Source organism: Proteiniborus sp. DW1 (genome assembly GCF_900095305.1).
Taxonomy (GTDB): Bacteria; Bacillota; Clostridia; order Tissierellales; family Proteiniboraceae; genus Proteiniborus.
Map to the genome: position 1 here is coordinate 1 of NZ_FMDO01000028.1, position 57,671 is coordinate 57,671.

The following is a 57,671-nucleotide window of genomic DNA, read 5'->3' on the forward strand; positions in this document are numbered from 1 at the left end:
GAAGACACGGCAATTTCGGGGCAGTTCTCTGGGGATCTTTTAATGAAAAGAAGAAACTGCATAACAGCAATTTTAAGCAAAATAAATATGATATGATTTTTTAGGTAAAATCAAAATTTTGGGATACAGAATTTGGAGGTGGATTTGGTGCGAACTATAGCAACTCCGTGGTATAAATTGTATAAGCCTATTTTATTTGGATTTGGTATTCCTTTTACCTTAATAGGATTGATATTCTTATATATAGATGGGAATTTAGCATTTTTAATTAATGGCGTTTTTTGGGTGATAGTCGGGTGTGGCCTTAAGATTAAAGGAGATTATAATCAACGTAAGCTTCAAATTTTGAAGAGAAAAGGTCTATATTATGATGGTTCTGTGGCACATATAGTTCCTGCGCATTGGGTTAAGATTGGAAGCTATATAACAGCGCGTGTTGAATGTATTTACAAAGCTGAAAAAGGTGACTGTTTAATTAAGAGCGGATATTATCTTCTATCACCTTTAGATAGAATAGAAAACTTGTATGCAAAAATTTATTTTGATTGTAACAATTCAGATAAGTATGCTGTTGAGCTTTTTCGGGGAGATAATGGGGTTGTATTTAAATCCTAGAACTAACTAATGAGAAAATTGACAAGGTGTTCAATTGTCATAATATAAATTATCAAAATAGTAATTAAGACAAACTTCGAGAGAAAATTGAATTAAATTAAATGAACATTTTTTATATTATGTGAGGGATTGTTGGGGAAAAAACATTGCCGCATCTTCTAACAAAATATTTGCGCAAGGGTGCACTCGGGCACAATCTTATGGTGTTGTGCACCACATCTCTTCGCTGGGAGCAAAGCTCCACTATAGGGTCTATCTTACGGGTCCGGTTCAGGGACGTCGCAAATACGAGACGTTAGAAGACACGGCAATTTCGGGGCAGCTCTTTGAGGGTCTTCTAATGGAAAGAAGATATTACTTAACAGTAGTAAAATATGTAACTAATCTAAGATAGGGAGGATTATATTTTGAAGAAAACTGCTATGTATTTGGTCTTATTGATACTGGTACTTTCATTAATCGCCTGTAAAAAAGACACAAATGATGTAGAGGTGTTGAAGGATTCAGGTGAATACTATTTTGAGCCTAATGTATCAATAATTGAAGGCAAATTAATTACAAGAATGTACTATGGTCCACCAAATTATGGAGAGAACCCTGATACTGATGCTCAACAATATCCGTTTATATTGCAACTGGATAACCCAATTGATGTTATTGCAACGGAGAATGATACTCAAAATTCAGATGTACTTGGAGTTACTGAGATACAAGTAGTCCCTATGGGTGAAGAAGAAACTCAACTATTGGATAGTTATATAGATAGTCGAGTTAGAATACAAGGAACTTTATTTAAAGCGATATTTGGTGGACATCATACAGATGTATTAATACAAGTAGAAGAGATTCTGGATTAATAACCATAGTAAATATTATTGTTGGTTTCTAACAATAAGGCTGACCCTTATGACACATAATTTATAGAATACGTCATAAAAATAGGTTTTTGAAAAAACTTATTTAAATCTTTACTGGAGGGGAAGAAAATGAAAAAGTACGTCTCAAAAATTATGCTGGTATTATCATATGCGTCACTAATTGGAGCAATATTGCAAATGGTATATTTGAGGTTCGGTGGTATATTATTTGAATTTCATCGTTATCCTGCTGATAACTGTTTATGGGTAGCCCTAATTGTTTCTTTCGGTTTGTTTTTAGGACTATATAAGATTATAGATTTACTCGAAAGCAATTAATTTGGCTTTTTTTATATAAGATACAGTCTTTATATTATGCGAAGGATTATTTTTGTGGAAAGAGTCATCACTTCCTATAACAGTGTACTTGCGTAAAGGTGCACTCGGGCGCAATCTTAGGGCGATGTGTACCACATCCCTTTACTTGGGGCGAGCATATCCAAGGGTTCTATCTCTCGGGATAGGTTCATAGATGCCGAAATACTGGGGGGTATGCGATACATCCTAATTGTTGGAGGGAATAAAATGAAAAGGTACAAACTTCTATTTTCGTTATTTATAGTAATCATTATAACGATAGGTTGTAGTAATGCTAATAAGTTAAATAGGAGTGGTAAAGAAACTGAATATTATATTATTGAAAACGGAAAGAAAATCTACTTTGAGAGTTTTAAATTTATAGATGATATTCATAAATTCGGATCAATACTAAATAGCACTGTTAAATCATTAAATGAGGTAAAGGATGGGAAAAGGGACTTGCGTTTTATTAATGAGATTGAATCACAAGAATTAAAGGAAGACGAATATCATAAAATTTTCTCTAGTCTTGTTCCAAGAGAAAGCGAACTAAGAACTATAAATGTACAGGTTGAAAGCTATAAAATAACTGGCTTACAGTATGATAAAGATCAAAATATGATAAAGGTATATTTAAGAGTAAAAACAAATGAAGAGCAAAAAGATGGTTTAATTAAAGTGGAAAATAACCAAACATACATCTATAAACTTGAGAATGGTAAATTATTGTTAAAAAAATATGATCTATCTCAATATTTACGATAAGCGTCGCATAACAAAATATTTGCGCAAGGGTGCACCTAGGCAAGATTTTGGGGTAGTGTGTACCACATCCCTTCGCTGGGAGCAAAGCTCCACCAAGGGATCTATCTCTGAGGTCCAACTCAGGGACGTCGTAAATAAGAGAACGTTAGGCAATAGAACACGTTTATAGGTTGTCTTTGAGGTCTGCCTATGTAGTAAAGATGTACAACTTCGATAGGAATTTATTATTCAAGTTTGATATAATAAAGTTATGGTATGTAATAAATAAAAGGGGAGATTTTTGTGACTTGGGATGAAGTAAGAAAGCTATACCCTAATCAATTTGTTAAGTTCAAAATAGTGAAGTCTCATATTAAAGGAAATAAGGAGTATGTTGATGAGGTAGCCGTCATAAAAGCTATTGAAGACGGAAAAGAAGCTATGAAAGAATTTATACAACGTAAAGAAGGAGAATATATCTACAGCACTAAAAATGAAAAATTAATAATTGACCTAGTAAAACATATAGGCATAAGGAGGAGCGTATAAAGTATGTATAATTTACATTATAAAGATGGACTTTTATATGCTTCTATTATTTTACAAGAAGGCGACAAGTCAGTTATTATTGATGATGTTATAGTTGACACAGGCGCATATCATACGATTATTCTAACCGATTATTTAGAAGATTTAGATGTTGCATTTACAGAAGATGATGAGCTTGTTAAATCCTCAGGATATGGTGGATTGCAGATGAGTTCAGTACGGAAAAAGATAGAAAAAGTAACGATCGGAGACATTTCATTAACAAATATGAAGATTGATTTTGGAGAGATAGATCCTTATGAAAGAGTTAATGGACTTGTAGGTTTAGATTTCTTAAGGTCGGCAGGTGTGATTATTGATTTAGTTGATTTGACAATGTATAAAAAGAACGGTTAGGATGGTCTTTGAGGGTTATGTGTTCCATCACCTAACAATTTATTTGCACAAGGGTGTACTGGGGTACAAGCCTGGGGCAATGTGCACCACATCCCTTCATCGGGAGCGAGCTCCGACAAGGGGTCTATCTTTGGGGTCCGGTTCAGGGACGTCGCAAATACGGAACGTTAGGTGAAAGGATAGGTTTATTGAAATCGCTTCAGCAATAAAAATATCAGAAAATTATAAGGAAAAAATATAATCCTAAAGAATCAATTATGGAGGGAATGCTATTGTTAAGCTATTCTGAAGATCAAATAAAAGAAATTTTAACAACTATTTTACATAACAATAAATTTGATATTGTGCCTGTTGGAAACCATCATTTAAAAAGACATTTAGTCTATAGAATTAATATAGAAAATGAAAAATCAATTATATTTAAGCTCTATTATAAGACCAGAAGAAGAAGTAGAGAAATAGCTAGTTTAAAGTCATTAGAAAGTAGCAATGTGAAATGCCCCAAGATACTTGAATACGGTAATTTAGAAAATGGACAAGAATGGTTGATTATGGATTACATCGAAGGAGTATTATTTGATAATATCATTACTGATATTCCAATGAACATAAAGCTAAACTTATTTGAACAATTAGGCGAAGAATTAGGAAAGATACACTCATTTAAAACATTCAACTTTTTCGGAGAATGGGATGAAGGTGGTAATAGTATAAAAAATATAACGAATTATTTTGATTTTTTTGTTACAAATGTAGAACAGGATATAGAACTTGTACTTAGCCAAGACATACCTGATAAAGAGGCATTGATTAAGGCTATAGATCAAATTCGAAATAACTATAGTTTATTAAAAATAAATCCAACATCAAGATTATTACATAATGATTTTGACGGAAGAAATGTTTTAGTTAATAAAGTAGGTGAAGAGTATTTTATAAACGGAGTTATAGATTTTGAAGGAAGTTATCCAGGAAATCCAGAAACAAATTTTATTGGACTTTATTTTAGATACTTCTTAGAAAATGGAGATTATGAGAAAGCTTTTTTCAGGGGATATGAAAAGCATTTACAGTTAAACGAAGGATTTAATGAAAGAATGTTTACTTATCTATTGTGTTTTATAGTTGGTAATTGTAGCTGGGCTTATTGGCAAGCACCAGAATATTATAAGCAAAATATTGAATTTTTATATAAAATACTTGGCTAATGGTCTTTTTCAGACAATTGGTCTTAGGGCAAAGATGAATAAAAACATCCCATCGGCTAACAGTGCATTTGCTCAAGGTTACACTAGGGTATAACCTTAGGGAGATGTGCACCACATCCCTTCGCTGGGAGCAAAGTTCCACTTTTGTGGTCTATCTCTGAGGTCCAGCTCAAGGACGTCGCAAATACGGGAACGGTAAGTGACACCTCAATATCATGGCCGATCCTTGAAGACAATTTACTTAAAGATCTATTAGTGAAGTTATTAATATAATTATGCGAAATAAAAAGTAATAGAATTTTGTGAGAAGGTGAAGGTTTGAATCAAAATACGATCAGCATTAGTACTACAATTATTTGGATAGTTACATATCTTATAGTGTGCGGTATAATTCCCGCAACATTAGATAAGATGATTTTTAGAACTATAAAAAATGGAATATCTGCTTGGCTTAATCTTTTAACTTTGATTGCTCTTAATAGCATTTTTATTCTTGTTTTAATAACGAGATATCAGTTAAAAGTCAGTATTCTTAACAATATTTCATTAAGAGGAGTATTATTGGCTTTTGGCTGTTCATTATTATTTTATCTTTTATTGGACAAGCTCCTAGATCCTTTTTTTGATAGTGTATTTATTGCTAGTGCAGATGAATATAAGAGAACAATTGCGCAATTACGGCAATCTCCAATTGTGAATTTAATTCGTATATGCTTACTAGCTCCAGTAGTAGAAGAGATATTAATAAGAGGATGCATATTAAATTCCTTACAAAGCAAATATGGTATAATACTTGCTCTTTTGATATCATCTCTCTTATTTGCTGTACTTCATTTTAATTTTGTACAAACGCTATCAGCTGTGATATGTGGTCTGATATTAGGATTGTTATACATAAATACGGGATCATTGTTTAGTTGTATTTTGGCACATTCCTTGTATAATATTATTTCATATTTTACAAGCATCTTAACTGAAGATTTTACTCATAAAAAATATTCGGAATTATAGCAGTCATTATATAAATAATAAGCTATAAAAAGCGCCTTAATGTTGGGCATCACTTAACATTATATTTGTATAAGGGTACACTAAGGCATAATCTTAAGGCAATGTGCACCACAATCCTTCGCTGGGAGCAAAGCTTCACCAGGAGGTCTATCTTTGAGGGCCAGCTAAGGGTCGTCGCAAATATGGGACGTTATAAGTCATGGCGATATCAGGGAAGTTCTTTATGGGTCTTTTATGAAAACAAGATATCGCGTAACAATAAGATATTGTTCAGCAAATATTACTCACATAAAGATAGGAGATTAATATGGTGAAAAACATGAAAATTTTGTATTCAGATAGTATAGATATGATAAATATGACTAATGAACGATTTATGAACTTGTTTTTAATTAATATCTTGGCAAATGGGAAAACAATACCATTTGTATTTGATACAGGTGCATCAATTACTGCAATTAGTGAATCTATAGCTGATAGTGTAGGGGCAATTTCTTCATCTGATTTGGTAACAGTAGGAGGAAATACCGGAATGACAGAAACAGTTTCTAAGAGTATAATTCCTACATTTAAAATTGGAAAGAACACTGTTGAGAATTTAAGTGTAATTGTTGTACCAGATAATAAACTGGACTTTGGTTTTGATGAAGATGGTAATAGCCTAAGAGTAAATGGTTTTCTTGGTTGGGATGTCATCAGTAATTTTAAATGGACAATTGATCCCCATGCAAGAAAATATATCGTAGAGAAACCAGAACTGACTGATAATAAAGATCAATTATATTGGGACAATATGCCGATTATTAATGTCCAATATGATAACCACAATATGTATTTCGGATTTGATACAGGGAACACTGAGAGTATGTTTAGTAAGGAGTTCACTCCCTTTTTAAAAACCAAACAAGAAAAGAAGGACGAGATTGCTGGTATTGGTGGAGTAATAGAGGAAGACGTTTACCTGATTGACAATATTAAACTCAATATTAGCAACAAAAGCATAGAAATAAAGAATATATCTGTTCTAAAGCGAGACGTTTTTCCAACTAAAAACTTCAAAGTAATGGGACTATTAGCTGCGGATATTGTACAGAACCACAAATGTATAATTGATTTTATGAATCATGATTTTCAACTTATTTAACTTCATACTTATATACTCAAGATAAGAGTAATTCAAAATAATATTTAGGTCATAGTACTCATATATTAATAGAACTATAATAGATAAAGAAACTAGAGTGATAGGAAATATAGTAACAAAGGATATCGACATACTTGGAATAATGGAAGGAAATGCAGTATCATCAGGATTAGTGTATGCCGACCAGGAAGCAGTAGTCATTTGTAGAATTGGTAAAGGGCTTATATAATTTTACAAAATTAGAAACTTATATAATGAAATGATATAACATGATAATTATCAAGGGGGTTAACGAAAAACATTCAATTATGGATTATAAGAGGTATACTTGCCTTATTGCTTTATACAAGTAATACTTAGGTTTTTATCCAAAAAAGCAAGAATATAATAAATTTAGAATCCATCTAAGTAAGGTCATTTTGGACAACTTCATCTAACAAGGTATTTGAGCAAGAGTGTGCAGGGATACAATCTTAGGGCAATGTGTACCATATCCCTTCACCGGAAGCAAAGCTCCATTAGGGAGCCAGCTCTTAGGCTATGTTCAGGGATGAGCAAACACATGATATTATATGCCAGCCCTAAGATATTGTGTACCCATCCCTTCGCTGGGAGCGAAGTTCCACTATTGGTTCTATGTTTTGGGTCTAGCTTGGGGACGCGTAAATACGGGATAATAGTTTGTATCGGGACATGTCTTTGGGAGTTAAGAAAAAGTTTAATAAGCAAGGAGGAGAGCTATGATTGATTTTACTGAACTAGATTTTACAAATAAAACAGTTTTAGAAGTTGGTACGGGTAGAGGTGGAACCACTATAAAGTTAGCTAAAGCATTAAAAGATTTCAGAGGTGCTAAACTTATAACTACTGACATATATGATGGTAATTTTGAGGAGTTAGACAGAAAAATAAAGGATTATAATGTAGATATTAGATTCATTAAAACAGACGGATGTGAATTAAAGAATATTGAAGAAAATTCTATAGATTTTTTAGTTTGTAACTATACTTTATGTGCTATTAATTCTAAAAGCGGAAGTGAAGTTTTAGCTTTGAGTAGATTTAGGGAAGTTTTAAACTTTGGTGGAATTTTATACATAGAAGAAGAATATCCATTAAATTTTGTAGACAATTCTATGCAACAGGTATGGTCAAGGAAGTGGCAATTGCTAAGAGGAGCAAATATGCTTTTAGGCGAGTTGTCTTATAATGAGATTAATCCAAGTATTTTAGAAAAGATTTTACATATTTTAGGATTTAAAGATATACAATGGCAAAGTAGTTCGCACCTAATAACAGGTGATGATAGTTTAGAGTTTTTTAAGTATAGATTTACTAATTTGTTAAAAAGATTAAATAATAGTCAAATAGTTGAGGGGTTAAAGCAAGAGATGAAAGACCTTGAGGAATATTCAAAAAAAGCAGGGGGAATGGAAGTACCCATATATAAAATTATAGCTAAAAAAGAAATATAGGGCACTGACTAGAAGAAATTAGAAAAGCATTAGAGGTATTTGATGTTGAGTATAGGCCTATTTATGGACATATTACATTTGCAAGCTTTATCGATGTTGATGTAGATGAAATCGTCAGGTATACAAAGAAGTTTGCAGAGGGGAAACAGTCATTCGATATTAACTGTTCAGCGTTAGGATTTTTAACAGCTAATTGCATAGCCTGCATACCTTCTACTTCAGGAAAACTGTTAGAATATTATGAGGAGTATCATCAAGAATTTGATTCTTACTGCAATATGTGGACAAGAGCTGATACTGGATTGTGGTTGCCTCATATATCGCTTTTTTATAGTGAAAAAGAAGATTTAGGCGCTATTATTGGAGAAATGTCAAAAGGATTACCACTTTTTAAGAATTCTTAATGGCTTACTTGAAGTAGCAATAATAGCCACTTTAGAATGATTTCCTTCAGCGATTTTTCATAATGAGCTTTTATTTGTATAATTACTAGACCTTCTATAAAATCCAGTACATGTAGCTTGAAACAAAGCTTTTCTAAGATATGCTGCTCCACGTTTTTAGTTTGGGGACTATTTTTAAAAGACTAAGACATACAATAATATTAGACAAACCCAAGGGAAAAGTTATATAAGTTAGCGTGAGAGGGTGGATATTTAGATGCGTAAAACGAGTATAGTATCATTTAGTGCACGAAAAACAGGAAATTGTTTTTCAATAGCAAACTATATTATGAGAAAACTTTTAAATGAGGAAATAAAATACGTTTCTATAAGTGATTTAGATATTTGTGGATGTAGAAGTTGTAATTATGAGTGCATGAACGGGGTATGTAGATATTCTGATGATGTCTATTCATACTTTGAATCAACCAAAAGGGTTGATAGAATTATTTGGCTTGTTCCAATGTATTGTGGGAACCCATCTTCATTATATTTCAAGCTGAATGAACGAAGCCAGGATTTTTGGATGCGAAATGAACCATATTATGATGAATTTCTAAGCAAGTTATTTATCATTGGCATTGGGAATATGGATGAGAAAAATCTATTTAGACAAATCTTTGAATCATTATACAGTTGTTCTACAGTTCCAAGTAATATTCTTATATTAGAAACACATAAATATGGACTAAATTCAATAAAAGATTGTATTATTGAAAATCAAGAAGTAAAGAAGCAAGTCAATAAATTTTTAGGCTTGTGAAGCTTATGTCGTTTAGTAATTATAAAGGAAAAAGTTACTTACATTAATGTTATAGGATAAATACCTCACATGATACTATATTCACGACATTACACGAAAAATGTATGTAATGGTACAAGATACAGAGGATTTTATGTGAAGTAGCAATAATAGGGTTGGATTGGGGATGTAATATAAAGATTAGATTTATCAGTATAATTCACTTATATGTCTCTAGCAAAGAAAGCAAAATGCTTTATAATTTTTGAATGGAGGAAAGTTATGAAATTGACATTCAAAAGTGCTTCAATTGATGATATTGATAGAATATTTGGTTTAGAAAAGAAGCTTATAAATGATTATGAAACCAACTTGAATTTAGATTTTGAGAAAATTTTCGCCTGGGTAAGGAAAAAGATAGAAAATAATATTGAGAATTATAAATGTATTTATTTTAATGGGGTTAAGGTAGGATATTTTTTCTTACATAATGAAGGGGAAAAGCTTGAACTTGATGATCTTTTCATTTTTGAAGAATTTCAAGGAAAAGGTATAGGCACAAAAGTTTTAGAATATGTTGACTCAATTGCAAAAGAACAGAATAAGGATGTATTTTTATATGTTTTTACAAAGAATCATAGAGCCATTAAATTATATCTTAAGAATGGATTTGAAATTATAGAGAATATTCGTGACAGTAGGTACATAATGAATAAGCATGTGAACTCTTGAACCTTTTAAATATATAGAATTAAAGAGTATGGTATTTGTGTATTTCTGACTTGAAATATTCTTATACTAAACACTAAATTTCTGGATAGTTATGCTGCATATTAGCTACCATGCATAGATTGGTTAATGTTTGTCAGGTTTTTTGAAGGAAGGTAAATTATAGGAAAAGTAACCATGGCAAAAAACTATGTAAACTATATTGATATTTACTTAGAAAAGGAATTAGAAATAAATGAGTATTGAATATGGAAGTTATAAAACCTAAGTTTTAAGGGAGGGATAACTACTGTGGGTCAAGTTAAGCTACCAAGAATTAGTTGTTATGTGTTAGACTTTCATATTGAACCTAAAAGTCAATATTTTAGCTCAAAAGGAGTGTTAACTATAAAAAATGACTTTAGTTTTGAAGAAAGGAATATCCCTTTGCTGCTTCACTATGGTTTAAGTGTCAAAGAAATAAGGCATGAAAATAATGTAGGCATTAAGTTTACTCAAGAAATGATTTCTTTTCCTGAGTATGAAGAGCTAAGAGTCAATTATATTAACATTTGCTTAGATCTAACCCTTAAGAAAAATGAAGAACTAAAGTTGTACATTGAGTATGAGGGCAGACTTTATGGATATTCGAGTGTAATGCGATATGTCCAAGATAGCATTAGCGAGGAATTTTCAATACTTAGAAATGATTGTATAGCTTATCCGATAATAGCGTATCCAAATTACACATCACTGATGGAAAGCTGTCTTAAACCTATTGAATATAAAATAAGTGTAAGTGTACCTGAGGAATATACCGTTGGTTGTGGTGGCATTCTTAGAAATATAGAAAGTAAAGCCAATAGAAAAATCTTTATTTATGAGAGAAGTGAACCGACTATATTATCACACAGATTTGATATTTGTATTGCAGAGTATTGTTTAATAAGAGATGAAGATATGAATCTAAATATTTTTGCTTCCAACAAGCATAAAGATGCAGCCGAAACATTGGTTAAATATGAAGTTAAAAGAGTTTATGATTATTATACTAGAATGTTTGGTAAATACAGAGAAAATGATTATTTTACAATAATTGAGGTTAAAGAAGGTTATGGTTCTCAGGCAGGAGATAATTATATTCTTATGGAAGAGCATGCATTCAATAATAATACTGATTACACTCATCTATATCACGAGATAGGGCATATTTGGAACCCCAGTGTTAAGTTATATCATGAGCAAAGAAGCAGATTTTTTGATGAGGCTTTTGCTAGTTATTTTGAAGTATTAGCAATCAAGGAGTTTTTGGGTGAGGAAAAAGCTAAAGAAAAGATGGAAGAGTATAGGAGACAATTTATAAAAAACGTAAATCAAAATAAAAAGAATTTTAGCATACCTATTTGTGAGTATGGAAGATATGAAATGGGATATAACAGTTATACTAAAGGTCCTTGGCTTTTATATGTTTTACATGAAATAGTGGGAGATAAGAAGTTTTTTGAAATAATTAGGACTTTTTTAAATGAGAATAAGAAAAAAGAAGTGACGTTTAAAGATTTTGAAAAAAGCTGTGAAATAATTTCTAGGCTAAACCTAAAAAAGTTTTTTAGTCAGTGGCTATATGGAATAGAATCATCTAGCTACTTGTATGAAGATTTTAGTGTATCTGTCATGGTAGACATGAGTTTATAGGTGTTCTATGAGAGTTTTTTAAAAAATATTGTAAAAAGAAAATATGTATTAAGGAACTGTTTATGGTGTTATGTAGTCAAATATTTATATAGATATATTTGGTTATTCACCTGCTTCTAGAAAGGGGATATAGAGTATGATTGTATTGATATTATCGATAATACTAATAGGATTAGCGGGATTAGAGAGAATTATATATGAAAAAAAGAATAAAGGCTTAGGTAAAGTGAGACTGTTCATTGATGTGCTGATTATTGGCTTATTATTTTTAGTATCCTATGTTATAACAGATACCGCTATAGGAGTTTTTTGTGTATTTATGAGTATTATTACTTTTATTTTAATAGGTATAGTTAATTGTAGAATCAATCTAAAATGGCTTAAATATGTATCATATGTAATAGGACTACCTTTTATGATATATTTATTAATCAAAGCCACTCAAAATATGCTTATTTATCCAAAATATTTTTTTCTACTTTTGCTTGTAATAAACATGATTTTAAGCTATTCCTTAAAGTGGAAAGGGACTGTAAAAGAAAATATTGCACTTGCAATAGGAATTGTAATTGCAGCAATATTTATGTTTTCTTATTATAAACTATCTGGTTCTGAAAGTAGAATTAGGATTAAACAAGAGTTAGTAGCACAAAAATATTTAGAAGAAGAATTGGGAATGCAAGGGTTCGAAGTTTATTCTGCTAACTTTAGTGGAGGTATAAGAGGAGAAGAGATAAAGGTAAGGGCATATGATTCATCGGGAACTCTTATACTAATGACATATAAAAATAATAAGATTATAAGCTATGATATAAAAGATAGACAGCCATAATTAGGAGATATTTTTTTGGATCAGAAAAGAAGATTTAAAACAATACGAGCTTGCTAATGATTTTTTGGACATGTTTACTATTTTTGAGTCTGATGAAATTAGTGAATTTTATTACTACAAATTAGCCGATTAATATTATACTGAAAATTTAAATTCTTATTTGTATTTACTTTAATTTTATAATTATTAGGTGAAAGTATCATTTATACTACCTGGAGGATGAAAATGAAGCAGTTTAAAATAAATGAAGAAACTGTTGTTATAATAAGAAAAGCCAAAATATCTGACGCTAAGGCAATATTAGAATATATTAATACAATTAGCAAAGAATCTGATTTTTTGACTTTTGGAGAAGGAGAATTTAATAAAACTATAGAAGAGGAAGAACTGTTTATTGACAGTATCTCAAAGAAAAATAATGCACTGTTTATTGTTGCAGAAATAGAAGGAAAAATAGTTGGTACCTTAAATTTCTCAGGAGGGGCAAGACCAAGAGTAATGCACACTGGAGAGTTTGGGGTTAGTGTGCTAAAAGAATATTGGGGGCAAGGTATAGGAACAGAGCTTATAAAATATTTAATTGAATGGTGTAAAAACTCAAATGTAATAAGAAAGATCAACTTAAGGGTTAGAAGCGATAATTATTCAGCAATTCATATTTATAAAAAACTTGGATTTATTGAAGAAGGCGTTATATCAAGAGATTTTCAAGTCAACAATATTTTCTATGACTCCATAATCATGGGATTGTATATTGATTAATATTTAAAAAAGAAGGTGTATAGTTATGAGAAAGCAAACTATTAAACCAAGTAAGTCAGTATCTAAATTCACATTTTTTATGGGACTATTGTTCTGTCTTATTGGCTTTGTGATTATTATTGGTGGACTTTTAACACCAATGCCATTTATGACAGTATCATTTGGAATTATATGGACTATAGGAGCCATATATAACACATATAGAGCTTATAAAAATGGGTTTACAGAAGAAGGAGAAGGAATTTATGAAATTCATTATACCGAAGACAATGGTGAGCAAGGATATGATTTTGAGGAAAAGTTAAGAAAGCTAGAGAGATTAAGAAAAGAAGGCTTAATTTCAGAACATGAATACAATCAAAAAAGGTCAGAAATAATGAAAGAAAAATGGTAGTTAATTAGTGAAAAAAGCAAATATGTATAGAGTTTTTTTAATATAGGGTATTATTCCTCAGAGTTCTGGAGCAATAAACAATGGGGAGAGTCATTGTAGATGATAGGAAATAGCATTCATAGATTATTTACCATTCTGATATTTATTGTTACTACAGCTTTTATAGATTATGAAAGTTACAGTACTTATTATGATTAAATAAAAGAATATATTCAAGAAAAAGAGACTCAGTAAGGGTTTATCTATAGTCAAATCAAAAAATTCTAAAATAATAAGCTAAGTCTAAGCAATATTATTAGATTTAGGTATTACAAGGGGGAATAATACTATGATACACGTTATTGATACATTTAAAGATTTTAAGTCATGCTTTGAAGATAAATTAGATTTAACTATAAAAGAAAAAATTGATTTATGGGAAAGGAGCTATATTTCAAAATACCCTGAACTGGAAAAGAAATGCAAAGAAGACTATAGCTTAAATGGATATGACTGGAGAAGGATTGCAGAGGAAGTGGTTTTTAATAGAACTAAAGAAGATTTTTATAAAATGGTTCAAGCACATGAAAATATCTTAAAAATTATGGATTATACAATTATGAGAGTAGATAAGGAGTTTAAATCTAACTTAGATATAAACATTGTATTATATTGCGGACTATGCAATAGCGCAGGGTGGGTTGATACATATAATGATAAGAGAGCAATACTTTTTGGAATAGATAAGATTGCAGAGCTTAATTGGCATACAATAGAAAAACTAGAATCGCTTATAGCCCATGAACTTTGCCATGTAGTCCACTTTGAGATTAGAGGCGAAGATGATTTGTCTGATAATGTTGATAGAAACTATTACAATAGAGGAATTTGGAATTTATACGAAGAAGGATTTGCTCAGTATTTCCAATACGGATTGTTGGAGAAGGAAGTTGATTCAAGGGGTAGAGAGTGGTTTGAGAAATGCAAGATTAAGGAAAAACAGTTAAAAAACCTATACCTAAAGGCGCTATTTGATAAAGAAAAGGGAACACAAGACTTTTTTGGAGATTGGTTTAAAGTCCTAGGCATAAGTGATACGGGATATTATCTTGGAGCTAAATTCATTAGAGTATTAGATATGCAGTATAGTATTGAAAAAATCGCAAGACTGCCATTTAAGGAAATAGAAAAGCATGTATTAGAATTTCTAAGGGACTAGAACATTTAGACAAGGAGTACATATAAGGTGGAAAAAATAGTTGAACTATACATTGAAATATTAGTATGGTTAATTTTCCCAAATTTTAAAGCATATATAGCTTATTTTAATAGTTACATGTATAATAGAAGAGGAAACAAACAATTATACACAAGAAAGGAGCAAGAATATGAGCAAAAAAGTAATTGTCATATCCTTAATTCTAAGTATTTTGGCTTTAACTGCTTGTAACAACAATGTTTCTAAAAATACAGATAGTTTAGATACAGCAAAAAGTGAGGTAATTCAACACGAAGATAACATAGAGCCAAGCAATAAGGATATACCTGAAACAGACCCTGCTGAAGGTGAAAATATTAATAATGAAGATGATAACGAAGCAGTAGATGACATTGAGTTAAACACCCATGAAGACAATCCCTTATTAGAACTAGCACGTCAAGGGAAAGTAGATGGTATAGAATTTAATATAAATACATCTACTGATGAAGTTATTGAAAAATGGGGACTTCCTGATGTTTATGACTACTTTATGGGAGGATTATATTTTAGTTATGATGATAGAAATATTATATTTTTTACTGATGCAGTACTTAGCAATGATGAGATAATGCCTGGAAACATAAAGTGTATAGGAGTACTTGAAGAGAATAAAGAACTATATAACGTAAGAGTTGGAATGACCTTCGAGGAAATCATCGCAATTTTAGGTGAACCTACATATTTAAATACTGCTGAACAAAACGAAGAATCTGAATTACTATCAGGGAATTGGACTATTGTATATGATGTAGGAGAATATGATATTGAATTTGTGTCCAGTACAGAAAACGGACCGGTGGATATAGTTTATCTTTGGGGAAAGAACTAAACAAGCAACTAAGTAAATTGTCTTTGGGAAGCAATCTTGTGCTACTCAAAGACTTTTTTACTAATAAAATAAAATTGTAATATTTAGAAGGTATTTAGAGAAAACTGTTGAATATTATGGAAAAAGGGATTTTGTTAGACTATTTAGTGCAAAGATTTAATCTAAAAAATAGGTTAAATTTTTTAAAGAGGAGACCACATTATGCATGAAGTAGAGGTAAAGGGTATTTTATCGGCACAAAACGGGATGAATATATACAGAGGATGTACTCATGGCTGCATATATTGTGATTCAAGAAGCAAATGTTATCAGATGAATCATGATTTTGAAGATATAGAGGTAAAGGTAAATGCTCCTAAGCTTTTAGAAGAAGCTCTTCGTAGAAAGAGAAAGAAATGTATGATAGGTACAGGATCTATGACTGATCCATATATTCACTTGGAAGAAAAATTAGAGAATACAAGAAAATGTATTGAGCTTATCTATACCTATGGATTTGGCCTAGCTATACTTACTAAGTCTGCTAGAATTGTAAGGGATTTGGACTTACTCAAAAAAATCAATGAGAAAACAAAGTGTGTAGTTCAGATGACCCTTACAACTTATGATGAAAACCTTTGTAAAATAATTGAACCTAATGTAAGTACTACAAAAGAGAGATTTGAGGTACTTAAGGTAATGCGTGACAATGGAATTCCTACAGTGGTTTGGCTAAGTCCTATTTTACCCTTTATAAATGATACAGAGGAAAATATACGAGGAATTTTAGACTATTGCATAGAAGCTAAGGTACATGGCATTATTTGTTTTGGTATGGGATTGACCTTAAGAGAAGGAAACAGAGAATATTTCTATAAAAAGCTAGATGAACATTTTCCGGGCATGAAATCCCGTTATATTGAAAGCTATAAATATGCGTATGAGATTCCAAGTCCTAATAATGACAGATTGATGAGTATATTTAGGACAATATGTAAAGCCCATGGCATAATGTATGATATTAAAGAATGCTTTGATTATCTTCATAAATTCGAGGAAAAGAATCAATATGAACAGTTAATGCTGTCTGGATTAGAATAGTATTCATGCTACATAATCTAAAAAAGAGGGGAATATTATGAATGAAGAAGTTTTAAATGAAGGCAAAAGATTTCTCATTTCTTATTTGAAAGATAAAACAATTGATTATGAAGTATACCACCCTTGGCGTAAGAGCTGGGAATTTATAGTTTTACACTCACTTAGAGTTGAAGGATATGCTAGAAAGCTTATGAGTTCTGAGGAGCATAACTTATCCCAAGATGAAGTTCTAATAACCCAGCTAGCAGCAATTTTACATGATATAGGTAGGATTCATAGAAGAGAACAACATGCACTATTAGGAAGAGATATTGTGCATAATTGGTTGAAAGAAAACCAAGAAATAAACGAGACAATCAAGGACTCAAATAGATTATTATATTTGATAGAAAAACATTCTGATAAAGAAGATAATGATCAGGATTATTGTTTAAAGATATTAAGAGATGCAGATGTACTAGATGAAATTGGTATTTTGTCAATATTTATGACATCAAATAGGATAGACAGAAATAATCCATACTTTTTTAACCTATTATCTAATAGGCTTGAAAATATTGAAATAAACTATTGTGAAAAAGCGCTTAAACTGTTAAATACAGAAAGTGCAAGACTGATGCTAGAAGAAAAAAAGAAGTTTATAACTTCTTTTATAGACCAATTAAAGGATGAGCTATATGGGACGGAAATGCTTGGACAAGTCAGTATAGAGGATTATTTTAGGTATTGATTTTGTCATGAAGATGATGTCTAAAGCGTAACTATCTATGGTAATGATGGGAAGCAAGCTATGGTGTAGGCATGAAGATATAAAATCGATACAAACAACAGTTCATTATAGCAATAATAGCATGCTAGCTTTAAACCAGAAACTTGGATATATTCCAGGAATGGTGTTTATGACTAAGACTTTATAAGATGGCACAAAGGGGTATTGTAAAAGGTATCAAAAAAGAGACTTCACATATGTCATAGGAGGGAACATATAATGCGTAGTGAAAAAGAAATGATGGATTTAATTCTAAGTACAGCAAAGGAAGACGAACGTATACGTGCAGTTATTATGAATGGCTCTCGTGCGAATCCAAATGTAAAGAAGGATTTTTTCCAGGATTATGACATTATATATATAGTAAAAGATATGGAATCATTTACATGTAATCATAATTGGGTTAAGAGATTTGGAGAAATTATGATAATGCAAATGCCAGAGGAGGGGGTTCTCTTGCCACCTGCTAATAACGGAAGCTTTGCATATCTAATGCAGTTTACTGATGGCAACCGTATTGATCTAACTCTAATACCTATAGAAAAGGCAGACGAACTCATATATAATGACAGTTTAAGTATATTGCTTTTAGATAAGGATGGCATAGTCAAACCAATCCCACCTGCCAGTGATATAGATTATATTATAAAAAAACCATCTAAAAAGGAATTTGATCACTGCTGTAATGAGTTTTGGTGGATAAGCACTTATGTTGCAAAAGGTATATGGCGTGAAGAGCTTCCCTATGCAAAACATATGCTTGAACAATATGTACGTGACATGTTGATGAAGATGCTTGAGTGGGATATAGGTATTAAAACTAATTTTACTAAAAGTGCAGGTAAATCAGGCAAATATTTTGAAGAATACCTAGATGTAGACACATGGAAGGAACTATTAGAAACATACCCAGATGCTGATTATGATAATATGTGGAAGTCACTTTTTGCAATGTGTAGTCTTTTTAGAAAAACTGCTATTAGAGTTGCAGACTATTTTGGTTTTCAATATCCTTATGGTGATGATGAAAGGGTTTCAGCACATTTAAAGCATGTGAAAGATTTGCCTAAGGATGCAGAGGAAATGTATTGATCAAATAAAGAAAATAAATACTAATTTTTTAATTTTATGTTAGATAAGATAAGGAAGATGTAGTGGTTTAATTAATACAAAAAGCTGATTTTATAGAGAAACATAAAATATACTATTTTACTAGGAGAAACTAAATTTTATATTTATTCTTTTCATAAGCTTTCAAATTAAAAAGGGGGTAATATAATGTTTGAAATCAACAAAACTTATTATGGATTTAAATTAATCCAAGAAAGCAAAATTGATGAGTTGCAATCAGTGGGAAGGTTATTTTATTATGAAAAATCAGGAGCAAGACTTCTTCATTTAGAAAATGAAGATGATAATAAGGTTTTCTCAATTGGATTCAGAACCCCACCAACAGACGATACAGGTGTACCACATATTTTAGAGCACTGTGTACTAGCTGGCTCCAGAAAATACACTACCAAGGAACCATTTATGGATATGGTAAAAGGTTCACTACAAACTTTTATAAATGCTATGACATATAAAGACAAAACCATATATCCTGTTGCCAGTAGAAATGAAAAGGATTTCTATAATTTAATGGATGTTTATTTAGATGCAGTGTTTTATCCTAAAATTTATGAAAAGCCTGAGATTTTTATGCAAGAGGGCTGGCATCACGAAATATTCAATAAAAAAGATAATATTACATATAAAGGCGTAGTATATAATGAGATGAAGGGAGCCTATTCAGCTCCAGAGGGCATACTACGTGAAGCTGTTTCAAAATCATTGTTCCCAGATACATGTTATAAATATTCTTCAGGGGGAAATCCAGACTATATACCAGATTTAACCTATGAAGCTTTCCTAGATTTCCATAGGAAATTATACCATCCATCTAATAGCTATATATTCCTTTATGGAAATGGAGATATAAAGAAACAGTTAGCTTATATTGATGAAAACTATTTATCAGATTTTAATAAGACTGAAATAGATTCTCATATTACATTGCAAGAACCTTTTACGTCAAGAAGAGAATTAACTGACTACTACAATATTTCAGTAGAAGATAATAGTGATAATAAGGCATATTTAAGCTTAAATTTTGTACTAGGAGAAAAGTCTAACTTAGAATCTAAGCTAATGAATAGTATTATTTCAGATATTCTAGTGAATTCTCAAGCAGCTCCATTAAAAAAGGCTTTAATAGATGCTGGCATAGGTGAAGACATATTTACACTTTATGTAGATGGATTAAAGCATGGTATAGGTATAGCTGCTAAAAATACTTCCACTGATAGAAAAGAAGAATTTGAAGAAGTCATATTAAAGACATTAAATAAATTAGCTGAAGAAGGTATTGATAAGAAATTAATAGAAGCGTCAATTAATAAGACTGAATATGATTTGAGAGAAGCTTCAGGCTTTGCCACAAAAGGAATAGTATACAAGATTTTAGCTATGGATAGTTGGTTATATGATGGCAACCCAATTGAATACTTAAAATACGATGAAACAATAAAAGAACTAAGACAAAAAATCCAAACTAATTATTTCGAAGAATATATTAAAGAAAGGTTTATCAACAATAATCATAGTTCTTTAGTCATAATCGAGCCTAAGAAAGGTTTAGCTGAAGAAAAGGAAAGAGCTATTCAAGAAAAATTGGATGAATATAAAAAATCTTTAAGCGAAGAAGAATTAGAAAAGCTTATAAAAGATAATCAAAACCTTAAAAATATGCAACTATCTGATGACACAGAAGAAGCAAAAGCAACAATACCAAAGCTTGCTATATCAGATGTTGATCCAAAGGCTGAGATTATTCCTCAGGAAATAATTAAGGATAGTGAGTTGACTATATTATTCCATGATATATTTACAAGTAAAATAGCATATCTAGATCTATACTTTGACAGTTCAATGATTGAAGAAGAATATGTACCATATATGAATTTATTAGCTGGGTTATTAGGCAAGATGGATACAAAATATAAATCCTATGGAGAATTATCCAATAGTATTTATGCTAATACAGGGGGCATCAATTTTGAAACTGAAGCGCTAATAAAAGAAGATAATGGCCAAGAGTTCATGCCTAAGTTTGTCGTAAGCGGTAAGGCTATTGGAGATAATATAAGAACCTTAGTCAGCCTAATGGGTGAGTTGATTTTAGACACAAGGCTAGAAGATTATAACAGAATCAAGGAGCTGTTATTTCAGATAAAATCAAGAATGGAAATGTATATTTCTTACACAGGTAGCACAGTTGCAGCAAGTAGAGTCAGCTCATATTTCTCAGCGCCTTGGAGATATATAGAAAAATTGAAGGGATTAGATTATTTCTGGTTTATATCTGATTTAATTGAGACTTTTGATAAGAAGAAAGAAGAAATAATTGCAAATCTAAATTATGTTTATAACAAGATATTTAATTTAAATAATTTAATCATAAGCTTTACTGGAGATAAAGAGGATTTATCTATAGTAAGGAGCAACTTAAATATCATAACTGAGAGACTAAACAAAGATAAATTTACTCAAGAAAAATATAGCTTTAAAGAAGAAAAATTAAATGAAGGTATCTTATCTAATTACAATGTGCAATATGTAGTTAAGGGATATGATTTCAAAAAACTAGGTTATGATTATAGTGGTAGTATGAGGGTTTTAGCAACCATATTGAACGGAGACTATCTGCACAATAGAGTTAGAGCACGGGGAGGTGCCTATGGTGTTGGCATTACTATTGAGAAATCAGGACAGTTAGTAGTGTACTCCTATAGAGACCCTAACCTTAAAGAAACATTATCAGTATATGATAGCATGTCAGATTTTATTAGTAAATTAGATTTAAATGAAACTGAACTTACACAATTTATCATAGGGACAATAGCAAGTTTAGAACCAGCAATGACTCCTTACAAGAAAGGACAGATTCAAGCTAAGAGATATATGATAAATACAACTAGAGAAGATATTCAAGAAATAAGGGATGCGGTATTATCCACAAATGTTGAGAAAATAAGATCTTGTGCACAACTATTACATGATGCAATGAAACAAGAATATATTTGCGTACTTGGTAATGAAAACAAGATAAGAGAAAATGAAGAAGTATTTAATAAGCTTGTTAAACTGATGAAGTAAAAAACAGAGTGCCAAGAATTTTGATTTGTGCAGGCCACATATAGTAGCTAAATAATGGACCTGGTTTACATATAAATCAGGTCCTTATTTAAAGAAACTTTTCCGGATAAAAATAGGTTAAAGGGTTATATTCTAGCTGAAAACGAGCTTGCTAGGTATACAGAAAAAGGGGGAAGTAAAAGGTGATAGAATCAAGATGTGGAATTATTTGCTCTAAGTGTGAATACAAGGAGTCAACTGGATGTAAAGGCTGTGTAAATATAGACAAGCCTTTTTGGGGAGAAATGTGTCCAGTGAAATCCTGTTGTGAGGGTAAAAAACTAATACATTGTGGGGAGTGCGACACATTTCCCTGTGAGTTATTGAATAGTTTTGCATATGATAAAGAACAAGGAGATAATGGTAGAAGGATTGAACAATGTAGGCTATGGGCTGAAAGAGAATAGACTCATTATTTCTCATAACTTCAGAAGATACTATGTATCAGGGTCATGGAAAAGCAGTAAATTAGGAGGAGAAGGCAGCATGAAAACAATAAAAAGTTATTTAGCAGTGGACTTACAATATAAAGAAATGGTAAATGAATACACTTACACAGACGGAATAGCATCAATTATTTTCTATGCTTTATTTATGGGTGTATATTATATTATGGGAGTCATATATAATACTAAGAACATTTACTTAGGTAATCAAATAAATATTACTCTTGCAGCCTTGTGCATTATATATGTACTATTCCGTGGTCATAAATTGAGTTCAATTGGGTTTAGCAAGAAAAATTTTGGCAAGTCATTCATTATGGGATTAATTACTGGAGGGATTGTATTACTAATTCAGCTGTTGCCAGGAGTTATGGCTGGAAGACAATTTAATTCTGTATCAAAACTTATATCAAATTTTATTTACTTTTTAATAAGCATAGGCTTGACAGAAGAAATTATTTTTAGGGGATTTATTCAAACGAGAATTTATGGGATTGTTAAGAAACCAATCATGGCTATTTTATTAACTGCATTTATGTTTATGTTCATGCATATTCCATTTCAAATGGGAGTTGCTCATATGGGCTTTTTTGAGTATATGTCCAATAACTTTATAAGCCTAATTATTACATTTGGCTGGCACTTTGTATTCAATTTTATGTACTCAAAATATAATTCGATTGCTGGACCTACAGTATTTCATGCAATTATGAACTGGAGCAATTATTTGTTCCTTTAACAGCTGCAATTTTTTATTTTCCTATCTATAATATATATGTGAGGAATTTGCAATGATTGTCCTGCTTTTATAGCTACAGAAAATAATGATTTGGAGCAAAAAGTGAAACTTTCTCAGGAATGGTCAAGTTCAGATTATCAGGTTAGTCCAGAGGATGTAAATTGTACAGGCTGTAACATAGGATCAGAAACTGTTTTTAAGTTTTGTAAAGAATGTGAAATACGTATGTGTGGAATTGAAAGAGGAATAGAGAATTGCGGATATTGCAGTGAATACCCATGTTCAAAGCTTGATATTCCTTTCAACAATTCACCAGAAAACAAAGAGAGATTAGATCAAATTAATAAAAAGCTATAAGAATAAATTGCATTGATACAGAGTTATGCAGATCAGGAGGAGATATATGAAGGTATTTATCGAGAATATAAAGAATATACAGCCAAGCCAACTATATATTAGCAAAACAAAATTATCCCAGGTAGAAGAATATTTAGATTCAATTGATATAGCTAATATGGACCCTTTACCAATAAAAAGGATAGGAAAATATACATTTTTTACTGATGGTCATACTAGGGCATTTGCGCTGATGAAAAGAGGTATAGAAGAAATTAAGGTTCACTGGGACGAGGACGAACTTGATTGGTTACAATATCTGATTTGTATAGATTGGTGTAATAAAGAAGGAATTAAGAATATCACTGATCTTAAGAGCAGAGTCGTAGATGATGAAGACTACAAAAAGCTATGGGATGCCAGATGTGATATAATGCAAGAAAGGACTTTAAATGATTTAGATTATTATTTAGATATTAGAACTGTTTCAAAGGATAATGAGAAATGTAATATCTGCGAACTAATACTTAAAGCTCTACCCAATTGGTTTGGTTTAGAGGAATCAATAAAGGAGTACATTAATGGAGTTAAAGATAGTACATTCTTTTCAGTTTATGTAGGAGAGATACCTGTTGGCTTTATGTCGATAAAAGAGCATAATGAATTTACTAGTGAGATATATGTAACAGGGATATTAGAAGAATTTCATAGAAGAGGTATAGGTAAGAGACTTATAAAAGCTATTGAAGATATGCTAATTAAGGAAAATAAAATATTTCTAACTGTAAAAACCTTGAGTGGTTCTCATCCAGATGAAGGCTATAGAAGGACAAGAGAGTTCTATAGATCTGTAGGTTTTTATCCTTTAGAAGAATTTTCTGAATTGTGGGGAGAGGAAAGTCCTTGTCTGCTAATGGTTAAGAAATTGTAGAAAAAGCTGTATATTAAAGAGAGATTTCGTAATAGTTATAAAAAATATAGGAGTCGCTATGAAGAATAAAGCTATAGAAAATAAAAAAATAAAATTAAAGAACATATTATTGCTTCTAATATTAGTTAGCATTTTAGTTTTGATATCTATATTAGCTATAAATACTTATGTTAAATCATCAGTTAAAGATAAAATAATTACAGTAGATGATGCATCTACTTTGGATGCAGATTGTATCCTTGTTCTTGGAGCAGGTGTTTGGGGAAATAATAGGCCTAGCCCTATGCTTGAAGATAGACTTCTACAAGGTATAGAATTATATGAAAAAGGGGCTTCTGATAGATTGCTGATGAGTGGAGATCATGGTCGTAAAGAGTATGATGAAGTAAATGTAATGAAGGGATTTGCTATAGATAGGGGTATACCTTCAGAGCATATATTCATGGATCACGCAGGGTTTTCTACATATGAAAGTCTTTATCGTTCAAGGGATATTTTTAAGGCTAACAAAATTATCATTGTAACACAAAAGTATCATATGTACCGTGCATTATATATTGCTGAAAAGCTAGGAATTGAAGCTTATGGAGTTACATCTGATCCGAGACAATATGTAGGTCAGGAATCTAGAGAACTAAGAGAAATATTAGCAAGAGTAAAGGACTTTGTTAATTGTATCCTAAAACCAGAACCTACTTACCTTGGAGATTCTATACCAATAAGTGGTGATGGTAATTTGACTAATGATTAAATATTTTGAATAAACTATTTTATTCTACTATTAGAAGGCATTTAGTTGATTATGGATTTATGGAAAGAACTAAAGATTGTCAGCTTTACTGGGTTAGAAAATAAGAAAGAATGCATTGAGTATGAGATAATGAAATAGTAGAAGGGTATGAATTAAAATAATTATTTACTAAGTAAAAGGAGATGCTAGCTATGAAACACGAATGGAGAAAGCATGAGAAGAATTTGTATATGCCTAAACAGAAGCCAGAGCTTGTAACAGTTCCAGAGCAAAAATTTCTTATGATAGATGGAGAAGGAAACCCTAATAGTGATGAATTTGCTGAAAAAATAGAGGTTCTCTATTCATTATCCTATGCTATTCGAATGATGCCAAAGCAAGGATATACTCCGGAAGGCTATTTCGAGTATACAGTGTATCCATTAGAAGGGGTATGGGATTTAACGGAAAAAGGAAGGAAACTAGACACATTAGATAAGGACGAGCTTTTGTATACTATTATGATTAGGCAACCTGATTTTGTAACAGATGAAGTTGTAGAGAGGGCATTTGAAAACGTAAGAAAAAAGAAACCTCACCCGTTATTAGATGAAGTAACCTTTGGAACTATGGAAGATGGTTTGTCAGTTCAAATTCTACATGTGGGACCATATGATGATGAACCACAGACTTTTGAAAAAATGAAAGAGTTTATTTCAAATAATAATCTTGAAATAGTAACTTTAAAACATAGAGAAATATATCTGTCAGATGCAAGAAGAGTTGAACCAGCAAAATTAAAAACTGTTTTGAGGTATAGGGTTAAAGCGATGCAATAGTAGATAACATAGGAAGTGAATTGATTCTCCAAGATTAAATAGGTTAAAAGCTATAAAAGGTTATCCTTTATTTATAAGAATTGTAGGTGGAACTTATGTGTGGTAGGTTTTTGCTTAATTATGATATTGAAGAGATATTTAGAAAATATAATATCAGAAGTCAAGAAATCATTAAATATACTAAAGGTGATTTTTATCAAGGTGATTTTTATCCTTCAAGTCATATTCCTATTATATTAGAAAGTGAAGAAAAAATATTGAAACTTGCAAAATGGGGTTTTCCCCTTATTGGTAAAAAGGGAACTGTGATCAATGCTAGAGCAGAGTCTATTAAACATAGGCCAATGTTTAAAAATTCCTTTTATAGTGCAAGGTGCTTGATTCCAGTTAACATGTTCTATGAATGGAAGGATGAGGGGAATAAGCGAAAAACTAAATACAAAATAGGACTTCAAGAGAATAGTTTATTTTCACTTGGAGGAATTTATAAAGTCTCTATTGATGAAAATTCAAATGAACAAATGACAGTTGTTATTATAACTACTGAATCTGAAGGGGATATGAAAGACATACATTCTAGAATGCCACTTATAGTCAAGGATAATGAAATAGATTTGTGGTTAAATGGAAGCTCATCAATAAAATATGTTGAAGAGATTCTTAGATCTAATACTAACTATAAATTTGTAATTGAAAAATGTGAGACTGAAAAAGCAAAAGGTACTGACAACGAGAAATATGAACAATTGAAATTATTTTAATAATTAGGGGGAGACTTATGCAGCTAGAAGAAATATATAAAAAAGGATGCAACTATCCAGAGAACTTTTTTTATGGCGAAATATTGGGAAATGCAAAACTATACGAGTTTCCAGAGGGGATATTTTTGCTAGGAAATACTAGCGAAGAAATAGAGTTATTATGGGGTGTAAATAAGTTAGAGGATTTAAAATATAGTATCGAAAAAATTAAAAATGAAAATCCAGATATAAACTTCATTTTTAGATATGCAAGTAATCTTAAAGATGTTATTAAAAAGAAAGAAATTATTAATACGTGGGGATATGTAAATAAAGATATTAATGTAGGGTATCGTCTTTCTTTTGATAATATGTTAGATGAACGGAGCAATCAAGCTTTTGAGTACTTAGAAAAGAATGAAATCAAAGAATTTCTTTCTTTTGAAAAAGAAGTATTTGATTCATTTAATGTATCTGAAAAGGAACTACAAGATTGGTTAAACAATGACGAGCACATAATTTTAACTTACAAGGTGAGTAATAAAATTTCAGGCTTTATAATAATAGAGCTATATGGAACTAATAATCAAAATTGCTTTATTAGAAATGTTGGGGTGTGTAAAACTGAGAGAGGAAAAGGAATTGGAAAGGAGTTAATTCTATTTGGGTTGGAAGAAGCTAAAAGAAAAGGTGCTTCAAAAGCTATGCTGTGGGTTGGATACGACAATACCATTGCTAGAAACTTATACGAAAAAATAGGATTTAGTCTAGATGAAGATGAAGCTGAAGTAGTTTTTCATGTGTAGTGATTATTAATAGTAGTTGAATAGAAGATATATATAAAGAAGGTGACAATATGAACTTTTTAAGCTACATAGTGCTGATCTTAGGTATAGTTTATTAGACAAATAAATAGGCAGAAAAAGTTAATCTATAAGGCAGTTCGCTATAAGCATGGACGCCCCAAAGTTAGCTACTGCTTAAGCTATCTAAGAAATATTAGAATTTAGCGGGGGATATTATGGGAGTAGGTAGTTGCAGAATGAAACTTTAAAGTTATCTACAGAATTATGAAATAGATTACTTAAACCTTCTAGAAAATTGAGACTTATTCGGAGGGGGATAGAATTGAGTGAAAAATATACTGACACAATAAAGTATTGGGATAATGTTTTTAGTCAATACACAGAATATAATCCAGCTCAAAAGATACAAGTGCAAGAAATTGAGGATGGAGTAACTTGGCTTGCAGAGGATAGCAAATCCACAATCGATTTTGGTTGTGGTGGTGGAAGAGTTATGCTTCGTTGCTTGGATAAGGGAATGGAATATGTTTATGGAATAGATATAAGCAATAATGCAATAGAAATTGCAAAGAAGGTCATAGAAAAGCACAAATATGAGGAGAAGGCTAAAGTAGTTTGTGGTGGATTAGAAAAGTTATACGATATTGCTGATAATAGCTTTGAAAGTGCTATTCTTTTTAACATAATAGACAATTTGATACCTGAGGACTCTATTGAGTTAATTAAGAACATACATAGAATTATAAAGCCTAATGGGAAGATCTTACTAAAATTAAATCCATACATTACTAAGCAGAAAAGAGAAGAATACAAATTTGTTGAGATTTCTCACGAATTTTACAAAGAAAGTTCAGGACTATATCTATGGAATCTAACAAACGAAATGATAGAAAAAAACTTGGAGTTTTTCTTTATAATTGAAAAATATGAAGAGGTTGAATTCAAACAATATAATATGATAAATCGTATGTACTATTTAAGGAATAGATAAATTAGGATACCAAGGACAAGCCATATATATTATGTTTCTAAAACTATATTTTAAAGTATATTAATTATATATAAAGCTTTTTCGTATAAATAATATTGCAGAAGGGGGCGTCTTACCATGTGGACAAGAGCAGAACTTAAACAAAGAGCAAAAAACGTTCTAAGATTTAATTACTGGAAGGCATTTTTGATTAGTTTAGCTATTTCATTTGCAAGTGGTAGTGGAGGTGGCGGAGGAGGACGTTCGTCTAGATCTGCCTTGGATTTCCCTAGAACCTCAGATACAGGTACTATTATAGTTATTGTAGTTATATTTTTATTAATAATGTTATTTTTCCTGGCTTTAAGAATTTTAATAGGGTATCCACTAGAAGTTGGAGGTCAAAGATATTTTGTAAAATCAGCCGAAGATAAGGATAATAAGAAATGCTTTAGCTTTGCTTTTGAAGGACATAACTATAGTGGCATAGTACCAACAATGCTACTTCGAGGTGTATTTACTTTCTTATGGACCCTATTATTAGTCATACCTGGCATTATAAAATCATATTCATATAGCATGGTGCCTTATATTTTAGGTGATAATCCAAACATAGGAGCTAAAAGAGCAATAGAATTAAGTAATGAGATGACTTATGGATATAAATTTGATATGTTTGTATTAAAATTATCCTTCATAGGCTGGTATTTATTAGGTTTATTGGCATTAGGTATTGGAACATTATTTGTATTACCCTATGATAATGCTGCACACGCTGAGTTGTATCTAGTCTTACGTCAGAGAGCATTAGAACACAATATGTGTACTTATGAGGAACTATTGTTAGACAAACCAGACGGAGATGGATATGATGGACCATATTATTAGTAAAGGGTTATAGTTTTAATAAATACTTAGGGAGCTGATTGGTTTGGATTCTAACATTATGCTTATAACTATATTAGCTATTGCTATATTTGGGAAGGCAAACTCAGTAGCTGTAGCTGTATGCATATTGCTAATAGTTAAGCTATTGAATCTGGACCAATTTATTTATCCAGTAATCGAGAAAAACGGAGTGAGTTGGGGATTAATATTGCTAACTGCAGCTATTTTAATCCCCATTGCAAATGGGAACGTGACTGTTAAAAATATAAAAGATGTTTTAGCCTCATGGATTGGAATAACTGCTCTAATCCTTTCATTTTTTACTACATATTTAAGTGGACTTGGCTTAAACTATCTAACTGTTCAAGGAAATAACGATGTAATACCAGCTATGATTTTTGGTTCGGTACTAGCAGCAGTATTTTTAGGTGGAGTACCAGTCGGACCACTTATTACATCTGGTATCCTTGCTTTATTAGTAAAGATAATAAAAAAAGTATAGATTGGGCCTTCAAACCTTTTATGAATATAATCGTATGGAAGGCTATCAGCAGACTAAGTATAGGTTATGATAAGAAGTTGAACGAAAAGTGATACTTTCAATTAGCATTTAATAAATGGATATCTATAAAAAATCTACGATAAGCTATATATGTTTACCAAAAGCTCAAGAAACAATAGCAAATTGTGGAACAAATTTATCTATTAACCCGTCTATAAACTATGATGCGATTATTGGGAGTGAATATAATGATGGGGTGTAAGAAAATAATAATGTTGATTTTGTGTACTGTACTGCTTAGCATCATAGGGTGTCAAAGGGAAGAAAAGATAGATATAAGGGGAGAAATCACATCAGTGGTAATATCTGATGATAATAAAGTTGTCAGCATATTAGTTGAAGGAGAGCTAGAAGAGGACACTTCATATGATAAAGCAAGCATTAGCATAGACGAAAGTACAAGCATATATTTGCTAACAGTAAAAGATAAAGTTTCTGCTGAGGAACTTAAAGAAGGGATAAAGGTGGATGTTATCTTTACTGGGCCAATTAGAGAGTCATACCCAGTACAGGCTACTGCAAAAATAATCAGGATTATAGAACAGGACGTAAGTGATGAAACATCTAATAAGATATCAAGTGTTGAAGTTATGGAGGCTATGAATGATGATAGTATGAAACTACTTAAACTAGAAGAAAGCAATTATGCTTCAATAGATGAAGCTTTAAAAAAGCGTGAGGATATTGATATAATGGAATGGTCTCCAGACGAATCCTGTATTGCTTTCTTGATAAGCGATATAGACTGGGGTGGTAAAATGTACTTATGGCATACTGGTGCACCAGAACCAGTAGAAATACAGGCTGAAAAAGACATGATTTGTGAATTCATATGGTCGCCAGATAGTGAATATGTTATTGCTGATATTGGTACTTCAATATCCCGAACTGGTTATGTTGTTAGGTCAAAGGATAATGCACTTCTTTATAATATCGGCTATATAGGAAATTTCCTCTGGTCACCAGACTCTAAATTTATAGCTATGACATTGGAAAGCGAAGAAAAATCCATTGCATTAACTGAACTGGATGGGACTACAGATATTTATTTATTTAATATAGAAACTGAAGAGATGCAGATAATTGATAAAGGAACACCGGAATACGGTCTTTGTATTACAAGCTGGGATAGTGATGGGACATTGCGCTATATAAGATCATATGTCAATGAGCCTGACAAAAGTGAAGAGCTCTCATACCAATACCAATAAGATACTCTAATTAATGTTCTATTGGAGGCGAAACAAATGGAAAAGAAACAACTTGATACAAGAATTAGATTGATTAATGACGATATAACCAAGCTTAAAGTTGATGCCATAGTTAACGCAGCTAATAACAGTCTTTTAGGAGGTGGCGGAGTTGATGGAGCTATCCATAAAGCAGGAGGACGCCAGATACTAGATGAATGTGTTGAGATTAGGAGCAGGCAGGGTGGATGTAAAACTGGAGAAGCAGTTATTACATCAGGAGGAAAGCTTCCAGCAAAGTTTGTAATTCATACAGTAGGTCCTGTATGGCAAGGTGGGAATAATGGAGAGGAAGAATTACTAGCAGGCTGTTATATTAATAGCTTAAAGCTAGCAGTTAAAAATAATGTAAGAACCATTGCATTTCCTAACATAAGTACAGGTGTATACAAATTTCCTAAAAGACCAGCAGCAGAGATTGCATTAAGAGAAGTTAATAAGTTTTTATCATCTAATGACACACTAGAGGAAGTAATATTTGTCTGCTTCGACATGGAGAACTTTTCTATTTACAGTGAAATGTTGCTATAATACTATCCAGAAGCATATCTATAAAATATAATTATAGGTGAAGCTAGCTAGTGAATTTATCTCAGCCATTTTTAGAATCAGGACAATCTAGTAATATCAAGAAAGAGGCTAAAAGTAGCCTCTTTCTTGATATCAAGTATCTAATTCAGTATTTTTATTCTTACCTTTTTTTCTTTGTCTCACACATTCAGTCAAAAGATATTCTATTTGTCCGTTTATTGAACGGAAGTCATCTTCTGCCCAAGAAGCTATTTCTTTCCAAAGGGATGATGACAACCTTAAGAGTATCTGCTTTTTTTCATTATCCTTCTTTTCCACTTTTCATCATCTACCTTTAACTTTTATAAATATATTTTTTAATACAAGGAGCCGCTGTTAACAACAGGTTGCGCGTCTTTGTTTCCACAAAGAACCACTAGAAGATTACTAACCATAGCTGCCTTACGTTCTTCGTCTAAATGTATCATATCATTTTCACTTAGCTTTGCAAGAGCCATTTCAACCATTCCTACAGCGCCTTCTACTATCATCTGTCTTGCATCAATAATTGCTGAAGCCTGTTGTCTTTGTAGCATAGCAGCTGCGATTTCAGGAGCATAAGCTAAATGAGTGATTCTTGCTTCAATGATTTCTAGTCCTGCTATCTCAACTTTTGATTGAATTTCAGCCTTTAAGTTATCAGCCACTTCTTGGCTGCTGCCACGAAGGGATTTTTCATTATCTTCATTGGCAGAATCATATGGGTAAATTCGAACGATATTTCTTAGAGCTGCATCAGTCTGAATAGACAAAAATTCTGTATAGTTATCTACATTAAATACAGCCTTAGCTGTATTTACAACTCTCCAAATAACTACTACACCTATTATAATTGGGTTGCCTAAGGCATCATTAATTTTTTGCTTGTCATTGTTTAAAGTCATTGCTTTAAGAGATATTTTTTTGCTTCTCATAGTTGGTACATTTATGGTATTTGGTGAGACTATCTTTTCTTGAGCTGCAGCTAGAGCACCAGAAGTAGTAGCTGGAGCAGCTGGATTTACAGCGCTTGTAAATGGATTGACAAAGAAGAAGCCTTCTCCCTTAAGAGTTCCGTAGTATTTACCAAAGAGAGTTAATACAAGTGCTTCATTTGGCTTTAATATCTTTAACCCTATAAATATTAGTGGAGCTAAAATAAAAAGGTAAGCTATTCCAAAAATAATTAATATAGTGCTAATTACAGTAAGTCCATTTAAATTTATGCCACAAATAAATGCTGCAACTGCTACTATCATAAGTAGAATATTTAACAATAAAATAGACATACCATCTGCATGCTTTGCTTTTATTTCTTCATTATGTACTTGGTTTCCTCTTATATTAACATTGTTAGACATCTTAAGACCTCCTTTAGTATACATTAATTATGATATTATAATGATATCATAATTATATTATATAGATATTTAAAACATATGTCAACAAAAATTTCCATGTAAGATACACAACTGAAGGTATTTAGTTGATTGTATAGAATATATATTTTAAGGAAAAAAAGATATATAGGTTGCAAATACAGAAAAAGAAAATGTAGAAAAATTTGTACAGATAGACATATTATCTAGGGGTATATGAGAAAAAGGCAGAAGCTTTTTTATCAAATGAGCTTATTTTAATTGTATGTATATTCTCTATTATAGTCATGAACTTTTATGGAAAGAAGGAACTTAATTAGGTGAAAGTATCTTATTATAGATAATCTTTTGGTATGACTGGCAAGAATATAGCAATTATGGTCAAGAGGTTAATATGAAGGTGTAGTATCCTTTTATTAAGAGGTGAGAACATGGAGAGTTGGGAGAAGATTAATGCAGTTCAAAGAATGCAGGACTATATAAAGGAGCATATAAATGAACCAATAACTCTCAAAGCACTTGCAAAGGCTGCGGGATATTCTCCTTGGCATTCTGCAAGAATTTTTAAAGAACTGACTAATAAAACACCTTTTGAGTATATTAGAGCCATCAGGCTATCTAAAGCAGCTATTAAGATCAGAGATGAAAATATTAGAGTTATAGATGTTGCTTTAGACTTTGTATTTGACTCACACGAAGGATTTACTAGAGCGTTTTCTAAGCAATTTGGCATGACTCCTTCCTATTATAGTAAGCATACTCCCCCGATAAAGCTTTTTATGCCTAACCGTATCCGTGATTATTATCTCAATTTACAAAAAGGAGAGAGTACTATGAGTAAGAAAGCTGCCACTAATACTGTTTTTGTTCAAGTTGTTGAGCGACCTGCTAGAAAATTAATATTGAAAAGGGGTATAAATGCCACCCATTACTTTGAGTATTGTGAAGAGGTTGGATGTGACGTATGGGGCATACTATCCAGCATAAAAGAGGCAATATATGAGCCAGTTGGAATGTGGCTGCCTGAGAACTTAAGAAAACCAGGTACATCGATTTATGCTCAAGGAGTAGAAGTGCCTGAGGATTACAGTGGAATTGTACCAGAAGGTTTTGACATAATTGAGCTGCCACCATGTAAAATGATGGTCTTCCAAGGACAACCTTATGAGGAGGACAAATTCGAGGAAGCTATTGGGGAGCTTTGGGAGCTTATGAAGAGTTATAACCCAGAGATATATGGTTTTGAATGGGCAGATGAAGATGGTCCGAGAATTCAGCTTGAACCACTTGGCTACAGAGGCTATATAGAGGCGAGACCAGTTAGACAAGTAAATAAGTAGGGAAGCTTAATACAGGGCTTTTGCATAATTAAACTAAAAGAGATTCTCAACTTATACTTAGGGTAGCGGATTTCATGGATAGTTACTCTAAGTGCATAGGTCTCAAGAATCTCTTTTTCTGTCTTTGGGTAATTCTATTGCTATTTTTTAAAGTTTAGCTTTGCACCTTCTCCTATTAGACATTAGCGTTAACTTCACCTAAAGGATATACGCTAGGACTCCAATTTCTTTCAGTCAATACTTCAACTATTTCGCCCTTATAGAAGTATACCTTTGGGACTCTATAAGTGATCATAGAAGGAATCTCTTGAGGAACGCTGCCTATGTGATTAGCTAGGTCTTCTAGGGTGATTTCATTATTTCCCTCTTTACCGATTAGAACTACAGGTGTCCCAATAGGGTATTTTTTAGGAAGTCTTATCATAAACTGATCCATGCATATCTTGCCTACTATAGGCATCTTTTGACTATCTACAAGGACATGGAATCCTTGAAACCATCTAAACCAGCCATCTGCATATCCTATAGGTACTGTTCCTATCCATTCATCTGAGCTTGTTTTATAGGCTGTATCATAACCTATGAAGCTGCCTTTTTTAACTTGCTTAACATGTAGTAGTTTAGAGTGTAGAGAAAGTGCAGTCTGTAATTTTAGTGGGGAAGTTCTCCTTATTTCCTCTGATGGATATATTCCAAACATTGCAACTCCTATTCGTACCATATCAAGATGACTGGCTTTGTATTTTAAAGTTGCAGCACTATTTGCACAGTGGAAAATAGAAACATCTAATCCTTTAGACTTTATCCAATCTATAATATCTAAAAATGTTCTAAGTTGATTTTGAAAATAAGATGGTTCCTCTCTATTAGCAGTGGCGAAATGTGTGTAAACTCCTTCTACAACTATATCCCTTTTGTTTAATAGGGGCAGTATTGATTCTAGTTCTTCTTTTGTACTTATTCCAATTCTCCCTAGTCCAGTATCTATTTTTAAATGTAACTTCAAAGGCTTTTTTCCAATCCTATATAATCTCATTTCTTTCAGCCAAGAGGACTGGAAAACAGTAATAGATAAGTCATTTTCAACAGCAATATTTACATCACTAGGCAGTATAGGGGTGAGCACTAGAATAGGTGCCTTTATTCCATTCTTTCTTAAATATAGTGCTTCACTTAGTATTGAAACAGCCAATGCATCAGCACCTGATTTGAGTGCTATCTTAGCAATCTGCAAATCACCATGACCATAGGCATCTGCCTTTACCGCTGCCATAAGCTTAACAGAAGGAGGGAGATACTCTCTAATCTGTCTAACATTATTTTCTATTTTATCTAAATGAATTTCTACCCATGTGTCTCTATGGAGCATTGAAGTATCCATTATACAACCTCCTTATCTTCCATAATATCTTTGCTTTTTAATGCTTCTACTATTTCTTCTAGTTTTAACATACGAGAACCCTTTACTAATACAACGGACTCATATTTCATTAGCTTCTTAAGCTTTTGAATTAATTGAGCCTTATTTTCATAGATAAACACTCTATTATTTCCAAACTTAGGTTTTGCAGTTTTAGCTATATATGATGCAAGAGGACCAATAGTTAGTAAATAATCAACTTGATTAGGATCAATCTTGTCTCCAAATTTTTTATGAATCTTAATTTCATCAGCACCTAAGCCTATCATATCTCCAAGTACAGCAATTTTTTGGCTATAGTTCTTCATGCTATAGAGAGTATCTAATGCAGCTAAAAGGCTTGCAGGATTAGATTTATAAGAGTCATTTAAAATTGTATATTTACCTGTATTAATCACTTCATTTCTCATACCTGTAAATTCAATATTTAACAGACCATCCTGTATTTGTTCAAAGGAGACACCAAAGTATCTTGCCACAATAATAGCAGCAGTTGCATTGTACATTTGATGTTTGCCAATCATAGGTAAATAAAATGATGGGCAATGGAATTTATCTAAACTAAAAGTAATACCTCTCTCATCAAAGGATTTTAGCCAAGGAATACATGTGTTAGAGGATTTACTTCCAAAGGTTATAGTCTTGTAACTAATATCCATTTCTTTAATTTTCTCGTTTAGTAATGGATTATCTCCATAATAGACGAATAAACCATTAGGCTTTAACCCTTTTATTATTTCGAGCTTAGCTTGAACAATATTCTCTATTGTGATTAACTCGTCTAAGTGAGCCTCTCCTATACTTGTGATGATAGCTACATTAGGAGAAGCTATATTAGTTAACAGTTCAATTTCCCCTAAGTTAGAAGTCCCCATTTCAATAACTGCCATTTCAGTATCCTCTTCTAGGCCTAAAATAGTAAGGGGTACTCCCAAGTGGTTATTTAAGTTACCAAAGGTTTTCTGAGTCTTATACTTAGTTCTTAATAGACTTGCAAGAATATCTTTAGTAGATGTTTTGCCGTTACTCCCTGTGATTCCTATTACTTTTGCTTCTAACTGTTCTCTATATGATTTTGCCAAATCTTGAATAGCAGTCAATGTATCGTCCACCAATATGATAGGGATGCTTACAGCAGGCAAAGCTTCTTTTTTGTTCCATATAGCTGCTATTGCTCCCTTTGCTATAGCAGCTTCTATGAATTTATGACCATTAAATCTTTCACCGATTATAGGAATATATAATTGTCCAGGCTTTATCTGCCTGGTATCTATTGACACACCTTGTATAACTATATTCTCATTTTCTTCCTTTAATCCATATCCCTTTACCATGTTCTGAATTTCTCTTAAGCTACGACAAATCATTTTTCCCACCTCATGTTTAGAAATGAATTCTTTTGTTTATGCATACAGAAGCCTAGCTTAATTAACTTCTCTATTAGTTCTGAGTAAGTAGTGCCATCTGTTTTTTCCCATAGAGCAGGGAACATGCTATATGCAGTGAAGCCTGGTAAAGTATTGACCTCATTTACATAGAATTTATCTTCATCAGTGACAAAGTAATCTACTCTTACAAGACCGTAGCAATTTAACAGCTTAAAAGCTTGAATAGCAGTTTCTCTCATAGCTTCACTTGTTTCTATAGATAGTCTAGCAGGTATGACAGGAACTAATTTACCATCTATATATTTAGCAGCATAGTCCATGAACTGCCTTTCTTGAATGTACTCTCCAACTACAGAGGCCTTGGGACAATCATTTCCTATTACTGCAATTTGCATTTCCTTGCCGATTAACTCTTCTTCAATAATTATTTTGTTATCATATAAGAAAGCCTCTTTAATTGCTTCCCTAAGTTGTGTTCTATTTTCACAGCGATTTATTCCAACACTTGAACCTAGCTTTGCAGGCTTAATAAAGCAGGGATAACCGATATAATTCTCAATTTGTTCAAAGACCTTTGCTTCATCTGTTTTCCAAGCATGAAGTCTAATAGAAGTGTACTTTGCTTGAGGAATATTTCCCAATGAAAATATATCCTTCATCATAACCTTATCTATACCTACTGCTGAAGATAAGACACCATTACCCACATAAGGAATATTTAATATTTCAAATAGCCCTTGTATTGTACCATCTTCACCATTAGTTCCATGTAAAACTGGAAATGCAATACACTTTTCATTTTTCTTAAAATTTTTATAGATAAACTCTCCTATAGAATTAGTGACTGTAGCTGAACTATGAGTTTGCATTTGATTTATGTCTTTTAAATTAGATTTTAATCTACCCATCTCGCACCATACACCATTTCTTGTAATGTAAACTGGATATACATTGTATTTGTTTTTATCTAAGGAATTAATTACAGAAAATGCACTCAAAAGAGATGCATCATGTTCCACTGATTTACCGCCGTAAAATACATAAACATTTATTTTCATAATTTCCTCCTATTGTCCAATTATTGATAACTTTATTTTACAGGGAAGATATTACATTTTACCGTTCATATTTCTTAAGAATTTCTTAACAATGATTTAATTTAAAGATTTTAAGCTTAGTTAGCAGGAAGAGAAGTTGCTATTTATATAAAACAAGAAATTAAACTCGATATTCATGGTTAACTATGTTAAAATAAGGATAACAGGAGGTCTGTATTTCATTGATAATTTTATTTTAGTCATTTTTTTATTATGGGAAGGAGATTTTATGAGTAATATATAGGCTATGTTGTCATTAAAAAGTCCATCTAAAGAGTGCCAATATTAAATAAAAAATATTTGATACTTTTACTGAATTAAAAAAGGGGGAGTTAAAATGAAGGGAAAAACTATTCACGAAATAAACCTTGGGGATAAGGCTTATTTCCAAAAAACAATAACAGAAACCGATGTTTATATGTATGCTGGTATTACAGGTGACCTAAATCCAGCTCATATAAACGAAGAGTATGCAAAGGATACGATGTTTAAAGGAAGAATAGCACATGGAATGCTGACAGCAGGTTTGGTATCTGCAGTTCTTGGGATGAAGCTCCCAGGACCAGGAACTATATACCTAAAGCAAGACCTTAAGTTTACAGCTCCTGTAAGGATTGGCGACACAATTAAAGCTGAGGTTGAGGTTTCAGAAATGATAATAGAAAAAAATAGAATTAAACTGAGAACCACCTGTACTAATCAGAATGGAGACGTAGTTTTAGATGGTGAAGCTTTAGTCATGCCGCCTAAATAATAATAGTCTATAAATGATAATAGGATTGCTTGATATTTAGGACAATGTATAACTTATGTATATTTATTTTGTAGGGAAAATTATCATAGGAATATATCAAGTTAAAAGACTTAAACTTATTTCAATATAGTTTTTGAAAAAATTTTATGTCTATAATTTGTGCATGTGCAAATTATGGACATTTTTTTATAGCTAATAAAAAAGTCTTTTTGATGCTCTTACATAAGAGGAAATTCTGCTAGTGAGCTTCAATAAAAGCTTCATTAGTCTATAATGTTTCCGTATGAGCTTTTATTTTTACTACTAGTAGTTTTCACAACTTAATAAAGCTTAGGTATTTATAATATTGATGATATTTCTCAAAAAAGATATTTTCGCAAAAATTTGTGGAAAGATTAACAAACTTGATGAAATGATATATAATATACATGTATAGTGTCGATAGAGTTAGTTTATGGAAGCCTACCACTCAACAAAACTCAATTAGAGGAGAACTTTGTGTCAACTGAAGTGGTAGATAAAAAGCGCCAGATAATTACACTTATAAGGGGGAAACGATTTGAAAAGCCTAAAAACTAAGTTAAAAACAACTCAGAGCAAGAGAGGTATTGTTGGGAAAGAGAAGGAACATAAGAGTACTAGTTCCATATCAAAAATGTTAAAAAAAGTCTGGCCTACATATAGCAATGGATTGAATTTTAAAAGTATAAAAACAAAATTAATTATTGTTTTTTCGATTCTGATATTGATTTCATCTGTTGTGGTTGGTTTTGCTTCTATAGTATTTAGCAGTAGATCTCTCACTAGAGAAGCGGAAAAATCTTTGCTTCAACTATCAACAGAAGGCGCAAGAGTAACATATAGCAGGATTGCAACTCAAATAAAAACACTAGAAACCTTTGCGATAATTGATGATATCAAAAATATGAATTGGGCTATGCAAAGATCTCTGTTGTTAAAGCAAGTCAGTAATACAGGTTTTCTAGACATTGGAGTTGTTCAGGCAAATGGAACAGTTAACTATTCTAATGGTATGACGAGTCAGATAGGAGACGAAGATTATATAAAGAGGGCTCTAAATGGAGAAACAAGTGTCTCTGATATGATTATCAGTAGCGATACAGGTGAGATAGAGCTAATCTATGCTGTTCCTATTGAAAGAGGGGGCAGAGTGGTAGGTAGCTTGGTGGGGCGTATAGATGGGAATGTTTTAAATGAGATTGTTAACGATATGGGTTACGGTGAGAAGGGCTATGCCTATATGATTAACAGTGAAGGGACAATAGTTGCCCACCCTGATAGAAATAAGGTGCTAAACCAATATAATCCGATAAAAGAAGTTAAAAATGATAGAAGCCAAAAATCAATTGCTAACTTTTTTGAGAGAATGTTAGAAGAAAAAAGTGGAGTTCACACCTATTCGTTTGAAGGCAGAAATATGTATGCTGGGTATGCACCTATTGATGGCACCGACTGGATATTAGTCATTACTGCTACTACAAACGAGGTACTATCAGCAGTTCCAGCGTTACAAGGTGTTATTTTTATATCTACAGCAATAATATTGATATTGAGTATTTTTATAACATACATAATAGGAAATTCAATTTCAAAACCAATAGTTCTAGCAGCAAAGGATGCAGAAAGAATTGCAAGTCTAGATATCACTCAGGACATTCCGGAGTTTTATCTTAGGAGGAAAGATGAAATTGGAACACTAGCTAAAGCATTTCAAAGCTTAACTGAGAGTTTAAGAGAAATTATCGGTGAGATTAGCCATTCTTCAGAGCAGGTATATGCTGCTTCAGAAGAGTTGACAGCTGCTTCACAACAATCTGCTGTTGCTGCAGAGGAAGTATCAAAGACAGCCGAGGAAATAGCAAGAGGTGCTACAGAGCAGGCACAGAACACAGAAGAAGGTTCAGCAAAGGCAACCTTATTAGGAGAGAGTATAGAAAAAGACTTAGAATGTGTACAAGAGTTAAATACAGCTTCAAGTAAAGTAACAGATGTAGTCAATGAAGGTCTAAAAGAGATTGAAAAACTATCTGAAATAACTGAGGAAAGTAACAATGCATCAAAAGAAATATTTGGAGTCATATTAAAAACAAATGAAAGTTCTAACAAAATTGGACAGGCTAGTGATGTAATTGCATCTATTGCAGAACAAACTAACTTATTAGCTTTAAATGCAGCTATAGAAGCAGCAAGAGCTGGAGACGCTGGAAGAGGATTTGCAGTTGTAGCAGAAGAAATAAGAAAATTGGCAGAACAATCTTCCCTATCTACTAAGTCTATAGATGAAATGGTTAAAGAGTTGCAAATCAATGCTGATAATGCTGTAAAGACAATTGAAAGAGTTTCAGTTATATCAAATGAACAGTCTAATAGTGTTGAGAGAAATAGGGAAAAATATATGTTAATAGCTGATGCAATGAAAGATGTAGAAAAGGCTGTTGAGAAATTGAATTTATCTAGTGTAGAAATGGAAACAATGAAAAACGAAATACTAGATACATTGCAAAGCCTTTCTGCTTTAGCAGAAGAAAATTCAGCTGCTACTGAACAGGTAACAGCTTCCATGGAGGAGCAGACTGCTTCTATTCAAGAGATAGCAAGTGCTAGTGAGGGCCTTGCGAGTCTTGGAGAATCGTTAAATTCAATTATTAAAAAGTTTAAGATATAGTTCAAAGGCTCTTTTTAATATAGATTTTAACTAAAGAATCCTCTTAATTTTAATAATTACTTGATAAAATTAGGGTGCACTTGTGAATAAATCTCCTTTCTATGTTTTTAGCCAATTAACATTTTAGGAGATTTATTTCATAAGTGCATTTATTATTAACAGAAAAGATAGAGTATAAGGGCTTTGTCATAGTTCTAAAACATTTGTAAGATATATTTTTTCATATAATAAATAGGTCTAAAAGAATCCTTATAATTATCAGAGACAAACACTGCTACCATATTCATGCTAGGTACTATAAAAATAAACTGTCCTCCGTTTCCCATGGCAAAATATGTAGTAGCACTTGTTTCCTTAGACGACAAATCTTTAATCCACCATTGATACCCATAATAGCCTAATGATTTTGACACCAATACCTTAGGCTCTAGAGATTCTTTAACCCAGTATTCTGGAATCAATGAGCTGTCTTTATCTATTCCATTGTTCAAATAAAGACTGCCTATTTTTGCCATATCATAGGCAGACATTTCTATTCCAAAGCCCCCATTATTATTACCTTGAGGATCAGACATCCATGCAATATTATCTATATCTAAAGGTTCAAATATATGTTTTTGGGCATATTCATAAGAACTCATATCAGCAGCTTTGCTTATTATGGCCGATAATAGATGGGAGCCTCCTGAATTGTAATTAAATACTTCGCCTGGGCTATGAGCCATAGGTCTATCTAATATAAACTTAACCCAGTTGCTACTATTTACTAAACTAGTGACAAAATCCCAATTATCAAATTCAGGCCAAGATAATCCGCTGGTCATAGTAAGCAGATGGTATATTGTGATGTTTTTTTTCCTTTCATCTACATCCTTTGTCTTTAGCTCAGGGAAAAAATCAGAAATAGGCTGACTTATATTTTTTATGAGCTTATTTTCTATGGCTATTCCAATGAGAGCAGATATTATGCTCTTAGTACAGGAGTTTATCCTAAAGTTTCTCTCTTTATATTCATCTTTTTTATTATAGTCAACTACAATTTTTCCATCTCTAATGATAACAAGATTCAAAATATCCTCATCTTTAATTTTATCCATCATATCCTTAAATAAAGTTTGATTCATAGTTTACCCCTCTGTTTAATTTTTATAACGAATAGGAAAATCTCACTTTGGATTCTTAGACAAAAGGACTTTTCCTTAATGAGTTTCAATAAAAGTACCCTTAGTTTATAAGGTCTCGATAGTGATTTTTGTTTATTATAATCCGTAGGTACTATATGTTTTAAATTTTTATGCATCTAAAAGATGCCTTTCTTTCATTATACTATTCATTAGAAATTAAGGAAAATGGGAATTTCATATAAAATTTTAATTTTAGCTAATTATTTTGCTTTCTCATTAGAAAATCATGTATAATATCAATAATATGGAAGGGGGATATACCTATGGACTTACAGAGATTTACTAGTTTTAAAGAAAAGATAGTAAGTAATGTATCAAAAGTAATAGTCGGAAAAGACAAAGAAATAGAGCTTATTATAGTGTCTTTTCTATCAGGAGGTCATGTACTGCTAGAAGATATACCTGGTATGGGAAAGACTATGATGATAAAAGCCTTCTCAAAGACATTAAATCTACCATTTAAGAGAATTCAATTTACACCAGATCTACTGCCTTCTGATATCACAGGAATTAATTTTTACAATCAAAAAACTGGAGACTTTCAATTTAGAGAAGGGCCACTGTTTTCAAACATAGTACTTACTGATGAAATAAATAGAGCCACACCTAGAACCCAATCATCTCTATTAGAAGCCATGGAAGAGAAGCAAATTACTGCTGATGGAGTCACTAGAAAACTAAACAAGCCATTCATGGTACTAGCTACTCAAAACCCAGTGGAATCCTTTGGCACATTTCCGTTGCCAGAGGCACAGCTAGATAGATTTTTTATGCGTATCAAACTGGGATATCCAACAAAAGAAGAGGAAAAACTCATAATCAAAAAAAATATAGGTAATCCTTTAGATAATATTGAGCCAGCTATTGATTTTGGAGAACTAAATTACTTGCTATCAAGTGTTTCTGAGGTCTCAATTCATGATGATGTCATGGACTATTTAGTAAATATAGTTGATGCAACCAGAAATAAAGACAACATAGTGCTAGGAGTAAGTCCTAGGGGAGCAATAGCTTTATTTAAAGCATGCCAAGCTTATGCAGCAATTAATGGGAGAGACTACATAATACCAGAAGACATAAAGGCAATGGCACCATATGTACTGAACCATAGGATAATCGCCAGGGGTACAAATGGAATAGAAGATTCAATAGAATTAATAAAGGGAATAATTGAAACAGTAGAAGTTCCCTTAGAAAACATGTAGGTATAGTCATGCTCTGGTACTTAGTTGGACTAATAATACTTGTTTACCTAATAAACAGGCTGACACTAGACTATGGTTTTAGAAATTTGACTTACAGGATGGAAATAAAAAAAGGAACTGCTGAAGTGGGAGAAGAAATCGAGATAACCTCAATAATTGAGAATAAAAAGCCCCTAACTGTTTCTTTCTTAAAGGTCTTTGAAAAGTTTCCAAAGGGATTTAATAAAATAAGTAATATCTATACTTTGTTTATAATGCCTTATCAGAGAGTGAGAAGAACATACAAAATGCATATAAATAAAAGGGGTAGATACTTTATTACAGATGTTGAGCTAGAAATAGGTGATTTTATCGGCTTTAAAACAGATAAGCAAAAATTATCTATAGAAAATGAGATAATTGTATTTCCTATGAAGGCAAAGCTAGAGAATAGCCTTGTGCCTCTTGGCTCCTTAAATGGTGATGTATCTGTTAAAAGATGGATAATAGACGATCCTCTTATGACTATTGGTATAAGAGAATATACAGGTAATGAGCCAGAAAGATATATTCATTGGCCTTCATCATTAAAATATGGAGAACTGATGGTTAAGAACTTTGATTTTACTACTGATAACAGTGTAGTAGTAGTTCTAAATGTGGAAACTATGAAGCCGTGTTGGAAGGCACCAGAGGAAGAACTTATTGAAAAGGTCATATCTTTGGCACGGACAGTTATAGAGGAATTTGAAGAGCTAAGAATTCCTTATGGATTTGCAACTAATGCTTACAATGTGGATTCGTCTCACGAGAGAGGATATTTTTATCATCCAGGTTTAGGACAAAGTCATCTAGACAATTTGCTCAGGTTATTAGGTAAGATAGACTATAGATTGCCTTCGTTTTTCGAGACAACAATAATGGATATCAGCAAAAGACAGGGAAATTACACTACTGCAGTGATAATCACACCTAGAATACTAGATACTTATATAGGGCCTATAAATTTGCTAAGCAAAAGCGTAAGTAGAACAGTAGTCATATCTGTAGAGGAAGAGCATTTAGAAAAGCTAAATAATAAGATTATAAAGTATAGGAGCAAGTAGAATGATAGAGATAATTTTTATTGAGATAGTATCTATAGTTTCATTTTTATATTCTATATTTATGATATTTAGTACCTTTGCTCCAATTAACGAAATGGCTATGTTGTTTCTTTGGACTGTTACAGGCTCTATGGTTTATTCATTAACTTATAGAAAGTCAAAGATTTATGAGGCTAGCATTTTACTTTTGTTTTTACCTATAATATTATACCGTGAAACTAAGGCAATTTATTTCATAGTGGCTACTGCAGTCCTAGTATTTCTATACATTAGAAGTTCTTTGTTTAAAGGGAACCATTATACCTATGTAGATAAAATTAAGAAGTCTTATTTATTATTAGTACCATTAATTTATATCAACTTCATATCTAATAACTTCAAATTGTCCATAGCTCATGCAGTGCCGTTTATAATAATATATATTTTATCCTCAATAATTTTAGCAAGGACTATTAGGCACTTAGATTCAAATATGGGTCTTAAAAATATTAGGCAAAACAATATAAAGCATTTATTAATCATGGCTATAGTATTTGTCATTGCTACATTTGATAAATTAAGAGAATCCATCATGATTTTTGCAGAGAAACTCATAACACTTATATATTCTCCTCTTTATTGGATAGGCAAGATAATAAAGATGCCTTTTGAGAAGATAAAAATGGAAAAGGAGATTCCTGAGAAAACAGAGAGAATAGTCGAAGAATTTGATATGGAGCAATTAGAAGCTTTAGAAAAGTATGCAGAAGAAAAAATTTGGGATTTTACAATACTTAAGAGAATATTAGGGCTAATGCTTATTGTAGTTATTATTTATATTGTTTATAAGCTAATTATAAAAGCAGGGAATAGAAGGGATGAAGGCATTGAGTATGTAGAAGAAAGAGAGTATATAAAGAGGGCTAAAGAAAAGAAGAAAAGGAGATTTAAGAGAGATAAGTATCCAAAAGAACTAAAGGAACAGATAAGATATTATTATAGAAGATTTTTGAATAAGCTAAAGCAAAATGATATAGAGATTTTAAAAACAGATTCTTCTCTAGAAATAAACGAAAAGGCAGAAGAAGTATTCCAAGAAGGAATCAATAGAATTAGAGAAATCTATATCGATAGTAGATATGGAGATGCCGAGGTAGATAAGGGGTTAGTAGAAGAGATAGAGAGCTTATATAAAAAGCTATAAAACTACGAAAATAGGATTTATGGGAATACTTCACCTGATTTGATGGGAGATATAATTTTGTTTAGTAGATGAAAGCGTTAAAAATGATGCTTTAGAAGATTTAAAGGTACTGATATAGGTACTGGAACATCTTTAGGAAGAAAATACTTGATACGGAGAAAGAAAATAGATGATAAAAAATGGCTAGCTTTAATAGCGGTGTTAATTCTAGCACTGTCACTAAATATTTTATACAATAACTATATAAAAATTGATGAAAGTATAGAAATATCGGAGGTAATCAAAATTAATAGCAGATAAAGACTATATTAATTTTGATGAAATTATAAAAGAAGAATGGGATAGATTATTAATAGTAGGTCCTTATACTGAAAGGAAGGAAGCTGAAAAAGAAAGTGGTATTAGTTTAAAACGAATTAAGAACTACAATATGGATTTTAATGATAGTGCTAACTTATTAGTATTTTGTTCTGGTAAGGATATTTCAATGTATGTTTATCTAGCCAGATCTATTGTAGACATTGATTTGCTTACCATAATAGAGGATAATCAAGAACAAACTGTGTTATTGGCTAGAAATCAAACAAAGTTTAAAGTTGTAAGAGAAGATGATGTATATAAATTGAAGGGATATGGCGATAATATAAGATAACTTATACCTTTGTGAAAACAATGCTTTTTTCTGGCAGAAATTTAAATAATACTTATGCTAGAAAGAAGCATTTTTCACTTTATTAGGGAAGCGCTATTTTTTGTAAGTTTTATTAATAAAAAGCTATAGTATATTGAATAATCAAAATTTGTATGATATACTGATTACTATTCGCTATCGATGATTTCTTCAAATACGCATTTCACAAAAAGCTCTTCACAACTTAATATTGGGGGTGGTTGTTATATTTAGAGGATTAGAAGTTGCTAAAAAATCCTTTGAAAGAGACCGGGTCTATTTGCTTAATCACATAGTCAATAACATTGGAAGTATTATCTTCGGCTATATTAATGTTAGAATTTGGCTAGCTGTATTAGGTAATACAACTGAAGGCATGGAGGCTGTGACCTATCTTATGGTAAATCAGGCTGGACTATGGCTTGTTATGTTTTTACCTTATGGATGCTATATACCTCAAAAGGTTCGAGATGGCTCAATTGCATTTGAAATGCTGAGACCCTACGGATTATTATATGGTAGCTTTTTTGAGATATTAGGTCACATTATCTACAATTTCTTTTTCCGTACATTACCCATTTTTCTCTTTGGAGTAATAGTCATGGGAGTTTCACTTCCAAGCACCCATCAAATATTACCATACTTAATCACATTATTTAATGGAATACTTATTTCGTTTTTAATCAATTATTTTATTGGGCTTTGGAGTATTAAGTTCTTATCTATTAATGGTGTTCAAATGCTCTATTATTTTTCAGGAACACTGTTTAGTGGTGCCTTTATTAATTTAAAATATCTACCTGAGACTTTTGAAAAAATAGCTTTGAGCCTACCTTTTGCATATACTTCCTATGTACCTACAGCAGTCTATCAAGGACAATTTAGCTTGCTCAAAGCCTGCTTAAAGCAATGGTTTTGGATAGTATGTTTATTTGCTGTTGCTTATATATTAACGACTAGACTAACGAAGAAAATGGCTGTTCAGGGAGGTTAATATGAGACTTTTCTTGACACTTTTTAAGGCTTCATTCAGAAGTGAAGCACAGTATAAATTCGATTTTTTCGTAAATATACTTGGGAATATAGCTATAATTGGAGATTTTTTAATAACAGTATTCATATTAATGCGATTTAAGAACATTAATGGATGGCTACTTCAAGAGGTTTCTCTAATGTACGCTATTACAGAGTTTGGATTTGGAGTATATAGATTCATAGGTGATGGCTTCAATAATTTTGAATTGCTAGTACTTTCAGGTAAGTTTGATACGCTACTTATTAGACCAGCATCGGCACTTATACAAGTTATGCTACAGAAAGTTGATTTAAAAAGGATTGGTATGGTAGTCCAAGCATTAGCAGTTGGCATATGGGGATTACAAAGATGTTCTTTTATCGATAATAGCATTTATATTTATTTGCCTCTATTGCTAATAGCTTCTGTAGTAGTTAATACACAAATAGGCATCATACTGGCGGCTGTAGCCTTTTGGACTGGGAAAAATGAAGACATAGTGATTCTTGGACATTATTCATCAAGAACAGCAGCCCAGTATCCTGCATCAATTTATAATAAGTTATTTAGCAGCATTTTAACATTCATTATTCCCTTTTTTTCCGTAAGCTACTACCCTTTAGTATACTACACAGGAAGGTCTGAAAATACATTTTACTTATTTGCTCCCTTGCTTGCAGTAGTTGCCATGACACCTATAACTTATGTTATATGGAGTGCGGGGATTAAGAGATATTCAAGTACAGGGACCTAGCAGGTATAAACGTTTGAGAACATTGAAGAGAGATTTTCAAGCGTATCATTCTGAGACATAATCGAAGAATCCTATACTATCAACACATAGAAGGATTTTACTCATGTTCAGTATAACAAAAGAGGACTTAGTGATAATAGTTTATTAATATGACATTGAACGCTAGGTGTAATATATTTATAATGACTGGAGGGCTGGCTATGGAGTTTATTACTGTAGAAGGGTTAATGAAGGAATACACTATATATGAGAAAAAGAGTATCTTTAGAAGAAATAAAAGAAAAGTTGAAGCTCTTAAGGGAATAGATTTTACAGTTAAAAAAGGCGAGTTCTTAGGTTATGTAGGACCAAATGGAGCAGGAAAATCCACTACCATTAAAATACTGACAGGAATTATGACTCCAAGTAGTGGAATGGTAAAAGTAGGAGAATATATACCCTATAAAGATAGAAAGAAATATGTAAAAAACATAGGTGTAGTCTTTGGACAGAAAACACAAATGTGGTGGGATTTGCCGGTTATTGATACCTATGAGCTTCTAAAGGGAATATACAAGGTTGATGAAAAAAGATATAAGAAACAGTTAGATTATTTAGTAGATAGATTGTTTCTTCAAGACATCTTAAAACAACCAGTACGGCAACTTAGCTTAGGACAAAGAATGAGGGCTGAGTTAGGGGCGTGTATGATTCATGACCCTGAAATACTTTTTTTAGATGAGCCTACTATTGGTTTGGATATAGTGTCTAAGCATAAGGTAGTAGATTTTCTTCAAGAAATCAACCAGCAAGGAAAGACCATATTTTTAACGACACATGATATGAAGGATATAGAAAAGTTATGTAATGAGATGTTGGTTCTTAATCATGGAGATATAGTATATAAAGGTAAGGTAGAAGAATTGAAGACTATAGGAGAATTACCTATTAGAGTTGTTGCACAGTTTAAGCGCAATGGCTATGACACATTACTTAATGAAATTATATCAGGATACTCAGGAGCATATGATCCTGATAAGTCACAGCTTGTCCTAAATCTTAAAAGCAAAAAAGAAATATCGGAAATAGCTAAGGCTCTTTTCAATAATTTTGACATAGATGATTTCAAGATTGAAGAACCAGGCATTGAAGAGGTGATAAGGCTCATATATACTACTTAATACATAATATTTATTTATATAAGTACTGAGTATCATAATACATCTAATAAATTTCCATTTGCTATTTCAAAAACGTGTAAATATACAAGAGTAAAAGCCTCATTCAGGTTAGCCTCTCTACTGAGAACTACTACCTAAATGGGGCTTAAATGATTTGTGTATAAATCTTAGAAAGTTTTTTATAGCTAAGGAAAGTCCTGCTTTGATGCTTTTATATAATAGGATTTTTCGCTAATGAGTTTCAATAAGGATTTCACTTGGCCCACCCTTAAAAAAGCTATCTGGACTAATTCCCTTATTAGCTATCTTTGTGCTAGTTTCCTTATTAATTTTAACATCATATGTAGTTGGTTCAACTCCAGCATCTGCAAAGGATTGTACTGGTGTCATAAGTAGTGAAGATATTAATAATGTAGCAACTTGTCTTTTCATATTTTTGTCCTCCCTTTAATATGTTTGCTTATGTTATAAACATTCGGAGGATAAAGCAAATTTTTAAGGCATTATATATTGGAAATTTGTTCTTAGTTGCAACAATTTAGTTGTGGGGTTTTATAGTTTTTATTCTAGAATTCAGGGTAAGATATTAGAAGTGAGGAGGTGGTGCTTTGAAAAATAAGAGTACGATGGTTGAGATTTGGGGAGATGTTATTGAAATAAAATACTTGATAATATCTATAATCATCTCTTCCATACTTACAATGGGTGGATATTTTTTAGCTCCATCCAATGATAAAACTAGACAGCTTTTTTTTGGATTATTAGGAGCAATAATAAGCTTCGTTATCTCAACCTTCATAATAAAACCTAAGCGAATTATTGTTTTTGAAGAAGACATAATAAACAAAGAGGAGTAATTTTATGGACAGTTTGCTACTATTACAAATGATTCTAGCAGCCTTAGGGGCTGTGATTATATATATATTTATAGGATTTATTCCTGGTACAGATGAAACTTCGGTTCTAATGCCAATTACACTAACTGTTGTATTAGCAGGTGTACAGCCAATAGTTGTTCTGACATTTTTTATTGCAGCTATTGTGACATTAAACTTAACTAATGCTATTCCAACGGCCTTAGTAGGACTACCTGGTGGTGTAATGTCTAGTCCTATGATGGAACATTCTTTGTTTCTAAAGGATAGGGGAATGTCGGCTTTAGTGATTAAAAAGATGGCGGTGGGTGCTTTAATAGGAGTTGGGATTTCAATTCCTATGGCGCTGGTATTAGCAAATATTCTAGCACCCTATGCAAGGAATATACAAGCATTAGCACCCTTATTATTTTTTATAGGCGCAATTTTCTTATCTATTATAGGAAAAAATAAAATATTATCTCTATTTAGCATAGTTCCCATGGCAATACTATTTATGGGACTAAGACATTTATATTGGGGAATAGGAGTTGTACCTAAAAACGCAAATATTACAACCTCATTCTTCTTAGGTATTACTATTGGCCCCCTTATTGTGTCTTTGCTCACATTATTAAATAGAAAAAGTCTTCAGTCTATGATAATAGAAGATAAGAAGAAGGTTTTAATTCCTAATGATGCTGTATTGAGTAAAACATTGAATCCATTTAAAATATTGACAAAAACTGAAATGAAAAAGGCTTCTATTCCAGCTTTGATTGTTAGCTTTTTATTTGTACTTAGTCCAGTTGGACTTACAATTTTATTGGGAGAGTCAGTAGCTTCTAGAGAAAAAGATCCTGTTAATAGGGCAACTACAGCTATCACAACTATGAGCGCACTAGCACAAGCTACATATCTTTCAGGTATTATAATTCCACTAATTGCGCTGGGTATTCCACTGTCGCCTACTGCAATTGGACCAGGCAGTGCCTTATTTAATGCACCACCAGTATTTACAGTTGATAATAACTTACATCATATGCTAAGTAGTTGGGAGTTTGTTGCTGCTATATTAGTTGGAGCAATTATAGCAGTGGCCATAACCTACTATATTGCAAATAGATTTGCAGGAAAAATATCCACATTTGTTCTTCAAAAAATACCTCATGAGGCTATTATAGGATTATTTATTTCTCTTATTCTTTTATTATCATATATGGATGCAGGGTTAATTAATATTTTTGGAGTACTGCTAATAGGCATAACCTGCGGTACATTAAATAAGATGGGTGTAAACTATGGAGTACAGTTCATGACTCTGTATGCATCACCTTGGATTATTGAAAAGCTTGCATTATTTTAAATTATTAGATAAGGAGTACAGAATGGATAAGAAAACTTCAGTAGGAACTGCAATCGGCAAAATAATTTTAATGGGTGAACATGCAGTAGTTTATGGAGAGCCAGCAATAGCTATACCCTTTCCAGGAGCAAAGGTAAAGACTACTATATATAAAGGAAATGGTCCTGTGCTTCTTGACTGCTTATACTATAAAGGGGTATTATCAAATGCACCTGAAACATTACTTGGGCTAACAAAGGTTATTAAGAATATTACTGAAAGCTTAGGAGAAGAATTAAAAGATTTCAGCATTAATATAGAAAGTACTATTCTCCCCGAAAGGGGTATGGGCTCTAGTGCTGCAGTTGCTATTGCAACTATCCGTGCATTGTATGACTTCTTTAATAGACCTTTGACATATGATGAGCTCCTAAAATGGACTGATGTTTCTGAAAAAATAGTACATGGAAATCCAAGTGGTATAGATGCTGCAATTGTTAGCGGAGAAAAAACACTCTATTATATTAAAGGAAAGCCAGTTATACCATTTGAGTTTAAGCTAGATACATATTTAATAGTTGGTGATACAGGGAAAAAAGGTCAAACTAGGGCTGCTGTTGAGGGTGTTAGGCAGTTTATAGAGTCAAAAGCTGAAGAAGGTAGAGTTCTAATTAAGGAGCTGGGAGTACTGACTATGAGTGCAAAGAGCTCAATAGAAAGTAATGATGCTATAAAACTTGGCGAATCAATGACTAGAGCCCATAATATTTTAGATAAACTAGGTGTTAGTGATGATAACCTCAACTTTTTAGTTTCAGAGGCATTAAATAGTGGAGCTCTAGGTGCTAAATTAACTGGCGGCGGCAGAGGTGGATGTATGATAGCACTGGCATCGAGCAGAGAGGAAGCTAATTATATATCTAGTAAACTACTAAGTAGTGGTGCCGAAAATACATGGATTAGTAACTTAGGAGTTGATTTGGTTGATAAATAGAGGAAAGGCAAGGGCTTATGGAAATATAGCCCTAATTAAATACTGGGGAAAAAGAGATGAAAAATACATCTTACCGATGAATAGCAGTCTTTCCCTAACTATAGAATGTTTTTATACGGAGACAGAGGTTATTTTCGATGATAGCCTTAGTGAAGATTATTTTTATTTAAATGATGTGTTTCAAGATAAAGCAACCACAAATAAGGTAAGCTCATTTTTAGATTTATTCAGGCAATTTGCTGATATTAACATGAAAGCTATTGTCAATAGTAAAAATTTTGTACCTACTGCAGCTGGATTAGCTTCATCAGCTTCTGGCTATGCCGCATTAGCAGCAGCAGCTAATATTGCCAGTGGTCTAAATCTTGGCCCTAAAGAATTATCTATGTATGCCAGACAAGGCTCTGGTAGTGCAACAAGGAGTATTTATGGCGGATTTGTTGAGTGGCAAAGAGGAACATCTGAAAAAGACTCCTATGCCATACCAATAGATGATGCAAAATGGGATATTGGCATGGTTATAGTTATAGTGAACTCTAAGGAAAAGTCAATTTCCAGTCGTGAGGGTATGAAGAGAACTGTAAAGACTTCACCCTTTTATAAAGTATGGGCTCAATGTGCAGAAGATGATATTAAAGTAATAAAATCGGCAATTAAAGATAGAGATTTTGAGAAATTAGGTTTTATTACAGAGAGAAATGGACTTATGATGCATGGCACAATGCTTGGCGCAGTTCCACCTTTATCATATTGGGAGCCTGATAGTATTTTAGTTATGCAGATAGTAAGACAATTAAGAAATGAAGGCATCCTCTGCTATTTTACTATGGATGCTGGCCCCAATGTTAAAATATTGTGTAGATTATCTGAAAGTTATAAAATCAAAGAGAGATTAAGACAAGTATTTGCTGAAGATCAGATAATAGTTACAGGGCCTGGCCCAGGTATAGTTGTTCTATAGGAGGAGGTAGAAAAATGATTACATCTAAAGCTCCAGGTAAGTTATTTATAGCTGGGGAGTATGCAGTGATAGAACCAGGTTTTCCTGCTATTCTAGTAGCAGTAGATCAATTTATAACAGTTTGCCTAGAAAAGTCTACTGAAAAGGGAAGTATTAGCACATATAATAATGAACCTATATTTTGGACAAGGAACAATGACAAACTTACTATAGAAGGACATACTAATCGACTTAGTTATATATTATCAGCAATAAATATTGTTGAAAGATATGCAAGGGAGCTTGGCAGAAACCTTTTATATTTTGACCTAAGAGTAAGTAGTGATTTGGTGACTCAAGATGGTGTAAAATATGGACTAGGTTCGAGTGCGGCGGTGACAGTGGGGACTATAGAATCATTACTTAAGTTTTATGATATAGAAATTACATTAGATAAATTATTTAAGCTATCTTCCCTAGCAAATATTTTGATTAATGATAAAGGCTCCTGCAGTGATATAGCAGCCTGTGTTTATGGTGGCTGGATAGCATATACATCGTTTGACAGGAAATGGGTATTGGATAAGCTAAATAGTACTACAATATCTGAACTTTTAAGCTTAGAATGGCCTAATCTTTCGATTGAAAGTTTAATACCTCCTAAGAAGCTAAACTTAGTTATTGGATGGACGGGACTGCCTTCTAGTACTACAAATTTAGTAGACAAGATTAGGGATAGAAAGGAAAAGAAAAGCTTAATATATAATAGATTTTTAAATGATAGTAAAAAATGTTTAGAGAAAATGATTAATGCTTTTAAGAGCAATGATATAGATGAGATTAAGAAGCAAATTCAAATAAATAGAGGGTTATTAGTGAAAACAGGTAATGAGTTAGGTGTAAAAATAGAAACTCCTCAGCTGAAAGAGTTATGTGATATTGCATTAAAATATAATGGCAGTGCTAAGCCATCAGGCGCTGGCGGTGGAGATTGTGGTATTGCTATTTTCAATAGAGAATATGATTTAGCTCTACTAATTGAGGAGTGGAATGAATCAGGAATTATTTATTTGCCACTAAAAGTTTATAATAGGATAGGCTTCAATTGAAGTGAGGATTGTTGAAAAGTACATTTGTGTCATTATGACTGTTAGGCAAAGATAATCTTATTAATATTATTTTTTTAATTCCTTATGAGAAAGGTGATTATGTTGACAAATAGGAAAGACGATCATGTTAGACTAGCAATGGAGCTTCATGGTGAATCGAGAGCTTCAGATTTCGACAATATTCGCTTTGTACATCATTCGTTTCCAGAGATGAGTGTAGATGAGGTGGATATTTCCACATCCTTTTCCATATTTACTGTGGAGTATCCATTTTTTATTAATGCAATGACTGGAGGAAGCGAGAGTACAAAATTAATAAATGAGAAGTTGGCTACAGTTGCAAGGGAAACTAAGCTGCCAATGGCTTCTGGCTCATTAAGTGCTGCCATTAAGGATTCCTCTCTAATTGATAGCTTTAAAATCATACGAGAAGTCAACTCAGAGGGACTAGTTTTTGCTAACTTAGGTTCTGAACATACTGTAGAAAATGCTAAAAAGGCTGTTGATATCTTAAGAGCTGATGCTATTCAAATTCACTGTAACGTAGTACAGGAGATAGTCATGCCAGAGGGTGATAGGGATTTTTCGGGTAGGCTGAAGAATATTGAGAAAATAGTTAAGGCTTTGGATGTTCCTGTTATAGTGAAAGAAGTAGGCTTTGGTATGAGTAGAGAAACTATAAGAAAGCTAAAAGATGTAGGGGTACAAACAATAGATGTAAGTGGTTCTGGAGGAACTAATTTTGCAAAAATTGAAAACTATCGAAGAAGGACAAATAAATATAAATACCTAGAGAATTTTGGACAATCAACGGTTACTTCTTTATTAGAAGCACAGGATTTTATAAAAAGTACGGATATTATAGCGTCTGGAGGCATACGAAATCCTTTAGATATAGTCAAAGCATTAGCCCTAGGTGCAAAAGCAGTAGGTATTTCAGGGCTATTTTTAAATATGATTTTGAACGATGGTGTTGAAAAGACTATAGATAATATAAACAGTTGGAAAAAAGAGCTTAGGTCAATAATGACACTTCTTGGTAAAAAAAATGTATCAAGCTTAGCTAGTGCAGATTTACTGATTTTTAACGAAGTGAGAGAATGGTGTCTTGCAAGAGGTATTAAAATTGTCAACTAATAATATATATAAGGTTGACAATATAGATAAGCGGATATAAAATTATAATATGAACTACAATACAGACCTAGGAGGAAGGCGGCATGAAGCTCAAAACTCGTGACATGATTTTAATTGCACTATTTACAGCTCTCACAGCAATAGGAGGCTTCTTAAAGATTCCAACACCAGTAGTACCCTTTACACTTCAAGTGTTTTTTTGTGTATATGCAGGTATTTTTTTAGGTTCACGAAAGGGAATGCTATCTCAGCTTTTATATGTTCTCATAGGACTAGGAGGGGTTCCTGTATTTACCGAAGGAGGTGGGTTTGCATATATATTTAAGCCTACCTTTGGATATATACTAGGGTTCATATTATGTGCATATATAACAGGGAAGGTTACAGAGTCTTTTAAAGAACTTAAGTTCACGAATATTTTCATTGCATCCTTTGTTGGATTAGCTTCTGTGTATGTAATTGGAGTGCCTTATCTCTATTTAATGATAAATAGAGTAGCTGAGACACCTATTACTTTCTCTGCAGCCATTAAAATGGGTTTAGTTCCTTTCTTAGTTCACGATCTTATAAAATGCATAATAGTTACAGTGACAGCAGCTAAGATATTACCTGTATTAGGGCGTTTAGGGTATATTACAAAGAAAGCTTAGGGGACTATTGACTTTATATTACAATTATGTTATATTTGTCATAAGTATATAAATATTTAAACAAATCAACATATTTATAAAGGTGTGTTACTGATGGATAATCAGGCATAAACCTGTGTATGGGAATTTAATATTGCCATATATAGTTTATGCCTTTTATTTTTATATTAATTCTTAAAAGGGGGAGAGCTTTTGTCAGCTAAAGAGTATATAGTCTCGAAGATTTTAAACAATAATGTTATATTAGCTGTAGACTACAAGACTAGGCAGGAGCTTATTCTAATAGGAAAAGGCATTGGGTTTGGGAAAAAAGAAGGGAGAAAGGTTAATATACATATTAAAGACGTAGAGAAGTCCTTTATTGCTTATGATGAAAAGACAAAGAAAGAATATCTTCAGCTAATAAATCAACTAGATAGTAATGTTATGGGAGTAAGCGAAGAGATT

The 57,671-nt window shown here is 32.2% G+C and carries 65 protein-coding genes (1 of these 65 running past the window's edge); 58 read left to right on the forward strand and 7 right to left on the reverse strand.

Translation table 11 applies throughout. The annotated features are described in order from the left end of the window. The first annotated feature begins 147 nt into the window (after nucleotides 1–147). From DW1_RS05810 to DW1_RS05985, 39 genes are all read left to right on the forward strand, one after another. The gene (locus DW1_RS05810; protein WP_074349676.1) at nucleotides 148–615 is read left to right on the forward strand and encodes a hypothetical protein; all 468 of its coding nucleotides are present in this window, start codon (nucleotides 148–150) and stop codon (nucleotides 613–615) included. A gap of 407 nt (nucleotides 616–1,022) precedes the next feature. After that, nucleotides 1,023–1,472 (forward strand): DUF4431 domain-containing protein, encoded by a 450-nt coding sequence (locus DW1_RS05815; RefSeq protein ID WP_074349677.1) that lies wholly within the window; start codon nucleotides 1,023–1,025, stop codon nucleotides 1,470–1,472. Nucleotides 1,473–1,601: 129 nt separating this feature from the next. After that, entirely contained in the window at nucleotides 1,602–1,811 is a 210-nt protein-coding gene (locus DW1_RS05820; RefSeq protein WP_074349678.1) for a hypothetical protein, read from the forward strand. A gap of 246 nt (nucleotides 1,812–2,057) precedes the next feature. Then, nucleotides 2,058–2,597 (forward strand): hypothetical protein, encoded by a 540-nt coding sequence (locus tag DW1_RS05825; RefSeq protein WP_074349679.1) that lies wholly within the window; start codon nucleotides 2,058–2,060, stop codon nucleotides 2,595–2,597. 282 nt (nucleotides 2,598–2,879) lie between these two features. Next, nucleotides 2,880–3,125: a hypothetical protein gene (locus DW1_RS05830; protein WP_074349680.1), complete on the forward strand. Its 246-nt coding sequence runs from the start codon at nucleotides 2,880–2,882 to the stop codon at nucleotides 3,123–3,125. 3 nt (nucleotides 3,126–3,128) lie between these two features. Then, nucleotides 3,129–3,521 carry a retropepsin-like aspartic protease gene (locus tag DW1_RS05835; protein ID WP_074349681.1) on the forward strand — a complete coding sequence of 131 codons (393 nt, stop codon included), beginning with the start codon at nucleotides 3,129–3,131 and terminating at the stop codon, nucleotides 3,519–3,521. Between the two features lie 272 nt (nucleotides 3,522–3,793). Continuing rightward, on the forward strand, nucleotides 3,794–4,729 hold the full coding sequence (locus DW1_RS05840) for an aminoglycoside phosphotransferase family protein (RefSeq protein ID WP_074349682.1): 936 nt from the start codon (nucleotides 3,794–3,796) through the stop codon (nucleotides 4,727–4,729). A gap of 318 nt (nucleotides 4,730–5,047) precedes the next feature. After that, nucleotides 5,048–5,740 (forward strand): CPBP family intramembrane glutamic endopeptidase, encoded by a 693-nt coding sequence (locus DW1_RS05845; protein ID WP_074349683.1) that lies wholly within the window; start codon nucleotides 5,048–5,050, stop codon nucleotides 5,738–5,740. 319 nt (nucleotides 5,741–6,059) lie between these two features. Further along, complete coding sequence (locus DW1_RS05850; RefSeq protein WP_242942445.1) at nucleotides 6,060–6,884, forward strand: retropepsin-like aspartic protease family protein; 825 nt, start codon at nucleotides 6,060–6,062, stop codon at nucleotides 6,882–6,884. Nucleotides 6,885–6,981: 97 nt separating this feature from the next. Next, on the forward strand, nucleotides 6,982–7,113 hold the full coding sequence (locus DW1_RS15905; RefSeq protein WP_278335727.1) for a hypothetical protein: 132 nt from the start codon (nucleotides 6,982–6,984) through the stop codon (nucleotides 7,111–7,113). A 511-nt stretch (nucleotides 7,114–7,624) separates the two neighbouring features. Next, the gene (locus DW1_RS05855) at nucleotides 7,625–8,359 is read left to right on the forward strand and encodes a class I SAM-dependent methyltransferase (RefSeq protein ID WP_074349685.1); all 735 of its coding nucleotides are present in this window, start codon (nucleotides 7,625–7,627) and stop codon (nucleotides 8,357–8,359) included. Nucleotides 8,360–8,637: 278 nt separating this feature from the next. Then, nucleotides 8,638–8,763: a hypothetical protein gene (locus tag DW1_RS15910; RefSeq protein WP_278335728.1), complete on the forward strand. Its 126-nt coding sequence runs from the start codon at nucleotides 8,638–8,640 to the stop codon at nucleotides 8,761–8,763. A gap of 256 nt (nucleotides 8,764–9,019) precedes the next feature. Then, entirely contained in the window at nucleotides 9,020–9,565 is a 546-nt protein-coding gene (locus DW1_RS05860; protein WP_074349686.1) for a flavodoxin family protein, read from the forward strand. Between the two features lie 261 nt (nucleotides 9,566–9,826). Further along, nucleotides 9,827–10,276 (forward strand): GNAT family N-acetyltransferase, encoded by a 450-nt coding sequence (locus DW1_RS05865; RefSeq protein ID WP_159433559.1) that lies wholly within the window; start codon nucleotides 9,827–9,829, stop codon nucleotides 10,274–10,276. Nucleotides 10,277–10,564: 288 nt separating this feature from the next. Then, nucleotides 10,565–11,947 carry a M1 family aminopeptidase gene (locus DW1_RS05870; RefSeq protein WP_074349688.1) on the forward strand — a complete coding sequence of 461 codons (1,383 nt, stop codon included), beginning with the start codon at nucleotides 10,565–10,567 and terminating at the stop codon, nucleotides 11,945–11,947. Nucleotides 11,948–12,083: 136 nt separating this feature from the next. Further along, a complete protein-coding gene (locus DW1_RS05875) occupies nucleotides 12,084–12,779 on the forward strand; it encodes a hypothetical protein (RefSeq protein WP_074349689.1) in 696 nt (231 codons plus the stop codon). A 225-nt stretch (nucleotides 12,780–13,004) separates the two neighbouring features. Beyond that, a complete protein-coding gene (locus DW1_RS05880; RefSeq protein WP_074349690.1) occupies nucleotides 13,005–13,541 on the forward strand; it encodes a GNAT family N-acetyltransferase in 537 nt (178 codons plus the stop codon). Between the two features lie 25 nt (nucleotides 13,542–13,566). Continuing rightward, entirely contained in the window at nucleotides 13,567–13,935 is a 369-nt protein-coding gene (locus DW1_RS05885) for an SHOCT domain-containing protein (RefSeq protein ID WP_074349691.1), read from the forward strand. A gap of 328 nt (nucleotides 13,936–14,263) precedes the next feature. Continuing rightward, complete coding sequence (locus DW1_RS05890; RefSeq protein ID WP_083605550.1) at nucleotides 14,264–15,133, forward strand: DUF5700 domain-containing putative Zn-dependent protease; 870 nt, start codon at nucleotides 14,264–14,266, stop codon at nucleotides 15,131–15,133. Between the two features lie 169 nt (nucleotides 15,134–15,302). After that, nucleotides 15,303–16,004, forward strand: a complete 702-nt coding sequence (locus DW1_RS05895) for a DUF4309 domain-containing protein (RefSeq protein ID WP_074349692.1) — start codon at nucleotides 15,303–15,305, stop codon at nucleotides 16,002–16,004. 201 nt (nucleotides 16,005–16,205) lie between these two features. Beyond that, nucleotides 16,206–17,084: an SPL family radical SAM protein gene (locus DW1_RS05900; protein WP_074349693.1), complete on the forward strand. Its 879-nt coding sequence runs from the start codon at nucleotides 16,206–16,208 to the stop codon at nucleotides 17,082–17,084. 37 nt (nucleotides 17,085–17,121) lie between these two features. After that, nucleotides 17,122–17,814 carry an HD domain-containing protein gene (locus DW1_RS05905; RefSeq protein WP_074349694.1) on the forward strand — a complete coding sequence of 231 codons (693 nt, stop codon included), beginning with the start codon at nucleotides 17,122–17,124 and terminating at the stop codon, nucleotides 17,812–17,814. A gap of 37 nt (nucleotides 17,815–17,851) precedes the next feature. Then, nucleotides 17,852–18,001, forward strand: coding sequence for a hypothetical protein (locus DW1_RS15500; protein WP_159433560.1), 150 nt, complete (start codon nucleotides 17,852–17,854; stop codon nucleotides 17,999–18,001). A gap of 71 nt (nucleotides 18,002–18,072) precedes the next feature. Continuing rightward, a complete protein-coding gene (locus tag DW1_RS05910) occupies nucleotides 18,073–18,945 on the forward strand; it encodes an aminoglycoside 6-adenylyltransferase (RefSeq protein WP_074349695.1) in 873 nt (290 codons plus the stop codon). Between the two features lie 186 nt (nucleotides 18,946–19,131). Further along, a complete protein-coding gene (locus DW1_RS05915) occupies nucleotides 19,132–22,050 on the forward strand; it encodes an insulinase family protein (RefSeq protein ID WP_074349696.1) in 2,919 nt (972 codons plus the stop codon). 182 nt (nucleotides 22,051–22,232) lie between these two features. Beyond that, the gene (locus DW1_RS05920) at nucleotides 22,233–22,496 is read left to right on the forward strand and encodes a DUF3795 domain-containing protein (protein ID WP_074349697.1); all 264 of its coding nucleotides are present in this window, start codon (nucleotides 22,233–22,235) and stop codon (nucleotides 22,494–22,496) included. After that, on the forward strand, nucleotides 22,429–23,274 hold the full coding sequence (locus DW1_RS05925; RefSeq protein WP_143474369.1) for a CPBP family intramembrane glutamic endopeptidase: 846 nt from the start codon (nucleotides 22,429–22,431) through the stop codon (nucleotides 23,272–23,274). The genes DW1_RS05920 and DW1_RS05925 overlap by 68 nt, the downstream gene beginning before the upstream one ends. A 45-nt stretch (nucleotides 23,275–23,319) precedes the next feature. Continuing rightward, nucleotides 23,320–23,631 (forward strand): DUF3795 domain-containing protein, encoded by a 312-nt coding sequence (locus tag DW1_RS05930; RefSeq protein ID WP_083605552.1) that lies wholly within the window; start codon nucleotides 23,320–23,322, stop codon nucleotides 23,629–23,631. A 46-nt stretch (nucleotides 23,632–23,677) separates the two neighbouring features. After that, complete coding sequence (locus DW1_RS15790; RefSeq protein ID WP_242942442.1) at nucleotides 23,678–24,541, forward strand: GNAT family N-acetyltransferase; 864 nt, start codon at nucleotides 23,678–23,680, stop codon at nucleotides 24,539–24,541. Between the two features lie 58 nt (nucleotides 24,542–24,599). After that, nucleotides 24,600–25,292 carry a SanA/YdcF family protein gene (locus DW1_RS05940; protein ID WP_074349699.1) on the forward strand — a complete coding sequence of 231 codons (693 nt, stop codon included), beginning with the start codon at nucleotides 24,600–24,602 and terminating at the stop codon, nucleotides 25,290–25,292. A 5-nt stretch (nucleotides 25,293–25,297) separates the two neighbouring features. Then, complete coding sequence (locus tag DW1_RS05945) at nucleotides 25,298–25,396, forward strand: DUF2087 domain-containing protein (RefSeq protein WP_242942443.1); 99 nt, start codon at nucleotides 25,298–25,300, stop codon at nucleotides 25,394–25,396. Between the two features lie 87 nt (nucleotides 25,397–25,483). Then, nucleotides 25,484–26,110: a GyrI-like domain-containing protein gene (locus DW1_RS05950; RefSeq protein WP_074349701.1), complete on the forward strand. Its 627-nt coding sequence runs from the start codon at nucleotides 25,484–25,486 to the stop codon at nucleotides 26,108–26,110. A gap of 95 nt (nucleotides 26,111–26,205) precedes the next feature. Beyond that, nucleotides 26,206–26,871, forward strand: a complete 666-nt coding sequence (locus tag DW1_RS05955) for an SOS response-associated peptidase (RefSeq protein WP_074349702.1) — start codon at nucleotides 26,206–26,208, stop codon at nucleotides 26,869–26,871. A 17-nt stretch (nucleotides 26,872–26,888) separates the two neighbouring features. Next, nucleotides 26,889–27,656 carry a GNAT family N-acetyltransferase gene (locus DW1_RS05960; protein WP_074349703.1) on the forward strand — a complete coding sequence of 256 codons (768 nt, stop codon included), beginning with the start codon at nucleotides 26,889–26,891 and terminating at the stop codon, nucleotides 27,654–27,656. Between the two features lie 322 nt (nucleotides 27,657–27,978). Continuing rightward, complete coding sequence (locus tag DW1_RS05965; protein ID WP_074349704.1) at nucleotides 27,979–28,647, forward strand: class I SAM-dependent methyltransferase; 669 nt, start codon at nucleotides 27,979–27,981, stop codon at nucleotides 28,645–28,647. Between the two features lie 117 nt (nucleotides 28,648–28,764). Continuing rightward, nucleotides 28,765–29,514: a DUF975 family protein gene (locus DW1_RS05970; RefSeq protein WP_074349705.1), complete on the forward strand. Its 750-nt coding sequence runs from the start codon at nucleotides 28,765–28,767 to the stop codon at nucleotides 29,512–29,514. 43 nt (nucleotides 29,515–29,557) lie between these two features. Then, entirely contained in the window at nucleotides 29,558–30,016 is a 459-nt protein-coding gene (locus DW1_RS05975) for a DUF441 domain-containing protein (RefSeq protein WP_074349706.1), read from the forward strand. A gap of 248 nt (nucleotides 30,017–30,264) precedes the next feature. Next, nucleotides 30,265–31,287 carry a DUF3221 domain-containing protein gene (locus tag DW1_RS05980; RefSeq protein ID WP_074349707.1) on the forward strand — a complete coding sequence of 341 codons (1,023 nt, stop codon included), beginning with the start codon at nucleotides 30,265–30,267 and terminating at the stop codon, nucleotides 31,285–31,287. A 36-nt stretch (nucleotides 31,288–31,323) separates the two neighbouring features. Beyond that, entirely contained in the window at nucleotides 31,324–31,857 is a 534-nt protein-coding gene (locus DW1_RS05985; RefSeq protein ID WP_074349708.1) for an O-acetyl-ADP-ribose deacetylase, read from the forward strand. Between the two features lie 132 nt (nucleotides 31,858–31,989). On the opposite strand, the gene DW1_RS05990 is transcribed toward DW1_RS05985, so the two are convergent. Together DW1_RS05990 and DW1_RS05995 are read right to left on the reverse strand one after the other, a co-directional pair. Further along, nucleotides 31,990–32,175 carry a type II toxin-antitoxin system antitoxin gene (locus DW1_RS05990; RefSeq protein ID WP_074349709.1) on the reverse strand — a complete coding sequence of 62 codons (186 nt, stop codon included), beginning with the start codon at nucleotides 32,173–32,175 and terminating at the stop codon, nucleotides 31,990–31,992. Between the two features lie 38 nt (nucleotides 32,176–32,213). Further along, on the reverse strand, nucleotides 32,214–33,236 hold the full coding sequence (locus DW1_RS05995) for an SPFH domain-containing protein (protein ID WP_083605554.1): 1,023 nt from the start codon (nucleotides 33,234–33,236) through the stop codon (nucleotides 32,214–32,216). A 449-nt stretch (nucleotides 33,237–33,685) separates the two neighbouring features. Here DW1_RS05995 and DW1_RS06000 point away from each other — a divergent pair, with 449 nt between their 5' ends. Next, nucleotides 33,686–34,594, forward strand: coding sequence for an AraC family transcriptional regulator (locus DW1_RS06000; protein ID WP_074349710.1), 909 nt, complete (start codon nucleotides 33,686–33,688; stop codon nucleotides 34,592–34,594). Between the two features lie 175 nt (nucleotides 34,595–34,769). On the opposite strand, the gene alr is transcribed toward DW1_RS06000, so the two are convergent. From alr to DW1_RS06015, 3 genes are read right to left on the reverse strand one after another with little or no spacing between them, the layout of a single operon-like run. Further along, the gene (gene alr, locus DW1_RS06005) at nucleotides 34,770–35,975 is read right to left on the reverse strand and encodes an alanine racemase (RefSeq protein ID WP_074349711.1); all 1,206 of its coding nucleotides are present in this window, start codon (nucleotides 35,973–35,975) and stop codon (nucleotides 34,770–34,772) included. Next, nucleotides 35,975–37,381 carry a UDP-N-acetylmuramoyl-tripeptide--D-alanyl-D-alanine ligase gene (gene murF / locus DW1_RS06010; protein WP_074349712.1) on the reverse strand — a complete coding sequence of 469 codons (1,407 nt, stop codon included), beginning with the start codon at nucleotides 37,379–37,381 and terminating at the stop codon, nucleotides 35,975–35,977. Before murF ends, alr begins: the two co-directional genes overlap by 1 nt. Beyond that, the gene (locus DW1_RS06015) at nucleotides 37,378–38,460 is read right to left on the reverse strand and encodes a D-alanine--D-alanine ligase (RefSeq protein ID WP_074349713.1); all 1,083 of its coding nucleotides are present in this window, start codon (nucleotides 38,458–38,460) and stop codon (nucleotides 37,378–37,380) included. The genes murF and DW1_RS06015 overlap by 4 nt, the downstream gene beginning before the upstream one ends. Nucleotides 38,461–38,836: 376 nt before the next feature. Here DW1_RS06015 and DW1_RS06020 point away from each other — a divergent pair, with 376 nt between their 5' ends. Together DW1_RS06020 and DW1_RS06025 are read left to right on the forward strand one after the other, a co-directional pair. Continuing rightward, nucleotides 38,837–39,253, forward strand: a complete 417-nt coding sequence (locus DW1_RS06020) for a MaoC family dehydratase (protein ID WP_074349714.1) — start codon at nucleotides 38,837–38,839, stop codon at nucleotides 39,251–39,253. A gap of 559 nt (nucleotides 39,254–39,812) precedes the next feature. Beyond that, a complete protein-coding gene (locus DW1_RS06025; protein ID WP_347499707.1) occupies nucleotides 39,813–41,939 on the forward strand; it encodes a methyl-accepting chemotaxis protein in 2,127 nt (708 codons plus the stop codon). Between the two features lie 194 nt (nucleotides 41,940–42,133). Here the strand turns inward: DW1_RS06025 and DW1_RS06030 are convergent, their stop codons facing one another. Beyond that, nucleotides 42,134–43,063: a serine hydrolase domain-containing protein gene (locus DW1_RS06030; RefSeq protein ID WP_074349715.1), complete on the reverse strand. Its 930-nt coding sequence runs from the start codon at nucleotides 43,061–43,063 to the stop codon at nucleotides 42,134–42,136. Between the two features lie 323 nt (nucleotides 43,064–43,386). Here DW1_RS06030 and DW1_RS06035 point away from each other — a divergent pair, with 323 nt between their 5' ends. The 8 genes from DW1_RS06035 to DW1_RS06065 all read left to right on the forward strand — a co-directional run bounded on the left by DW1_RS06035 (nucleotide 43,387) and on the right by DW1_RS06065 (nucleotide 50,195). Further along, on the forward strand, nucleotides 43,387–44,328 hold the full coding sequence (locus DW1_RS06035; protein ID WP_074349716.1) for an AAA family ATPase: 942 nt from the start codon (nucleotides 43,387–43,389) through the stop codon (nucleotides 44,326–44,328). 8 nt (nucleotides 44,329–44,336) lie between these two features. Continuing rightward, a complete protein-coding gene (locus tag DW1_RS06040) occupies nucleotides 44,337–45,413 on the forward strand; it encodes a DUF58 domain-containing protein (protein WP_074349717.1) in 1,077 nt (358 codons plus the stop codon). A gap of 1 nt (nucleotide 45,414) precedes the next feature. Next, nucleotides 45,415–46,596, forward strand: coding sequence for a hypothetical protein (locus tag DW1_RS06045; protein WP_074349718.1), 1,182 nt, complete (start codon nucleotides 45,415–45,417; stop codon nucleotides 46,594–46,596). Between the two features lie 147 nt (nucleotides 46,597–46,743). Further along, entirely contained in the window at nucleotides 46,744–46,896 is a 153-nt protein-coding gene (locus tag DW1_RS15505) for a hypothetical protein (RefSeq protein ID WP_159433561.1), read from the forward strand. Nucleotides 46,897–47,026: 130 nt separating this feature from the next. Further along, nucleotides 47,027–47,248 (forward strand): hypothetical protein, encoded by a 222-nt coding sequence (locus DW1_RS06050; RefSeq protein ID WP_074349719.1) that lies wholly within the window; start codon nucleotides 47,027–47,029, stop codon nucleotides 47,246–47,248. A 235-nt stretch (nucleotides 47,249–47,483) separates the two neighbouring features. Then, complete coding sequence (locus DW1_RS06055; RefSeq protein WP_143474370.1) at nucleotides 47,484–48,260, forward strand: ABC transporter permease; 777 nt, start codon at nucleotides 47,484–47,486, stop codon at nucleotides 48,258–48,260. Between the two features lies 1 nt (nucleotide 48,261). Next, entirely contained in the window at nucleotides 48,262–49,035 is a 774-nt protein-coding gene (locus DW1_RS06060; RefSeq protein ID WP_074349721.1) for an ABC transporter permease, read from the forward strand. A 200-nt stretch (nucleotides 49,036–49,235) separates the two neighbouring features. Continuing rightward, nucleotides 49,236–50,195 carry an ABC transporter ATP-binding protein gene (locus tag DW1_RS06065; RefSeq protein ID WP_074349722.1) on the forward strand — a complete coding sequence of 320 codons (960 nt, stop codon included), beginning with the start codon at nucleotides 49,236–49,238 and terminating at the stop codon, nucleotides 50,193–50,195. A gap of 231 nt (nucleotides 50,196–50,426) precedes the next feature. On the opposite strand, the gene DW1_RS06070 is transcribed toward DW1_RS06065, so the two are convergent. Beyond that, entirely contained in the window at nucleotides 50,427–50,627 is a 201-nt protein-coding gene (locus tag DW1_RS06070) for a hypothetical protein (RefSeq protein WP_074349723.1), read from the reverse strand. A 176-nt stretch (nucleotides 50,628–50,803) separates the two neighbouring features. Here DW1_RS06070 and DW1_RS06075 point away from each other — a divergent pair, with 176 nt between their 5' ends. From DW1_RS06075 to DW1_RS06110, 8 genes are all read left to right on the forward strand, one after another. Further along, entirely contained in the window at nucleotides 50,804–51,052 is a 249-nt protein-coding gene (locus DW1_RS06075; protein ID WP_200800477.1) for a hypothetical protein, read from the forward strand. Nucleotides 51,053–51,056: 4 nt separating this feature from the next. After that, nucleotides 51,057–52,415 carry a tripartite tricarboxylate transporter permease gene (locus DW1_RS06080; RefSeq protein ID WP_074349724.1) on the forward strand — a complete coding sequence of 453 codons (1,359 nt, stop codon included), beginning with the start codon at nucleotides 51,057–51,059 and terminating at the stop codon, nucleotides 52,413–52,415. A 22-nt stretch (nucleotides 52,416–52,437) separates the two neighbouring features. Continuing rightward, the gene (gene mvk / locus DW1_RS06085; RefSeq protein WP_074349725.1) at nucleotides 52,438–53,388 is read left to right on the forward strand and encodes a mevalonate kinase; all 951 of its coding nucleotides are present in this window, start codon (nucleotides 52,438–52,440) and stop codon (nucleotides 53,386–53,388) included. Then, nucleotides 53,378–54,349: a diphosphomevalonate decarboxylase gene (gene mvaD, locus DW1_RS06090; RefSeq protein ID WP_074349726.1), complete on the forward strand. Its 972-nt coding sequence runs from the start codon at nucleotides 53,378–53,380 to the stop codon at nucleotides 54,347–54,349. Before mvk ends, mvaD begins: the two co-directional genes overlap by 11 nt. 14 nt (nucleotides 54,350–54,363) lie before the next feature. After that, entirely contained in the window at nucleotides 54,364–55,437 is a 1,074-nt protein-coding gene (locus tag DW1_RS06095; RefSeq protein ID WP_074349727.1) for a phosphomevalonate kinase, read from the forward strand. Between the two features lie 84 nt (nucleotides 55,438–55,521). After that, nucleotides 55,522–56,574 carry a type 2 isopentenyl-diphosphate Delta-isomerase gene (gene fni / locus DW1_RS06100; protein ID WP_242942444.1) on the forward strand — a complete coding sequence of 351 codons (1,053 nt, stop codon included), beginning with the start codon at nucleotides 55,522–55,524 and terminating at the stop codon, nucleotides 56,572–56,574. Between the two features lie 83 nt (nucleotides 56,575–56,657). Then, nucleotides 56,658–57,224 (forward strand): biotin transporter BioY, encoded by a 567-nt coding sequence (locus tag DW1_RS06105; protein ID WP_074349729.1) that lies wholly within the window; start codon nucleotides 56,658–56,660, stop codon nucleotides 57,222–57,224. 192 nt (nucleotides 57,225–57,416) lie between these two features. After that, a protein-coding gene (locus DW1_RS06110; RefSeq protein WP_074349730.1) for a PRD domain-containing protein crosses the window boundary here: on the forward strand, nucleotides 57,417–57,671 show its beginning. It continues 630 nt past the right edge of the window; only the first 255 of its 885 coding nucleotides appear in the window; its start codon is at nucleotides 57,417–57,419; the stop codon falls past the right edge of the window.

What these genes read in the sequence shown, in the direction of transcription:
- DW1_RS05950 (WP_074349701.1), top strand. Translation starts at nt 25,484, where the DNA reads ATGAAACACGAATGGAGAAAGCATGAGAAGAATTTGTATATGCCTAAA.
- DW1_RS06065 (WP_074349722.1), top strand. Translation starts at nt 49,236, where the DNA reads ATGGAGTTTATTACTGTAGAAGGGTTAATGAAGGAATACACTATATAT.
- DW1_RS05985 (WP_074349708.1), top strand. Translation starts at nt 31,324, where the DNA reads ATGGAAAAGAAACAACTTGATACAAGAATTAGATTGATTAATGACGAT.
- DW1_RS05925 (WP_143474369.1), top strand. Translation starts at nt 22,429, where the DNA reads ATGATAAAGAACAAGGAGATAATGGTAGAAGGATTGAACAATGTAGGC.
- fni (WP_242942444.1), top strand. Translation starts at nt 55,522, where the DNA reads ATGAGAAAGGTGATTATGTTGACAAATAGGAAAGACGATCATGTTAGA.
- DW1_RS06035 (WP_074349716.1), top strand. Translation starts at nt 43,387, where the DNA reads ATGGACTTACAGAGATTTACTAGTTTTAAAGAAAAGATAGTAAGTAAT.
- DW1_RS06040 (WP_074349717.1), top strand. Translation starts at nt 44,337, where the DNA reads ATGCTCTGGTACTTAGTTGGACTAATAATACTTGTTTACCTAATAAAC.
- DW1_RS15500 (WP_159433560.1), top strand. Translation starts at nt 17,852, where the DNA reads ATGGTAATGATGGGAAGCAAGCTATGGTGTAGGCATGAAGATATAAAA.
- DW1_RS06020 (WP_074349714.1), top strand. Translation starts at nt 38,837, where the DNA reads ATGAAGGGAAAAACTATTCACGAAATAAACCTTGGGGATAAGGCTTAT.
- DW1_RS05895 (WP_074349692.1), top strand. Translation starts at nt 15,303, where the DNA reads ATGAGCAAAAAAGTAATTGTCATATCCTTAATTCTAAGTATTTTGGCT.
- DW1_RS06015 (WP_074349713.1), bottom strand. Translation starts at nt 38,460, where the DNA reads ATGAAAATAAATGTTTATGTATTTTACGGCGGTAAATCAGTGGAACAT.
- DW1_RS05980 (WP_074349707.1), top strand. Translation starts at nt 30,265, where the DNA reads ATGATGGGGTGTAAGAAAATAATAATGTTGATTTTGTGTACTGTACTG.
- DW1_RS05855 (WP_074349685.1), top strand. Translation starts at nt 7,625, where the DNA reads ATGATTGATTTTACTGAACTAGATTTTACAAATAAAACAGTTTTAGAA.
- DW1_RS05890 (WP_083605550.1), top strand. Translation starts at nt 14,264, where the DNA reads ATGATACACGTTATTGATACATTTAAAGATTTTAAGTCATGCTTTGAA.
- DW1_RS06070 (WP_074349723.1), bottom strand. Translation starts at nt 50,627, where the DNA reads ATGAAAAGACAAGTTGCTACATTATTAATATCTTCACTACTTATGACA.
- DW1_RS05860 (WP_074349686.1), top strand. Translation starts at nt 9,020, where the DNA reads ATGCGTAAAACGAGTATAGTATCATTTAGTGCACGAAAAACAGGAAAT.
- DW1_RS05865 (WP_159433559.1), top strand. Translation starts at nt 9,827, where the DNA reads ATGAAATTGACATTCAAAAGTGCTTCAATTGATGATATTGATAGAATA.
- DW1_RS05915 (WP_074349696.1), top strand. Translation starts at nt 19,132, where the DNA reads ATGTTTGAAATCAACAAAACTTATTATGGATTTAAATTAATCCAAGAA.
- DW1_RS05960 (WP_074349703.1), top strand. Translation starts at nt 26,889, where the DNA reads ATGCAGCTAGAAGAAATATATAAAAAAGGATGCAACTATCCAGAGAAC.
- DW1_RS05955 (WP_074349702.1), top strand. Translation starts at nt 26,206, where the DNA reads ATGTGTGGTAGGTTTTTGCTTAATTATGATATTGAAGAGATATTTAGA.
- murF (WP_074349712.1), bottom strand. Translation starts at nt 37,381, where the DNA reads ATGATTTGTCGTAGCTTAAGAGAAATTCAGAACATGGTAAAGGGATAT.
- DW1_RS05970 (WP_074349705.1), top strand. Translation starts at nt 28,765, where the DNA reads ATGTGGACAAGAGCAGAACTTAAACAAAGAGCAAAAAACGTTCTAAGA.
- DW1_RS05995 (WP_083605554.1), bottom strand. Translation starts at nt 33,236, where the DNA reads ATGTCTAACAATGTTAATATAAGAGGAAACCAAGTACATAATGAAGAA.
- DW1_RS06080 (WP_074349724.1), top strand. Translation starts at nt 51,057, where the DNA reads ATGGACAGTTTGCTACTATTACAAATGATTCTAGCAGCCTTAGGGGCT.
- DW1_RS06105 (WP_074349729.1), top strand. Translation starts at nt 56,658, where the DNA reads ATGAAGCTCAAAACTCGTGACATGATTTTAATTGCACTATTTACAGCT.
- DW1_RS05910 (WP_074349695.1), top strand. Translation starts at nt 18,073, where the DNA reads ATGCGTAGTGAAAAAGAAATGATGGATTTAATTCTAAGTACAGCAAAG.
- DW1_RS15910 (WP_278335728.1), top strand. Translation starts at nt 8,638, where the DNA reads ATGTGGACAAGAGCTGATACTGGATTGTGGTTGCCTCATATATCGCTT.
- DW1_RS05820 (WP_074349678.1), top strand. Translation starts at nt 1,602, where the DNA reads ATGAAAAAGTACGTCTCAAAAATTATGCTGGTATTATCATATGCGTCA.
- DW1_RS06095 (WP_074349727.1), top strand. Translation starts at nt 54,364, where the DNA reads ATGATTACATCTAAAGCTCCAGGTAAGTTATTTATAGCTGGGGAGTAT.
- DW1_RS06050 (WP_074349719.1), top strand. Translation starts at nt 47,027, where the DNA reads ATGGATTTTAATGATAGTGCTAACTTATTAGTATTTTGTTCTGGTAAG.
- DW1_RS05850 (WP_242942445.1), top strand. Translation starts at nt 6,060, where the DNA reads ATGAAAATTTTGTATTCAGATAGTATAGATATGATAAATATGACTAAT.
- DW1_RS06030 (WP_074349715.1), bottom strand. Translation starts at nt 43,063, where the DNA reads ATGAATCAAACTTTATTTAAGGATATGATGGATAAAATTAAAGATGAG.
- DW1_RS05825 (WP_074349679.1), top strand. Translation starts at nt 2,058, where the DNA reads ATGAAAAGGTACAAACTTCTATTTTCGTTATTTATAGTAATCATTATA.
- DW1_RS06045 (WP_074349718.1), top strand. Translation starts at nt 45,415, where the DNA reads ATGATAGAGATAATTTTTATTGAGATAGTATCTATAGTTTCATTTTTA.
- DW1_RS05940 (WP_074349699.1), top strand. Translation starts at nt 24,600, where the DNA reads ATGAAGAATAAAGCTATAGAAAATAAAAAAATAAAATTAAAGAACATA.
- DW1_RS15790 (WP_242942442.1), top strand. Translation starts at nt 23,678, where the DNA reads ATGAAGGTATTTATCGAGAATATAAAGAATATACAGCCAAGCCAACTA.
- DW1_RS06000 (WP_074349710.1), top strand. Translation starts at nt 33,686, where the DNA reads ATGGAGAGTTGGGAGAAGATTAATGCAGTTCAAAGAATGCAGGACTAT.
- DW1_RS06060 (WP_074349721.1), top strand. Translation starts at nt 48,262, where the DNA reads ATGAGACTTTTCTTGACACTTTTTAAGGCTTCATTCAGAAGTGAAGCA.
- DW1_RS05905 (WP_074349694.1), top strand. Translation starts at nt 17,122, where the DNA reads ATGAATGAAGAAGTTTTAAATGAAGGCAAAAGATTTCTCATTTCTTAT.
- DW1_RS05880 (WP_074349690.1), top strand. Translation starts at nt 13,005, where the DNA reads ATGAAGCAGTTTAAAATAAATGAAGAAACTGTTGTTATAATAAGAAAA.
- alr (WP_074349711.1), bottom strand. Translation starts at nt 35,975, where the DNA reads ATGGATACTTCAATGCTCCATAGAGACACATGGGTAGAAATTCATTTA.
- mvk (WP_074349725.1), top strand. Translation starts at nt 52,438, where the DNA reads ATGGATAAGAAAACTTCAGTAGGAACTGCAATCGGCAAAATAATTTTA.
- DW1_RS05835 (WP_074349681.1), top strand. Translation starts at nt 3,129, where the DNA reads ATGTATAATTTACATTATAAAGATGGACTTTTATATGCTTCTATTATT.
- DW1_RS05885 (WP_074349691.1), top strand. Translation starts at nt 13,567, where the DNA reads ATGAGAAAGCAAACTATTAAACCAAGTAAGTCAGTATCTAAATTCACA.
- DW1_RS05875 (WP_074349689.1), top strand. Translation starts at nt 12,084, where the DNA reads ATGATTGTATTGATATTATCGATAATACTAATAGGATTAGCGGGATTA.
- DW1_RS05900 (WP_074349693.1), top strand. Translation starts at nt 16,206, where the DNA reads ATGCATGAAGTAGAGGTAAAGGGTATTTTATCGGCACAAAACGGGATG.